This is a genomic window from Treponema medium, assembly GCF_017161265.1.
Taxonomy (GTDB): Bacteria; Spirochaetota; Spirochaetia; order Treponematales; family Treponemataceae; genus Treponema; species Treponema medium.
This window is the reverse complement of the sequence record NZ_CP031393.1, coordinates 2,595,213-2,652,883: the sequence shown is the minus strand read 5'-3', so window position 1 is coordinate 2,652,883 and position 57,671 is coordinate 2,595,213. Positions and strand designations below refer to the sequence as shown.

The 57,671-nt window shown below is 44.9% G+C and carries 48 protein-coding genes and 5 pseudogenes (1 of these 53 only partly in view); 23 read left to right on the top strand and 30 right to left on the bottom strand.

Features of this window, described 5'->3' with window-relative positions; translation table 11 throughout:
• From DWB79_RS11640 to DWB79_RS11630, 3 genes are all read right to left on the bottom strand, one after another.
• On the bottom strand, positions 1-1,992 hold the 5' portion of the coding sequence (locus DWB79_RS11640; RefSeq protein ID WP_252722482.1) for an InlB B-repeat-containing protein. 225 nt of this gene lie to the left of the window's left edge; the window shows 1,992 of its 2,217 coding nt (coding positions 1-1,992); its start codon is at positions 1,990-1,992; its stop codon lies beyond the left edge, outside the window.
• A complete protein-coding gene (locus tag DWB79_RS11635) occupies positions 1,989-2,528 on the bottom strand; it encodes a hypothetical protein (RefSeq protein WP_206181019.1) in 540 nt (179 codons plus the stop codon). The genes DWB79_RS11640 and DWB79_RS11635 overlap by 4 nt, the downstream gene beginning before the upstream one ends.
• 79 nt (positions 2,529-2,607) lie before the next feature.
• Entirely contained in the window at positions 2,608-2,940 is a 333-nt protein-coding gene (locus DWB79_RS11630; RefSeq protein WP_016524244.1) for a four helix bundle protein, read from the bottom strand.
• Positions 2,941-3,100: 160 nt separating this feature from the next.
• Between DWB79_RS11630 and DWB79_RS11625 the strand changes: the two genes are divergently transcribed.
• Positions 3,101-3,988, top strand: a complete 888-nt coding sequence (locus DWB79_RS11625) for an Rpn family recombination-promoting nuclease/putative transposase (protein ID WP_016524242.1) — start codon at positions 3,101-3,103, stop codon at positions 3,986-3,988.
• 556 nt (positions 3,989-4,544) lie between these two features.
• On the opposite strand, the gene DWB79_RS11620 is transcribed toward DWB79_RS11625, so the two are convergent.
• Both DWB79_RS11620 and DWB79_RS11615 read right to left on the bottom strand, forming a co-directional pair.
• Positions 4,545-4,841 (bottom strand): hypothetical protein, encoded by a 297-nt coding sequence (locus DWB79_RS11620; RefSeq protein ID WP_016524240.1) that lies wholly within the window; start codon positions 4,839-4,841, stop codon positions 4,545-4,547.
• A gap of 52 nt (positions 4,842-4,893) precedes the next feature.
• Entirely contained in the window at positions 4,894-9,795 is a 4,902-nt protein-coding gene (locus DWB79_RS11615) for a right-handed parallel beta-helix repeat-containing protein (protein ID WP_016524239.1), read from the bottom strand.
• Here DWB79_RS11615 and DWB79_RS11610 point away from each other — a divergent pair.
• The gene (locus DWB79_RS11610; RefSeq protein ID WP_040859267.1) at positions 9,776-9,958 is read left to right on the top strand and encodes a hypothetical protein; all 183 of its coding nucleotides are present in this window, start codon (positions 9,776-9,778) and stop codon (positions 9,956-9,958) included. The two genes, DWB79_RS11615 and DWB79_RS11610, sit on opposite strands and share 20 nt — an antisense overlap.
• A 94-nt stretch (positions 9,959-10,052) precedes the next feature.
• On the opposite strand, the gene DWB79_RS11605 is transcribed toward DWB79_RS11610, so the two are convergent.
• Positions 10,053-10,961 (bottom strand): Rpn family recombination-promoting nuclease/putative transposase, encoded by a 909-nt coding sequence (locus tag DWB79_RS11605; RefSeq protein WP_016524238.1) that lies wholly within the window; start codon positions 10,959-10,961, stop codon positions 10,053-10,055.
• 162 nt (positions 10,962-11,123) lie between these two features.
• On the opposite strand from DWB79_RS11605, the gene DWB79_RS11600 reads away from it, so the two are divergent.
• The 4 genes from DWB79_RS11600 (at position 11,124) to DWB79_RS11585 (ending at position 13,892) form a co-directional block, all read left to right on the top strand.
• Positions 11,124-11,882: a hypothetical protein gene (locus DWB79_RS11600; RefSeq protein ID WP_040859747.1), complete on the top strand. Its 759-nt coding sequence runs from the start codon at positions 11,124-11,126 to the stop codon at positions 11,880-11,882.
• A gap of 253 nt (positions 11,883-12,135) precedes the next feature.
• A complete protein-coding gene (locus DWB79_RS11595) occupies positions 12,136-12,612 on the top strand; it encodes a TetR/AcrR family transcriptional regulator (RefSeq protein WP_016524236.1) in 477 nt (158 codons plus the stop codon).
• A gap of 117 nt (positions 12,613-12,729) precedes the next feature.
• Positions 12,730-13,407 (top strand): hypothetical protein, encoded by a 678-nt coding sequence (locus tag DWB79_RS11590; RefSeq protein ID WP_016524235.1) that lies wholly within the window; start codon positions 12,730-12,732, stop codon positions 13,405-13,407.
• 53 nt (positions 13,408-13,460) lie between these two features.
• Complete coding sequence (locus DWB79_RS11585; RefSeq protein WP_016524234.1) at positions 13,461-13,892, top strand: DUF2871 domain-containing protein; 432 nt, start codon at positions 13,461-13,463, stop codon at positions 13,890-13,892.
• A gap of 75 nt (positions 13,893-13,967) precedes the next feature.
• On the opposite strand, the gene DWB79_RS11580 is transcribed toward DWB79_RS11585, so the two are convergent.
• The 4 genes and pseudogenes from DWB79_RS11580 to DWB79_RS11570 form a co-directional block, all read right to left on the bottom strand.
• Positions 13,968-14,486 carry an NlpC/P60 family protein gene (locus tag DWB79_RS11580; RefSeq protein WP_016524233.1) on the bottom strand — a complete coding sequence of 173 codons (519 nt, stop codon included), beginning with the start codon at positions 14,484-14,486 and terminating at the stop codon, positions 13,968-13,970.
• Positions 14,487-15,077: 591 nt separating this feature from the next.
• Positions 15,078-15,569 (bottom strand): hypothetical protein, encoded by a 492-nt coding sequence (locus DWB79_RS11575; protein WP_016524231.1) that lies wholly within the window; start codon positions 15,567-15,569, stop codon positions 15,078-15,080.
• Positions 15,570-15,726: 157 nt separating this feature from the next.
• A pseudogene (locus tag DWB79_RS12260) lies at positions 15,727-15,860 on the bottom strand (PIN domain nuclease); the annotation flags it as partial.
• Positions 15,861-16,359: 499 nt separating this feature from the next.
• Positions 16,360-16,734: a hypothetical protein gene (locus DWB79_RS11570; protein ID WP_016524229.1), complete on the bottom strand. Its 375-nt coding sequence runs from the start codon at positions 16,732-16,734 to the stop codon at positions 16,360-16,362.
• A gap of 123 nt (positions 16,735-16,857) precedes the next feature.
• Here DWB79_RS11570 and DWB79_RS11565 point away from each other — a divergent pair, with 123 nt between their 5' ends.
• Complete coding sequence (locus tag DWB79_RS11565; protein WP_040859743.1) at positions 16,858-17,109, top strand: helix-turn-helix domain-containing protein; 252 nt, start codon at positions 16,858-16,860, stop codon at positions 17,107-17,109.
• A gap of 101 nt (positions 17,110-17,210) precedes the next feature.
• Here the strand turns inward: DWB79_RS11565 and DWB79_RS11560 are convergent, their stop codons facing one another.
• The 3 genes and pseudogenes from DWB79_RS11560 to DWB79_RS11550 all read right to left on the bottom strand — a co-directional run.
• Positions 17,211-18,551 carry a PD-(D/E)XK nuclease family protein gene (locus DWB79_RS11560; RefSeq protein ID WP_016524227.1) on the bottom strand — a complete coding sequence of 447 codons (1,341 nt, stop codon included), beginning with the start codon at positions 18,549-18,551 and terminating at the stop codon, positions 17,211-17,213.
• Between the two features lie 99 nt (positions 18,552-18,650).
• Complete coding sequence (gene ileS / locus DWB79_RS11555) at positions 18,651-21,977, bottom strand: isoleucine--tRNA ligase (RefSeq protein ID WP_016524226.1); 3,327 nt, start codon at positions 21,975-21,977, stop codon at positions 18,651-18,653.
• 465 nt (positions 21,978-22,442) lie between these two features.
• Positions 22,443-23,978: pseudogene (locus tag DWB79_RS11550) on the bottom strand (ATP-binding protein); the annotation flags it as partial.
• 215 nt (positions 23,979-24,193) lie between these two features.
• On the opposite strand from DWB79_RS11550, the pseudogene DWB79_RS11545 reads away from it, so the two are divergent.
• Positions 24,194-24,559, top strand: a pseudogene (locus DWB79_RS11545) (TIGR02328 family protein).
• A gap of 19 nt (positions 24,560-24,578) precedes the next feature.
• Positions 24,579-24,929, top strand: coding sequence for a hypothetical protein (locus tag DWB79_RS11540; protein ID WP_245541329.1), 351 nt, complete (start codon positions 24,579-24,581; stop codon positions 24,927-24,929).
• 102 nt (positions 24,930-25,031) lie between these two features.
• Here DWB79_RS11540 and DWB79_RS11535 read toward each other — a convergent pair.
• From DWB79_RS11535 to DWB79_RS11510, 7 genes and pseudogenes are all read right to left on the bottom strand, one after another.
• Positions 25,032-25,371 (bottom strand): annotated as a pseudogene (locus DWB79_RS11535) (hypothetical protein); the annotation flags it as partial.
• A gap of 79 nt (positions 25,372-25,450) precedes the next feature.
• Positions 25,451-26,122 carry a methyltransferase family protein gene (locus DWB79_RS11530; RefSeq protein WP_016524222.1) on the bottom strand — a complete coding sequence of 224 codons (672 nt, stop codon included), beginning with the start codon at positions 26,120-26,122 and terminating at the stop codon, positions 25,451-25,453.
• A 332-nt stretch (positions 26,123-26,454) separates the two neighbouring features.
• Positions 26,455-27,720 carry a Glu/Leu/Phe/Val family dehydrogenase gene (locus tag DWB79_RS11525; RefSeq protein ID WP_016524220.1) on the bottom strand — a complete coding sequence of 422 codons (1,266 nt, stop codon included), beginning with the start codon at positions 27,718-27,720 and terminating at the stop codon, positions 26,455-26,457.
• A 254-nt stretch (positions 27,721-27,974) separates the two neighbouring features.
• Complete coding sequence (locus DWB79_RS12255; protein WP_338113344.1) at positions 27,975-28,286, bottom strand: double zinc ribbon domain-containing protein; 312 nt, start codon at positions 28,284-28,286, stop codon at positions 27,975-27,977.
• Positions 28,287-28,290: 4 nt separating this feature from the next.
• Complete coding sequence (locus DWB79_RS11520) at positions 28,291-28,596, bottom strand: FmdB family zinc ribbon protein (protein WP_040859259.1); 306 nt, start codon at positions 28,594-28,596, stop codon at positions 28,291-28,293.
• Positions 28,597-28,757: 161 nt separating this feature from the next.
• Positions 28,758-29,618 (bottom strand): hypothetical protein, encoded by an 861-nt coding sequence (locus tag DWB79_RS11515; RefSeq protein WP_040859257.1) that lies wholly within the window; start codon positions 29,616-29,618, stop codon positions 28,758-28,760.
• 186 nt (positions 29,619-29,804) lie between these two features.
• A complete protein-coding gene (locus DWB79_RS11510) occupies positions 29,805-29,969 on the bottom strand; it encodes a hypothetical protein (RefSeq protein WP_206181009.1) in 165 nt (54 codons plus the stop codon).
• Between the two features lie 175 nt (positions 29,970-30,144).
• On the opposite strand from DWB79_RS11510, the gene DWB79_RS11505 reads away from it, so the two are divergent.
• The 13 genes and pseudogenes from DWB79_RS11505 to DWB79_RS11445 all read left to right on the top strand — a co-directional run bounded on the left by DWB79_RS11505 (position 30,145) and on the right by DWB79_RS11445 (position 42,155).
• On the top strand, positions 30,145-31,098 hold the full coding sequence (locus DWB79_RS11505) for a D-2-hydroxyacid dehydrogenase (protein WP_016524217.1): 954 nt from the start codon (positions 30,145-30,147) through the stop codon (positions 31,096-31,098).
• Positions 31,099-31,160: 62 nt separating this feature from the next.
• Complete coding sequence (locus tag DWB79_RS11500) at positions 31,161-31,397, top strand: hypothetical protein (RefSeq protein WP_016524216.1); 237 nt, start codon at positions 31,161-31,163, stop codon at positions 31,395-31,397.
• Complete coding sequence (locus DWB79_RS11495; RefSeq protein ID WP_016524215.1) at positions 31,397-31,708, top strand: type II toxin-antitoxin system RelE/ParE family toxin; 312 nt, start codon at positions 31,397-31,399, stop codon at positions 31,706-31,708. The genes DWB79_RS11500 and DWB79_RS11495 overlap by 1 nt, the downstream gene beginning before the upstream one ends.
• Positions 31,709-31,940: 232 nt before the next feature.
• Entirely contained in the window at positions 31,941-32,879 is a 939-nt protein-coding gene (gene hflK / locus DWB79_RS11490) for an FtsH protease activity modulator HflK (protein ID WP_016524214.1), read from the top strand.
• Positions 32,876-33,874 (top strand): protease modulator HflC, encoded by a 999-nt coding sequence (gene hflC / locus DWB79_RS11485; RefSeq protein ID WP_016524213.1) that lies wholly within the window; start codon positions 32,876-32,878, stop codon positions 33,872-33,874. The genes hflK and hflC overlap by 4 nt, the downstream gene beginning before the upstream one ends.
• 97 nt (positions 33,875-33,971) lie before the next feature.
• The gene (locus DWB79_RS11480; protein WP_016524212.1) at positions 33,972-34,595 is read left to right on the top strand and encodes a periplasmic-type flagellar collar protein FlbB; all 624 of its coding nucleotides are present in this window, start codon (positions 33,972-33,974) and stop codon (positions 34,593-34,595) included.
• An 11-nt stretch (positions 34,596-34,606) separates the two neighbouring features.
• Positions 34,607-36,220 carry an MBOAT family O-acyltransferase gene (locus DWB79_RS11475; protein ID WP_016524211.1) on the top strand — a complete coding sequence of 538 codons (1,614 nt, stop codon included), beginning with the start codon at positions 34,607-34,609 and terminating at the stop codon, positions 36,218-36,220.
• A 15-nt stretch (positions 36,221-36,235) separates the two neighbouring features.
• Positions 36,236-37,444 carry an SGNH/GDSL hydrolase family protein gene (locus DWB79_RS11470; protein WP_016524210.1) on the top strand — a complete coding sequence of 403 codons (1,209 nt, stop codon included), beginning with the start codon at positions 36,236-36,238 and terminating at the stop codon, positions 37,442-37,444.
• Positions 37,445-37,726: 282 nt separating this feature from the next.
• Positions 37,727-38,617 (top strand): acyl-[acyl-carrier-protein] thioesterase, encoded by an 891-nt coding sequence (locus DWB79_RS11465; RefSeq protein WP_016524209.1) that lies wholly within the window; start codon positions 37,727-37,729, stop codon positions 38,615-38,617.
• Positions 38,598-39,461 (top strand): 16S rRNA (adenine(1518)-N(6)/adenine(1519)-N(6))-dimethyltransferase RsmA, encoded by an 864-nt coding sequence (rsmA, locus tag DWB79_RS11460; RefSeq protein WP_016524208.1) that lies wholly within the window; start codon positions 38,598-38,600, stop codon positions 39,459-39,461. The genes DWB79_RS11465 and rsmA overlap by 20 nt, the downstream gene beginning before the upstream one ends.
• A 34-nt stretch (positions 39,462-39,495) precedes the next feature.
• Positions 39,496-39,912 (top strand): annotated as a pseudogene (locus DWB79_RS11455) (hypothetical protein); the annotation flags it as partial.
• 157 nt (positions 39,913-40,069) lie between these two features.
• Positions 40,070-41,056 carry an RluA family pseudouridine synthase gene (locus tag DWB79_RS11450; RefSeq protein WP_016524206.1) on the top strand — a complete coding sequence of 329 codons (987 nt, stop codon included), beginning with the start codon at positions 40,070-40,072 and terminating at the stop codon, positions 41,054-41,056.
• Between the two features lie 7 nt (positions 41,057-41,063).
• Positions 41,064-42,155 carry a pseudouridine synthase gene (locus DWB79_RS11445; protein ID WP_016524205.1) on the top strand — a complete coding sequence of 364 codons (1,092 nt, stop codon included), beginning with the start codon at positions 41,064-41,066 and terminating at the stop codon, positions 42,153-42,155.
• On the opposite strand, the gene DWB79_RS11440 is transcribed toward DWB79_RS11445, so the two are convergent.
• The 6 genes from DWB79_RS11440 to DWB79_RS11415 form a co-directional block, all read right to left on the bottom strand.
• Complete coding sequence (locus DWB79_RS11440; protein ID WP_016524204.1) at positions 42,073-43,608, bottom strand: bifunctional folylpolyglutamate synthase/dihydrofolate synthase; 1,536 nt, start codon at positions 43,606-43,608, stop codon at positions 42,073-42,075. The genes DWB79_RS11445 and DWB79_RS11440 overlap by 83 nt on opposite strands.
• A complete protein-coding gene (locus DWB79_RS11435; RefSeq protein WP_016524203.1) occupies positions 43,608-45,278 on the bottom strand; it encodes a diphosphate--fructose-6-phosphate 1-phosphotransferase in 1,671 nt (556 codons plus the stop codon). The genes DWB79_RS11440 and DWB79_RS11435 overlap by 1 nt, the downstream gene beginning before the upstream one ends.
• Positions 45,279-45,294: 16 nt before the next feature.
• Positions 45,295-45,813, bottom strand: a complete 519-nt coding sequence (locus DWB79_RS11430; RefSeq protein ID WP_016524202.1) for an O-acetyl-ADP-ribose deacetylase — start codon at positions 45,811-45,813, stop codon at positions 45,295-45,297.
• A gap of 143 nt (positions 45,814-45,956) precedes the next feature.
• Positions 45,957-46,688, bottom strand: a complete 732-nt coding sequence (locus DWB79_RS11425) for a FecR family protein (protein WP_016524201.1) — start codon at positions 46,686-46,688, stop codon at positions 45,957-45,959.
• A 127-nt stretch (positions 46,689-46,815) separates the two neighbouring features.
• Positions 46,816-48,015: a hypothetical protein gene (locus tag DWB79_RS11420; RefSeq protein WP_016524200.1), complete on the bottom strand. Its 1,200-nt coding sequence runs from the start codon at positions 48,013-48,015 to the stop codon at positions 46,816-46,818.
• Complete coding sequence (locus tag DWB79_RS11415) at positions 48,012-48,470, bottom strand: hypothetical protein (protein ID WP_016524199.1); 459 nt, start codon at positions 48,468-48,470, stop codon at positions 48,012-48,014. The genes DWB79_RS11420 and DWB79_RS11415 overlap by 4 nt, the downstream gene beginning before the upstream one ends.
• A 97-nt stretch (positions 48,471-48,567) precedes the next feature.
• Here DWB79_RS11415 and DWB79_RS11410 point away from each other — a divergent pair, with 97 nt between their 5' ends.
• Entirely contained in the window at positions 48,568-51,276 is a 2,709-nt protein-coding gene (locus DWB79_RS11410) for a CHASE2 domain-containing protein (protein WP_016524198.1), read from the top strand.
• Positions 51,277-51,355: 79 nt separating this feature from the next.
• Here DWB79_RS11410 and amrB read toward each other — a convergent pair whose 3' ends face one another.
• From amrB to DWB79_RS11390, 4 genes are all read right to left on the bottom strand, one after another.
• Entirely contained in the window at positions 51,356-52,975 is a 1,620-nt protein-coding gene (gene amrB, locus DWB79_RS11405; RefSeq protein WP_016524197.1) for an AmmeMemoRadiSam system protein B, read from the bottom strand.
• Positions 52,972-53,997, bottom strand: a complete 1,026-nt coding sequence (locus DWB79_RS11400; protein ID WP_016524196.1) for a hypothetical protein — start codon at positions 53,995-53,997, stop codon at positions 52,972-52,974. Before DWB79_RS11400 ends, amrB begins: the two co-directional genes overlap by 4 nt.
• Before the next feature lie 200 nt (positions 53,998-54,197).
• Positions 54,198-55,880 carry an amino acid ABC transporter ATP-binding/permease protein gene (locus tag DWB79_RS11395; RefSeq protein ID WP_016524195.1) on the bottom strand — a complete coding sequence of 561 codons (1,683 nt, stop codon included), beginning with the start codon at positions 55,878-55,880 and terminating at the stop codon, positions 54,198-54,200.
• A complete protein-coding gene (locus DWB79_RS11390) occupies positions 55,881-57,635 on the bottom strand; it encodes an ABC transporter ATP-binding protein/permease (protein ID WP_016524194.1) in 1,755 nt (584 codons plus the stop codon).
• Between the last annotated feature and the right edge of the window lie 36 nt (positions 57,636-57,671).

Sequence of the window (57,671 nt, the reverse complement as noted above, 5' to 3'; positions counted from 1 at the left end):
CTTATTGTTGTAGCAGCGTAGCGTTCGCAAAGCAGTTAAGCCCTGTATGTTAAGTGTGGTAAGCTGATTGTCGTGGCACCACAGCTCTTTCAAAGCGGTTAAGCTCTGCACGTTAAGTTCGGTAAGCTGATTGCTGCCGCAGTACAGCCATCGCAAAGCGGTTAAGCCCTGCGCGTTAAGCGCGGTGAGCTGATTGCTGCTGCAGATCAACTCTTGCAAAGCGGTACAGTCCTGCACGTTAAGTTCGGTAAGCTGATTGCCGCCGCACTGCAGCTCTTGCAAAGCGGTTAAGCCCTGCACGTTAAGGGCGGTTAGCTGATTGGAGTAGCAGTTCAGCTCTTGCAAGGCGGTTAAGTCCTGCACGTTAAGGGCGGTAAGCTGACTGTAGGCGCAGTTCAGCTCTTGCAAGGCGGTTAAGTCCTGCACGTTAAGGGCGGTAAGCTGATTGTTGCCGCAGTGCAGCCTTTGCAAAGCGGTTAAGCCTTGCACGTTAAGTGCGGTGAGCTGATTGCCGTTGCACCACAGCTCTTTCAAAGCAGTTAAGCCCTGCACGTCAAGAGAGGTAAGCTGATTACCGCCGCACTGCAGCCCTTGCAAAGCGGTTAAGCCCTGCACATTAAGTTCGGTGAGTTGATTGTCGCCGCAGTACAGCCCTTGCAAGGCGGTTAAGCCCTGCACGTTAAGAGCGGTAAGCCGATTGTAGCGGCACTCCAGCGCAGTGATGTTGCCTTTGAGGATGACCTTTCTGCCTTTTGCATGCAGCACGGTTTCGGCGCCGCTTGTAAGTGTTGTTTCGGTACAGCCTTCTACCGTAACGGAGGAGTTATCGGCTGTTGTTACCTTAACCGTGATGTCAAGCTTATCGGGGCTTAAGATGAGCGAGGCACCGCCTTCGACAAAGAGTGATTGAAACTTCACTTTGATGTCCGCATCTGCCGTTGCGGTGTAAGTATAGCTTGTATCCATGCCGGCTTCGGCGATAACTGTGCCGCCGTTTGTCCACTGTTCAACCACATAATCAGGAGCAGGTTCGGCCGTAAAGACAACAGACTTACCCTGTTCGACTGAATCGCCCGTAGTGATTTCATTGCCGTCAACTTCGGCTTTCAGTGCGCCGCCTGTGCTGCCTTCTACGCTGAAGTTAATCGTATAGACGTTCTGCCATTTCGCAGTGTATTCCGTATCGGCTGCGGGGAAAAGGGGAGATGAAGGCAGCGCAGGTTCCCATCCTTTAAAAACGGCGCCCGTTTTTACGGGAGCGGGAACCGTCAAGTCTGTTCCGTATTTGCCCGTTTTTACAATATCATCCGTATTGCCGTCTACGGTGCCGCCTGCAAGTTTAAAGGTTACGTTTACCGTCTTTCGCTCATAATAGAGTTCTACGGCGGTAGCGTTGTCGGCGCTTATCGTGCCGCTCGTTTGTACGGTTCCGTTTATTTTGGTAAGGCTTGAATTATAGGTAAAGCCTTCGTAGATTTTCGCCGTGTATGCGGCATCTGCTCCCACGGTACCGTTTAAGATTTCCCTTTCCGCAGGCTCTGCAGGATAACCGCCTTCCGGTTTTTCCCGATAGTGTTTTACCGTATACGAGGCTTTGCCGGGCGGGAGCGCTTCAAAGCTCACTTTAACGTCAACCGCTTTTGTAACGGTATGGATATATGAATTTTCCGTGTTGCCTGTAATAACGGCGCCGTCTACTTTCCACTCTTTTATCATGTAGCCTGCGGCAGGCTCTGCCGTAAAAGTTACCTTTTTACCCTGTTCAATGCTTATGGGACTCTTCGCCGTTTCCTCTACACCGTTCGCCTTTGCTTTAAGCGTTCCGCCGGTGCCTTCCACGCTGAAAGTTACCGTGTGTTTGGAAACCGCAGAACTTTCACCCTTTTCCTCTTCAACCAGCATCTTTTTTAAAAACGGGTTTTTACAAGCGGAAACCGATACCAAAAGTACCGCCAAAAATGAAACTAAAATCCGAGCTTTCCTCTTTTTCATATTCTAAATCCTCCGCTTACTCCGGCAGCCCAGATTACCGGATAGCCGCCTCTTATATAGGGTTCGATAAAAAAGTTTTTTACTGCAAAGCGGTAGCCGAATGTTCCTTCTCCCAAACCGAATACAAAGGGTTTTGCGGCCTTTCCGTTCCAGCCTAAGGAAACACCTCCTTCCGCCTGAACAAAAAAGCCTGAATCGCAGGTTTTAAACTTTGCAAAATCATAGAAGTTCCAGCGGAACAAAACAGCCGTATCAAGAAGTCCGTATCTTTTAAATCCCGTCGAATACAAGAGCTTTACACCGGCTGAAAACCTGCCGGCCTTTACCCAATCAGGCAATACAAACAGCCCGTACAGCCCTGCACCCAAGGCAGAGCCTTTCGGTACATTCATATTCCCTTCCGCCGAAAGACCCAAAGACCAATGAAGGCCGTCTTTTTCTCTCTTAGGTTCATCCTCAACCTCTTGAGCAAAAAGAAGGGAAGCGCTCAAAAATACCAGCGCACAGAGCGCTGTTTTTACATAATTTTTCTTCATACATCAATGCTCCCGATAACTAATTGGTAATGTGTAATGTGCAATTCATAATTCATAATTCATAATTACCAATTATCAATTACCTCCTGTGTTTCGTTATAGCGACGAGGAGCTTGATAATTTCTTGGCAGTCTTGGTAGATTGTAGAAAACTCTTCTTCACCGATATATCCGCTTTCATGTAAAAGCTCCAGCCAATATTCCGTTTCGCTTGCCTCTTTGAGCGAGATATAGAGCTTTGCATAAAAATCTGCCTTGCTTTGTCCTTGCTGGGCTTCTTTAATGTTTGCTCCGATGCTCGTTCCGCTTTTTAAAAGCTGTTTTGACATAACAAACTCACGGTTCGTATCGCAGAGCTTTTTGTACAAGGCGATGACCTTCAACGCAAACGCCTTTGATTTATCAACAATCACATTGTCAATTTGTAATTGATAATGTGTAATTCATAATTCTGAATTGTTTTCCCCTCCGTTTCAATTTTTATCAAAAAATGATGAATTATCTCCATTTTGTTAGCCATTTCTTCATCCGTGCTCTATAAGTAGTTATATATGCCTTATGGAGGAACCTACTATGAAGAAACACAATCGCCGATACAAAGATTCTGTCTTTGTCGACCTATTCAGTACAGACAAAACCGCGAAAGCTAATTTTTTATCGCTATATAACGCGCTGCACGGTACTGATTACCAATCTACCACTATTTTGAAAAACATACGGCTTAAACAAGTACTCTATATGAGTTTCGCTAACGATGTATCGTATCTCGTTGACAATAAGATTATCGTGCTGGCAGAACATCAGTCGACCATAAATCCCAATATGCCAATCAGATGCCTTGAATATATTGCTCGCTTATACGAACAGTTTTATAAGTCAAAAGAAAAATATAGCCGTAAACAGTTAGCTATTCCAACACCGGAGTTTTATATATTTTATAACGGAAAAGAACCATATCGCGGTGATTCGCTCTTAAAATTATCAGATTCATTCACTCAAAAACATAATGAATATGCCCTTGAATTATCCGTAAAAGTGGTTAATATCAATTATGATAAAGCAAGTGAAATACTTGAGCGCTGCAAGCCGCTGAAACAATACAGCTTGTTTGTTGATGCCGTACGCCGCAATATTGCTGTCGATAAGGAACACGGGTTTGAAAAAGCAATCAAAGAATGTATACAAAACGATATTTTACGGGAATACTTACAACGAAAATCGAAGGAGGTGTTGAACATGTTAATAGGTGAGTATGATTATGATACCGACATAGCAGTACAACGGGAAGAAAGTTTTGATATGGGGCTTGCAGAAGGTAAATCCCTCGGTCTCGCTCAAGGTTCGCGCCAAGCAAAGCTTGAAACGGCACGACTTATGCGTCAGCGTGCTTATCCTGTAGCAGAAATTTGCTTAATGACCGGCCTTACCCAAGAAGAGGTCGAATCAATTGGTAATTCATAATTATCAATTATCAATTATCATTTTACGGTATCTTTGGTTGCTCCGCTCATTTGCGCAGCCTGCTCCAATTCCCGATATGCTTTATGTGTCATAGTCATTGTAGGCATAATAAGCCTCCTCGTCTTTTATTATAACATAGCCCCCTTGAAATCTTAATTAAAAATTATCCCTCCCCCCTTCCTGCCGTAGGAATCCGCCACGGATGACGGAAAAGTGTTAAGTAATCGATGGGGATGTCTCAAAAGTTGGTTACTTTCTCGACATCCCCGACGAGTTTAAAATTAAGTCTTTGTGCAGCAATGACTTAATTTTAAACATCGCAGTTAAATCTAAGGAAGCTGTCCAAAAACTAAAGTTTTTCGACACCCCCTCAAGTTGACAACGGAACAGGATGTGCCGTTTTCAACCATTTTTCCCCTTAAAACCCGGAAAACGTCTCCGCCGGTCGCCTTAATTTCCCCGTCTATGATGATAATTCCACCTAAAAAAGTAAGGCGGCTTCCGGTGTTTATACCGACTGTCGCCTTAACTGAAACTTTGTGTGTTTCTCTGCGCTTTACGGAGCCCGCTTCAAACAGCCGTTGCTGTCTATTTCCCACAGCTCGCTGTCGTTCGGCGGCGTTACTATAAACTTTTTGTAGTTTTCCGGTGTGCCGGTTGTTATAGCGTCGGCAAGCACTTGTTGTGTCGTCTCATACCGGTCCGGCGTGATGCGCGCCGCCGTGCCGCCTACGGGAGTCAACTCGCCGACAATGGTTATCTTGCCATGGGGGCTTGGCAAATACACGTCGTTTTTGCCGGGCTCGTTTGCGTCTCCTCCGGTTGACGGGGTAACGGTTGCGGAGCCTTTCATAGTGAACACTCCGCTGCTCATTACCTCCGCTCAGCCGCCAAGGAGTGCTCCCTTAGTATGCCGTATAATTTTCAGGATTGTTAAATTCTCCATCCGGCTCCTTATGCACAGCTTTATCACTGCCTCCATTATTGCTAATGGAACCCTTTATCCAGTTAAAAGTTCCCTCATCGTCAATGTATACAGCAAAACCTGTACCAGTACCATTAACGAAGTTACGGGTTATGCTGCTGCTTTCGCCGTCCATCGTAAAGGTTCCATTTGAGCCTATATATACGCCGCCGCCACCGTCGCCAGTTGCCGCGTTGTCTTTAATAATACAGTTTATCATCTTGACTGTGCTGCCGTGAGTCGATGCACCTATGTGAATTGCACCGCCCTTGCCGTTAATACCACCTGTGAGCGTCAGGTTTTGGAGAGTGACCGTTTTACCCCCGTTCACGAAAAAGATATAGTGTGGGAATTTGCCATTTTCGTTTTTGTTTGCATTAAGAATGGCAGTATCCTTGTTTTTGCCCTTTATCGTGATGCTTTTGTTGATGGTTATTCCGCCATAGTTGTCAGGAGCGTCTGTGGCTTTGATTTCGCCGTTTATAACGATAATATCGCCGTCATGAGCGCTGGTAATGGCCGTTTTAAGATCCTTCCATGGGGTCGCCGATGAGCTGCTTACGACGTCTTTGGCTTTTTTCAAACATCCGTCGCTTTTTATTACCCATTCGGCCGTGCTGCTTTCCGGCGTTACCTCAAACTTATAGTATTCAGATCCGACTTCGCTGCCGTTAAGCACTTGCTGTTCTTCAGTGTAGCTTTCCGGCGTAATGCGCGCTGCGGGATTGTTTGACAAAGTTCCGTCAACGGTTATCGCCTGTCCGCTCTTCAAATACACGTCGTTTTTACCCTTACTATTCGCCTCTGATCCGGTAGCGGGCGTAACGACTGCGGAGCCGCTCATCTTAAAGGTGCCGTCCTGTACATAAACGCCGCCTCCTGTGGTCGCCGTGTTGTCGTCCTTAATCTGTACGCCGTTGTTAAGCGTTACGATGCTGCTGCCTCCGGTGATATAGATGCCGCCGCCTGTGGTCGCCGTGTTGCCCGTAAGGGTGCAGTCTTTCATAGTAACCGTTGCGCCCCCCTCGATCAGCAGGCCGCCAGCCCTCACGTTTCCATCGTTGTTCTTAAGAATACAGTTTTTCATGCTGACGGTTCCCCCGTTGACATACACCCCGCCGCAGCCGTCTGACGCGTCGCCGTGTGTCGATTTATTGCCCTCAAAGGTGCAGCCGTTCATGATAACGTCTGAGTTGTTTGCACGCACACCGCCGCCCCTCGCGGCCTTGTTGTTGTTAACCTCTACGCCGCCTGTAAGCGTCAATTTACAGCCATCGTTGATATAGATGCCGCCGCCGAAGCCAGAGTTGATGGTTACCATGTTGCCGTTGATGAAACCGCCGCTGATTGTTACGCGCGCGGCATTATTGTCGCGCTTTGTTGCATACACTGCGCCGCCATTCTTGTTCGCCGTGTGGTTCGTAAGGGTGCAGTTTGTTATGTTGACACTTGCGCCATGTACGTAAATTGCACCTCCGTCGCCGGGTCCATCGGGTCCCTCAGCCATACCATTTTTGAGCGTAAGGTTTTTAAGGGTAAGCGTTTTGCCGCTCTCCACCTTGAAAATGCGGTGCTTCGGTTTACTGCCTGTGTCTTTGTTCGCGTCGATCACGGCAGATGATGCGCCGGTCGCCCTTTTAATTGTCAGGTTTTTGTTGATAACGATTTCGCCGTTGTTTTCGGCATCGTTCGTCGCCTTTATTTCACCGTCTATGGTGATGGTGCTGCCGTCAGAAGCATTGGCAACGGCTTGTTTCAACTTTTTCCACGCATCGTTGGAAGAAGGAGAGCCTTTGATGGTTGCCTCATACAGTGTGAGTTTTCCCTCGGAATCTATTTTCCACGTATCGCTGCCATCAGGCGTTACCGTGAATTTACCTACCTCATATTTGAGCGTTACGCCGGAACCAGCTTTAAGCACTGTCTGTTTCTTGTACAATTCCGGCGTAATACGTGCTGCGTGCGCGTTTGACAAAATGCTGTCAACCGTTATCGTCTTTCCGTCCTCCAAATACACGTCGTTTTTGCCCGGCTTGTCCGTATCGCCGGAGGTTGACGGAGTAACGATTGCGGAATCTTGCATTTTAAAGGTTCCGCCGCTTACATAAACGCCGCCGCCTTTACTTGCCGTGCAGCCGGTGATAGCGCTTGTGCCGTGCATTTCAAAGGTTCCGCCGCCTACATACACGCCGCCGCCGGAATTCGCCGCCGAGCAGTCGGTAATAACGCTTGAGCCTTCCATAATGAGTGTACCGGACGGATTTACGTATACGCCGGCGCCGCCTGAGTAGCTGCCGGACAGTGTACTATTTGTAAGCGTTATGTCTTGAAGGGTGAGTGTTTTATACGCATCAAAGATGCCCTTCTTGCCGAGTGCGTTCAAAACGGCGTTGTTTTCGCCTTTTATGGTAAGGTTTTTTTGGACCTTAATTCTGCTCACATCGTTCGCGACATCTGTCGCCTGTATTTGACCGTTTATGGTAAGAGTAGCGTTATCGGGTGCGCTTTTAACCGCACGCGCAAGGTCTTTCCACGTTGCCGGATTCTTTAAGGTCGATTGGTAAAACTTCACCGTTACGGTTTTAGCTTCGGTTACGTTGGAAAGGGTTGCTGTAGTGCTGGTACCGGGGTTCGATTCAAAAGAACCCGAAGAAACCGTCCAGCCTGCAACTTTCCAGTCTCCTGTAGCGGGTCGCCCGGTAAAGGTTACCGAACCCCCGTGCGTAACCGAAACGGTGCTGTCCGTCGTTTGCCCATTTGTTCCGGCTGCAATTGTTCCTCCCGCTTTTCCGTCTACGATTTCTACGCTGTAATCAACCTTGTATTTTTTGCGCTTTACGGTAAATTCTACGGTGCTTTGCGTACCGTCTTGAGCTTTTACCGTGATTGTAAAGGTTTTCCCCGTATCTTCGGGAATGGATACTTTTCCTTCAGGACTTACGCTTGCTGTTGCGCCTGTGCTGCCGTCGGCAAAGCTAAAGCCCTTTACTTCTGCCTTATCGGACGCAACCTCGTATTCACTCGCAAAAGAACCATCGGAAGCCGCAGTTTTGGTTTCTCCGTTAAGCGTAAAGCTCCGTAACTTTGCAACGTTGTTTTTCGCACGGGTTATGCTTACCGTTTTTGACCACGCAGGATAATTGCCCTGGCTTGCTGCAACGTTTATGGTAATACTTTGAGGGATTCCCTCCGTTAAATTAAGCAGCTGTGGGCTTATAGTAAAGTTAATCCCCGTCTGTCCGCTAAACGCAAGACTGATATCCTCTTTCTTCACTTGAGTTACGGTATAAGGCAGCGTAACGGAACCGGCGGAAGCGTCTTTTCCGTGTATTTCAAGTCTACTCAGGGTCAAGGCATTAAGCTGTACAAACTGCACACTTACAGTTGTGTCTGCCGTTACGGTAAGCGTGGCAGTCGGGTTTCCACTTGCCCCTGTAAAGCCTTCCGAAGGCGTACAAGTCCAGTCTCCTACCTTGTAGTGGGTTGAATCTGCCGGTGTTGCGGTAAAGGTTACCGAATATCCGTGCGGTACTGTCAAGGTTACGGGGCTTGTTGTTGCCGTTTGTTGATCTGAGCCGTACTTTCCTTCAAGACTTCCGTTTCCGCCTACTACGTTAAAGGTTACCGTGTGTCTTTTTACAACCTTATAATAAACCGTCTGTACCGGCGTTGCCACAAAGCCTTCGCCGTCCGTGTAATACTCCAGCTTGTATTTCTTTTCACCTAAGCCGTTTAACGGAAGCGGTACGTCAACGGGATTACCGTCATACTTTACCGGCGTTGAACCGCCTATCTCGCTTACCGTGCAGTGCACCGTCGTATTTGCCGTTGCGGAGGATACGCTTAATACCGCTCCGGTACTATCGGTACCGATAATAGCCGGATCGGATTCGCTGCCGCTTCCTGAAATCTTTGTTCCCTTTGTGATGGTGACAATTTCCGTTTCTGCTTTATTCGGTTTTGTACTTGCGTTCACAATGCCGGAAACTAAGCCTTTTTCGTCTATCAATTTAATCGTATAGTCTTTTTTTGCAGCGCCGTCTTTCACTTCAACATCGGTTTTATAGTACAGTACCCAGCTGCTATCGGCGGGAACATCATCGGCGTCCGGCTCATTCAGTTTTTCTACATCGGAATGCGTAATAAAGACATCAGCTTCCGGTTTGGTAAATGCGGTTTGCGCTTCATTAACCGAAAACATATAGGGTGCTCCGTTGACCTCAATACGGGCAAGGTCTTTATGCAAAAGCCCGCCCGGCACCGTCTTATCCATATCCGGCACCTTGATGCACAGTACATAATAAGCAGGTGAATCGGTTGTCTTTGCAACCGTAAAAGTAGGAAGCGGAGGCGGCGTATTCGCTTTAAGAGGAACGGTAAATGTTTGTTTAAACGGCGGCCGTCCGTCATCGGCATACAGGGTGATGGTAGACGAGACATCTTTTTCGCCCCATTCGGAGTTTTTCAAAAAATCAGCTTTATATACAAGCTGCAATGTATCCGCTGTAAGCTGTTTCAGTTCATAATCGGCACTGACTGCGGGTTTTGTCCCGGCAAAATGAGCAAACTCAACGATATTTCTTGTTTCGGACGCTGACGGCATAATAAACTGGAACGACTTGTGATTCTGTACTTTCAGCGTAACGGTAACATCGTTTGCAGAGGCGACACTTGGGATACTGCTTCCATCATTATAGGTTTTCTTGTCTATAGTCGAGCTCAGAATAAAGGCCTCGGTAGACCAACGACTCAAATAGTCGTCTATATCTGCGGTAAACTGCTTACATGTTGCAAACAAAAGAGTAAACAGTATTCCGGTTAAAATGATAAAAGCTTTACGCATAAAAAGTCTCCCTAAAATTCAGCAACCGAACAAAATGTCAATTTTTGAGGATGCTGAATTGGTACGCGGTAGCGTACATATAAGCGTACATATAATCTGCGTTATTGTGATGTTGATTGATGATGTAAAAGAATTAACACAGAATATTCCCACTATAGAATAGCAGAATTTCTCTATATAGCCAGCATTTTTAATGAAAAAGAACCATAGTTGCTTAAAAAGAACCATGGTTACAGGGAAAATTCATAATTCATAATTCATAATTCATAATTATGAATTGCTTCCACCTCTGCTTTTGAAAGCCCGGTCGCTTGTGCGATATTTTCAATGGATAAACCGCCAAATTGGAGAAGATTCTTTGCTGTTTCGAGCTTTGCTTGACGGGAACCGCGAGCTTCGCCTTCAGCGAGACCGAGCGATTTACCTTCTGCAAGACCTGACTTGAATTGAACCTCTGAGATAGTTGCTATGTCGCTTTTCAGCTTCATCCGCGATTCATAAAGCTTCCGTTCTTCGGGGGTCAAACTGAGAACGTCTACTTTTTCGTTCAGCATTTGCAATATGGGTGATGTTGTTGCTAACATTGCTCGCTCCTCCTTATCATCAGTCGCTATAAATCGTAACCAGTTTATCAGTTTTTGCCGTTTTTCGATAGGGTCTTTCTGTATTTCGAACTTTCGTGCTGCCGATAGGCTGAGAAAATGTATCTCCATTAAATCGGTAAGCGGCTTATATGTTTTTTGTTCCAATAAACTGTAGGCAGAATGCAGCTCACTACTTCGGTTAAATCCTTGTGAAATGAGGTTAATAGTAATGCACTTATCCAAACTGATATACGGTTCTCCCTCTTTAAAACCCTCGATATACATTTTAGACCAGTAGAACAGTGTACGAGGAATAAATTCGGCAGACCAAGAGTTTTGAATCTCAATGTCGATAGTTGTTCCATCGGTTAAACGAAGCTTGACATCAAGAATTCCCGTTTTATCGGTGAGTTCATCTTTGGTAAGTTCTTTGTCCAGCAGTTCAAGGTCTGTAATTATGCCTGTTGGCATATCCAGTACGCATTCAAGAAAGTCTTGCAAGCAGACTTTATTTTCTTCCGAGCCGAGCAAGAGTTTAAACAGATAGTCATTTGTGAGCGTAAGTGTCTGTGTGTCATTCATTTTTCACACCTCCTACAGTCCTTATACGACTTTCGAAGCAAAATGGCAGGAAATAGGAGATGTCTCAAAAGCTGGGTGCTTTTTCCATTTCCTCTTGCGATTGCCCTCTATCCATCGCAAGTCTAGAATTGTTGCATTATTTTTGATATGGTACTGCCGATTATGAGTAAAAAACTAAGCCCTGATCGTCTGTTATATATCTTAAATGCCGGTATGATGACCTTTGCAATGATAATGAATATTAAAGTTGCTATTCCGTACGTATCTGTTATACCGTATATGAATTTGATCAAAGCTGCGCTGAATGCTTTCTGCGTGTGTCTTTCCATTATCCTTATCATTCATCCCGAAAAAAAGCTCTTAACCTATATCGTCTTTTTTGTCGAAGCAGGCAATGCCGTCCTTGTCGGCTTTATGGGAATCGGAACGTCGCTGTTCTGTATCGGTATTATCATCTGTTTTGTTAATGGAGAATTTGCCATTAATCGGAAAAAAAAGGTGATATTGCTTGGCGCCTACTGGTTGCTGGTTACTATAACAATCTATCCTGTCCTCGGATTTGCATTCGTTATATTTGAAATCTTAGGAACTCTCTTTGGGCTTACCGTCTGCGTTGTACTGTATCAAAAACTCGAAGGAAAGCTTTCGTATCTTTTGCTGCCGGACGAAACGATAACGACTGCCATTACCCTGCCGCCGAAAGGTTCAACCTTAAAATTATCGGATTATGAGCTTTCGGAACGGCAAATTGCATTCATCCTCGGTTCGATTAAACAAGGGGAAACCTACGAAGCGCTGGGAAATCGCTATCATGTCAGCACCTCAGTGGTCAAAAAAGATATGGCTGCAGCCTGTAAATATTTCGGCGTCGCCAACCGAGAAGCGCTACGAATTTTATTGTTGCAATATAAGCTGGAGTAACCGGCGCTGCGAAATTTCTATTTCGTTTGTGGTTGCGAGGTCGGCTTTTGAATATCGGGTTGTAAAAAAATAATAGCATTGATTAGAAGAAATCACTCCCCCTATTATCAAGTCTTGACAAAAATTGCAATCTTCTTATAATGAACAATGTTCAGTTTAGGAGGTTTGTATCAATACAGCGGCGACATCGAAAGAAGAAATCCTTGAAGCATGTAAAGCGATAGTAGCAGAAAAGGGACTAAGCGCTTTAAATATGCGTGCAGTTGCACAACGATGCGATATCGCACTCGGTTCGGTATATAATTATTTCGGCTCAAAAGATGACTTGATTATGGCCGCAGTTGAAAGCGTCTGGCAGAATATCTTTGAAACCGAATCATACTACAAACAGGGTATTGCTTTTACCGAATACATCAAAGCAGTTTTCAAAAAAATCAAAAAGGGGATGCTTAAATATCCGGACTTTTTTACGGCACACGCTATGAGCTTTAGCGGAAAAAGCAAAGATGATGCCCGGACAAAAATGTATCGATATTTTTCATTGGTAAAAGAGGAAATGCTCGTGATATTACAAGCCGATACTGCTATTAAAAACAATCTTTTTTCGAAAGATTTCACTGAAGAAGATTTTGCAGATTTTGTATTAACGAATATTATCGGACTGCTTATTTTGCAAAGACAGTCATCAGCCGTATTGATCGCAGGCATACAAAAAATCATATATCCGTAACGATGTAAAAAATTTGGAATAGTTGAAATAGGGTGAAAACTCATTTTAGTTTTGAATGCGTGGTATTTTATATGCCGTAATATGAACAATGTTCATTTTTGTTTTGGAGGACAGAATATGCAGGCAATTATGGAAACCATTTTTGATTTTATCTACTTACCGACAGTCATTATCCTCGGTCTTATTATGATCAAAAATGCAAAAGGGCAAAAACAGTTTTTGCTCTACGGGATTATGGCCGTTACCTTGGGTTTTGGAGATTCTTTTCATCTTATACCCAGATCGGTAGCCCTTTTAACAACAGGACTGGAAAACCACATTGTCTCGCTCGGTATTGGAAAATGGATAACGTCGGTAACAATGACAGTGTTCTATGTGCTGCTTTATCATGTATGGCGGGAACGCTATGCTATTGCGGAAAAAAAGCAACTCACTGTTGCAGTGTATATCCTTGCGGCACTACGCATAACGCTATGTTTTATGCCCCAAAATGCATGGACGAGTTCGGATGCCCCGCTTTCATGGGCTATTTATCGGAACATCCCCTTTACGGTTTTGGGTATTCTCATTATTGGTTTATTTTATAAAAGTGCAAAAGAAACCAACGATACAGCATTCGGCTTGCTTTGGCTTACCATCGTACTCAGTTTCGGATTTTACATTCCCGTCGTTCTTTTTTCGGATTCATTTCCACTTATCGGTATTTTAATGATTCCTAAAACCTGTGCGTATGTGTGGACAGTTATGATCGGTTTTCAGGCGATGAGAAAAAATGATAAGGGGATGGCAGCCTAAACGGTTTGTATTCCGATGCTTCATTTCTGGGCATCTTTATAAAGGAGAAAATAATGAAGAAATATATAGACATAGCATTTATCTATGCAATAGCTGCTGCCGCTGCTGGAGTTTTTTATCGGGAATTTACAAAGTGGAATGGTTTTTCAGGTACAACCGTTTTGGGGAAGGTTCATCCTCATCTTTTCCTGTTAGGTATGATGATTTTTCTGCTTGTGGCTCTTTTCAACGCTCAACTGGATTTAAGTCAGTTTAAAACCTTTCGTGTTTTTTTAAAGCTATATAATGTCGGAGTACCGCTGACAGCTTTTATGATGCTTGTTCGGGGCATACCGCAGGTATTACACATTACCCTTTCTAAAGGGTTTGATGCATCAATATCGGGAATTGCCGGTATCGGTCATATTTTAACCGGCATCGGCTTGATATTGTTTTTACTTTCTCTTAAAAAAGCATACACTGAAAAAAGTATCGGGAACCTCTAAAAACTTCCGTTTTTAGAGATGCCCTATCCTAGAAAGAAAAGCAGAAATCATACTTCAGATGGATAATCAACAATCTCAACTCAGAACATTGGGATTGTTGATTAAACTATAGCTATCATTGAATGTATTATTAAAATGAGTTTCTTGCTCAATTTTGCCTTGCGTAGCGTCAATAGAATAAATATTATTATAAATATTATTATCGATGGTTTTAATATAAATTCCTATATGAGTGGGCATATCATTATTATCTTCTTCACTCATAAAAATTATATCGCCTGCTGAAAGTGTATCTGTGAATACTGAATAATACTTAAACATATCTTGAATATTTGCATCGCAAAATAATAAATCATACTTTATATTATCTGCAATAGCATATCGATAGCATTGTACTACCAAACCAGAACAATCGATGTTTATTACTCCTGTATGCAAAGAATCTCTTCCACCACATACATATTTAGTATTTGCATTGATATATTTATAAGCATACGAAACGACCTTAGACCCGATTTCAGGTGAAATGAAAAATGATATCTGACAAGATATATTTATAATAATAAATATGAATACCAATATTTTCTTTTTCATAACTACTCTGTTACCATCCTATATAGAATGATGTGGAAAAGACTTTATCAGTATTTTTCTGAAAGATTGCTTGTAACAAATACCCTCTTGATTATACATGGGATAACCGTTTAAATCAAACTTATCTTGACTTAATTGTTCAATAAAGTGCAATAACTGAACAAAGTACCAACTCGAAATGAGGGTGATAACATTGTTTAAAATGCACACGAACTTCTGTGCAAATAAATTTAGAGGTAAAATAATACTAAAAATAACTAATATAGATAGGACTACATTAAACATAAAAATAAATTCAAAAATAGCCCTTACTTTTGTTAATATGTTAATATTTCTAATTTTATTTTTTCTATATTCATTTATTTAAAATATCGCATCGCTAATATCTTTGTCTAAAACATTAAAAATTACATTATTAATTTGTATGCTATCGGTAGACCGGTTTTAATTTTGAAAGATACTCAAATTCGAATTTTTGCTCATTCGTTATAGAAGTAATCTTATTATTTTTAAAATACCAATAATAAATGACTATCAAAATACCTCAAAATATATTCAGTATTAATTCTTTTTCCATAACAAATGAGCTTCCTAAAACAAAGTACATATCCACGCTAGTGCGACACAAATCAGAATATATATAATGTAATGCATAACATGTGTTTTCCAATTAAATCCAAATAAATGCGGACCTACGATATCCTTAACTTCCGGATAAAAATGAGGAAAGAAATTTGAATGACAGAGAAGAATCCAATCGAAAAACACAATATCGAAAGTTTCCATCCCGTAAAGCATAATTAAAAATCTTATGAAGAACTCAATAAAATGAAAATTATTATGAATTCCGTCCCATGCTCCAACTATAAATGCACCCAAAAGGATAAGAAAAGCAATTGCAATTATAATCCAACCGATTATATGGGCACCGTGAAATCTTTCTTTTCTATCAGGAACAGCATCATAAACCTCTTTGGGGGCTGAAGAAAAAAACTTCTTGTTTTGAACAAAAGCCACTCCTCCATACAACAAAAGAAAATAAAACACCATCAGCATAAGAGTTGCTATCATCGTTATTGCCATTTATTATACACCTTATTTATTTGTATATATTATATTTAAATTAAAAAACGAGCGGCTCTTTAAGCCGTCAATCTAACATGGTTTCGACCTTTCCACATAATATCATAAAAACCGCTCATTTCCAATCTAAGCTGATAAAAATAAAACGATAACATCTTTATATCTTATATTTTGTCAGTGTAAAAATTAATGGCTTATCAATTTTTATCGCTTCATAATCCTTGTTTCCTGTAATAAAATATCCGAATCAGATAAAATGGTGGATACAAGAACCGGTAAATCTTTTATATCCCCATTTTCAGTTTTTTGAAACCTATGCATTCCTCAATATTGCCGAAGAATCCTATCCCTACTATCTGACGGGTAAGCGCTTTTTTTTGTATATTTTAGTTTTCCGCCGCAGTCCGGACAGGTACGAAACGAAAGTCCTAATTTTTCTTTGAATGAAGCTCCATCCCAATACTCGCAAACACAACCGCAAGCAGTACATTTAAATGCTGCATATAATTCCGTAAAAAGAGGGGCGTTAGGTGAAATCATATTGTCTTACTTCCTTTTTTCAAAGCTTTCTTTAATTCAATACTTAATGAAACTGACTGAATCTTTGTTACCGAAGATAAATCTTCCTCTAAAGTATCTTATTCTCAGCCATTTGCATAATTTTCTATACGGCTTTTTGCCATTTAATTATAGAAAAGAAACTTGGTATAGAAATCCTATATACATCATATATATGAGCCTTATCAATACATTGATATTACTTTCTAATAGATCATTGTATCTACAAATTTTACTGCTTTACTAAATAAGTTGTACCATTGCGTTTTTCAATTTTGTATTCACGTAATTTATTCAAAGCACTGACACCACCAGCGGCGACTGCAATTCCTATAGCACTTGTTGTGGTACCAACACCTAATACGGCCGCTGCTGCCGGCGCTGCGACTGCACTTGCTACGGCAGAAGTTCCTCCTGTAACAGGAGCTGCTAAAATTGCGATAACAGCAACTGCAATAGCACCAATCGCGACGACCCATGCAATAGCACCGGTTATTTTTATTCTTATGACATGACCAGTCAAATTTTCATCTGCAATTTCAATTTCGATAGCATCATTTTTCAATGCCTCTCCTAATTCTTTCTCATTATGAACTACTGCCGCCATAATTTTCCCCCTTTAGTATTTTCCTCATACATAATCTAATCTTTCTTATAAACTATAGCATATATTTCAATTTATAAGCAATAGCTTGTAATGTTTTTGCTTATAAAAATTTATACTCATTATGTGAATAAAGAAGTGGGGGATACCATACGGGAACTGCGGAAAGAAAAGCATTTATCTCAAGAAAAATTGGCAGATGCTATTGATTCGCATCAAGTATATATTTCTGAAATTGAAAAAGGCATAAAACTACCGTCTCTCACCATTATTAACAATATTGCAAAAGCATTCGATGTATCGCTGACTTATTTTATGAGCCGTGTTGAAAAAAAATTAGAAAAAAGCGATACGCAGGAACCGCCTAAAAATGTATAACATCACAAAAAAAGAGACTGCGGATATTATTTCAGCAGTCTCTTTTTGCTTTTTTCCTAATCAACACTCCGATTATACATTATCTCATTCTTTTGAAAATATCATTTGCAGAGTTCACATAGCTTCATAATATCGTCTGCAATTTGTTGTTCAGAGATTTTTTCTCCTGGTTCAAATGTATATAAGAATTGCCATTTATCATCAGTATATTGGTAATATGAAATGTCTTTAAAAATCGCTTTAATTTTTTTCTCTAAAATGCCTGCTAAAATTGGATTCTTTGTATCATCCCAAACACCAAAATATGTTCCATAGAATTCTTTGTATCCATATCCGATTTCAACAATAATTGGAGGAATATTTTCATTTACTGTAATCTCCAATAGATGAGCGTAGTACTCTGTATCAAAATTCTGCAATAATTCATCTTTGAATTGTTGAAAGGTTTTTACAGGACGAGCATAAATTATGTTCTTTTTATCACATTCTTCTATAACAATCTTGACTATCTTATCTGCAAAGCTGAAGTATTTTTCTACGTTGTTATCTTTAAGAAAATTATTGCATTGTTCTTCTTTGATCATCTCGGCAATAACAGCCTCTGCATTGCAAAATATACTTTTATATTCTTCGAGATCTGATAAAGTTGTTTTTCCATTTTCAGAAAAATATTTTTGTAAAATACTTTTGATAACCTCTTTTGTCACATTATCCTCCTGTGTCATATTGCTAAGCAGTAATTCGGTATGCATAAACTGAAGAAGTCCCGAATAAAGATATTTATATGCTTGATTTGTTTTTATACAAGCATATTCATCTTTTTCCAACAACAGCTCAATCCACTGACCTATATTGCCGTGTTTTAATAGCCTGAATTTTTTACCAAGTTCATTACGCAGCGGTACCGGTAAGCTATTTTCAGATGGGGTATATCCCCATCGAGTAAGGTATATCACATAGGTATCTTTTGCATATTCGTCACGGACGGAGTCAATATACCGTTTTAATTGCTGCGGTTGATCCCCTGCGTCAATTTTATTTTCAATAATTAAAGTGAAATTCTTTCCTTCAATAAATAGGTCAATACGACCGGAGTTATCACAATATTTTTCTATCTCCACCGGTTGAATTGCTTGTATATCCAGAGTCCAATTGAATAGCGTATTTAAATATTGAATAAAATCTACTCTTAAACAGGTACCATTGATTTCTGTATTAAGTATTTCTTTCAATAAAGTAGAATTTTTTACTTCATTTGTATGATTTTTAAAAATATGTAAAATATTAAAGGGAAACGGTATTTTTCTCTTTTTAAGTCGGATTTCCTCTATAACATGTTCTTTGATAATGACAAATAGGAATCGTTCAAAGAAATCTATCAGTGTTTCATCGCATTCCCCACATTTTTCAAGAAAATCACGGAAAATATCCTCTTTAGTCAAACTTATTCATCCTTTAATCTAAACCCTTCCCCAAACAACAGGCGCACCCTCCTTACTATACCGGATGCGCCCATTTCTTAAAACTTAAAACTTATTCTCCTACACCTCCGCCTTCTCCAGCGCGATGTGCCAGCATAGCCCATCGCCCATGTCAAGCTCGGCGGCAGTCTTTCCTGCAGGCAGCTCGGCCCCAAAGGCCGCCTCGACAGCCAAGGTCTCATTCATCAGGTAGTCCTTGTTTGCCTCGAACGCTTTTTGCAAGAGGTGCTTCCCGTCCGTATCAATGCCGGAAACGCTCAGCGTAATCCGGTCGGTTACCTCAAGCCCGGACTCCTTCCGGAGGTTCTGCACCGCGCGGACGAGGTCGCGGATATAGCCTTCCAGCAGCAGCTCCTCGGTTACCTGCGTGTTAAGCGCAACCGTCAGTGTTCCTTCGTTCAACACCTTGAGGTTCGCCTTTTCAATGCGGTTCAAGATCACCTTGTCGGAGGTCAGCTCAACCGCTTGCCCCTCAACATCAATGCTCAAAGTTGCGCCGTCAAAGAGGCTTTCAATCTCCGCGGAAGAGAGTTTTTCAATTTGAGCCGCTGCGGTTTTCATCTTTGCGCCGAGCTCTTTTCCCAGCACCTTAAAATTCGCCTTGGCGGAATACTCAACCAGCTCATCCTCTTTGTCGTGGAAAATCACCTCTTTCACGTTCAGCTCTTCCATAATGCTGCTTTCCATTTCGCGTAAGACCGACTTCTCCTGCTGGTTCTTCGTAACAATTTCCACAGCTTTGAGCGGCTGGCGGATTTTCAAATTGAACTGATACCGGAGCGCCCGTCCCATCGACACGGCTTTTTGCACCGTCTCCATCTTAAACTCAAGCTCGGTATCCCGCGCCGCTTCCGCATAGACGGGATAATCCGCCAAGTGTACGGAAAGAGGATCATCAGCTGTTCTCAGGTTTTGCCAAATCGATTCGGTGATAAACGGTACAACCGGAGCCGCGACCAGTGCAAACTTCTTGAGCGCGCGGTACAAGGTCTCGTAGGCTTGCGCCTTGTCGCCGTCGTTTTCGCTCTTCCAGAAGCGGCGGCGGGAGCGGCGGATATACCAGTTGTTCAGCTGATCGATATATGCAACAATCGGGTCAATTGCCTTCGTAAGGTCGTAATCGTCCAACGCCGCCGTTACATCAAACACAAGCTTTTCAGTTACGGAGAGAATCCAGCGGTCAAGCGGATTGTTCAGCTCTTTCACAAAGGCAGCGATGTGCGCATCCGTGCCGTCGAGTTTTGCATGGGCAGGCGGCGTAACACCGTCGATGTTCGCATACGTCACGTAGAAGCTGTAGCTGTTCCACAGCGGAATCAAAATACCTTTCAGAATATCGCGCACACCGTCATCGGAGTATTTCAAATCCTCCGCCTTAACCACGTTTGAGTGCATCAGGAACAAGCGCAGCGCATCCGCCCCGAACTGCTGGACAACCTCATTGGGATCGGTATAGTTCCGCAGCGACTTAGACATCTTTTTCCCGTCAGTTGCCAGCACCAGCCCATTGACAATACAGTTTTCAAAGGCGGGGCGGTCAAACAGCGCAGCCGCCAAGACAGTCAGCGTATAGAACCAGCCGCGGGTTTGATCCAGCCCTTCGGAAATAAAATGAGCGGGGAAGTGCTCTTCAAAGTATTTTTTATTCTCGAAGGGATAGTGCACTTGCGCATACGGCATCGAACCGGACTCAAACCAGCAGTCCAGCACTTCCGGAACACGGTACATCGTTTTGCCGCACTGCTTACACGGTATGGTAATCTTATCAACAAAGTGCTTGTGCAAGTCTTCGGGATAAACACCGCTCAATTCTTTCAGCTCATCGCGGCTTCCCACACAGAGGGAGTGTCCGCAGTCGGGATTGGAACACTTCCAGATCGGCAGCGGATTTCCCCAGTACCGGTTCCGGCTGATTGCCCAGTCGCGGGCGCCTTCAAGCCACTTTCCAAAGCGTCCCTCTTTGATATGAGCAGGCTGCCAGTTGATTTTGCTATTCGCCCGCAGTAGTGCGTCCTTTACCTTTTCCACCGAAACAAACCAGCTGCTGACGGCACGATAAATGAGCGGACTTGAACAGCGCCAGCAGTGCGGATAGGCGTGCAGGATTTGATCCCGTTTCACCAGTTTCCGCTCAACCTTCAACCGCTCCATAATATCTTTATCAGTATCTTTTACAAAGCGTCCCTGAAAGTCCGGAACCTCCGCCGTAAACTTACATTCGGCATCGACAGGGCAGATCATCGGTATTCCGCTTCCCTTAAATAGCGTGCTATCCTCTTCACCGAAGCCCGGCGCTGTATGAACAATACCCGTACCGTCTTCCGTAGAAACAAAGTCGCCGATTAAAGTCTGGAAGGCACCCCGTCCTGCATCATCGGAACTGCCGTCCTCTTTTACGGTCAAATTCGCAAAATACGGGAAGAGAGGCTCATAGCAGATACCTTGCAGCTCTGCACCCTTTTTCTTCCATATAACGGTGCATTTTTCCGGTTCGCGGTAATACGCAGCTAAGCGGGATTCGGCAAGAATATAGTGCTCACCCTCATCAGCTACCAGCACATAGTCGATATCTGCACCGAGCGCAAGCCCCAGGTTGCTCGGCAGTGTCCACGGGGTGGTTGTCCACGCCAAAAGATAGGTATTCGGCGGGAGCGCTCCTGCATCATGAGTGCCCCCTGCTGAATCGGTAGACTTAGCAACTCCAGCCGGAAAAGTTTTCGCCGCAGGAGTCCCCGCAACGGTATACCGCGCCTTAAAGCGGATGGTAATCGCAGGATCGTGTACATCCTTATAACCGCCGAGATTCAGCTCATGATTGGAAAGTACCGTGGAACAGCGCGGGCAATACGGCAAAATATAATGCCCCTCATACAACAGCCCCTTCTCCCACAGCTGCTTCATCACCCACCAAATCGACTCCATATACGCCGGTTCCATCGTCTTATAATCGTTATCAAAATCAACCCAGCGTCCCAGCCGATTAATCGTATGCCGCCACTCCTTCACATAGCGCAGCACACTCGCCCGGCACGCCTCATTAAACTTGGCAATACCGTACTTTTCAATGTCGGTCTTCGAGTTCAGCCCCAGCTCTTTTTCGATCAAGTTTTCTACCGGCAGCCCATGACAGTCCCATCCAAACCGCCGCTCAACCTTCTTCCCCTTCATCGTCTGATAACGCGGAATAATATCCTTAATCGTACTCGGCACAAAATGCCCAAAATGCGGCAGCCCCGTTGCAAAGGGCGGGCCGTCAAAAAACACGTACTCATCAGCCCCCTCACGCTGTGCAACAGACTTCTTAAAAACATCGTGGTCTTCCCAAAAGCGCAAAACCGCTTCTTCCTGTTTCGGAAAATCCACCTTAGGATCAACCGGTGTATACATACCTCATACTCCTTGTCTATAAAAGGCGTTATCTGGAACCCCTAAAACTTTAATCTTTAGAAATGCCCCTCTTTCACTAAAACGCAAATATGAGAACCTCTAAAAACTTCAGTTTTTAGAGGTTTTCCTTACATTTATTTGCGATGTTTTACTTTAAGTTATTACAATATAAAGACTTAAAGTAAAACTCGTCGGGCATCTCTAAAAGCTGACCGAGTTTTTAGAGATGCCCATCTATTTAGATGTACTAGTTTCAATTTTTTACGTCATTATGTCAATATTTGGGCGGCTTTTTGCTTACGCAAAAACCGGGCTATCCGCTTGTATCTTTTTCTTGCTTCTGCAAAAATCCCGCAGCGCTTCTCCTCACGTCGAAGGCTGCTGCTGCACCATACTCGCAATAAAAAGGATACCGCTTCTATCCTGTGCCGCTGTGTCCAAGCATTGACATCCTTGTCAATGCTTGGACGTGAGTTTGCATGCTGCAAACTCACTGCTCTGACAGGAGGTCAGTGGTTCACAGCAGAATCGAGTTTGCAGTGCAAACTCGAAGTTAAAGAATGTACAGGACGTACATTCTTTAACGATGACATCCTTGGCGGTTCTGCTATAGCAATGCACTTCCGTCTGCACAAACTGCCCCATCAGTTTAAAAATCAGATACACCGCAGTCTGGTAGTTTTGCTCCCGCAATTTCAGTTCTTTGCTGCTAAAGTTGTTGTATGAGATACCGGCGATAAGCGACTGCATCCGTTCCATAAAGGCATCGACCTTCCCCTTGCGGATATCCTGTACAAAACGTCCTACCCATACACCTGTTTGACCGAACGGCACATCGGAATACGCAGACAGCAGATTTTCAAAAAAGCCGTACCGCACTTCATCATTCGGAAAGCCCAATCGATAGAGCCCTGCTTCTTTAATGGTTAAATAGCCCGACTGGAATAAAATGGGGAACGGCTCTTGTGCAATGGCTCGGTATGTTTGCAACTCCGATTCAGTGAGTACGACCTGTCCATCCAAGTCAGGGATAAAATAGTGGGCATCTTTGAGGTAATTGACTAAAAAAGTCGGGGTTCCCGTTTCAAACCAGTAACTTCCGAATCTTTCCTTTGCAAACGCATTGAGAAGGCTAAAAGGATTATACATGCCTTCCCCTGCAGGTACAAAACAGTAGCCGTCGTACCATTGCTGTAAGGTGGTCAATGTTTCCTGATAGGTTAAGTCTTGACTATCGGCAAGCACTTGTATTTCAGGTTGAAAATTTGCTTCCAATTCTTTTTGGGTGATTCCGCAGATACCGGCATACGTTTCATGTAAGCTGATGTCTTTCAGATTATTCAGATCGCTAAAAATACTGATTTTGCTGAACTTGGTAACGCCGGTTAAAAAGGCAAAACGGATATATTCATCGCAGGTTTTAATGACGGAGTAAAATGCTTTGGGGGTATTGCGGTAGTTTTCGTTCAAGGCTTCATTTACGTCCATCGTTTGCAGGAGCGGTTTATCATACTCATCTACCAGAATCACTACTTGCTTGCCGGTCTGTTGATAGGCAGCCTTTATCAGCCGTTCAAAGCGTGAAGCAAAAAACGGTTGAGCTTCTTTCGATGTCGAAATACCATATAAAGACTCTGCTTCAGATAACATAACATGTAGCCGATCATTTAAGGCACCGCTATCTGTATATTTTCCGATATTAAAGTCAAGATATAGCACAGGATATTCCTGCCATGCAGCTCTATTTTCCAATACTGCTTGTTCTTCTTCAGCTTTTTCAAGATAGAGACCTGTGAACAGCTCTTTTTGTCCGAGGAAGTATGCCGCCAAAGTCGAAAGGAACAAACTCTTGCCAAACCGCCGCGGACGACTGAGAAAATAAGGATTGGAAGTTTGCACAAACTTTCAAATAAATGGAGTTTTATCAATATAGAGATATTCATCTCGGCGGAGCTTTTCAAAACTCTGTACGCCGATCGGCAATTTTCGTGGAAAGCTCATGCAAAAGTATAGCAGGATTTGTCCTATCTGGCAATTTAGCGACTTTTGAAAATATACGGCGTATACACTGCGCGGCATCATTACAAGTATACGTTATTATCTAACGATTGACAGTTTGCCACACGTTATGAGAGAATCCAATCGATTACAAGAGTATCAAAAACTTTGGGCAGCACATAAGCAACTCGCTCTAAGTTATATATTGAGAGAATTAGATGAGACTGTGGCATCAAGATATGATTAGCAAACTTCCGCGTCAACAGCTGTTAGGACAACATAGGGAGTGTTGTGCCTTGAGCTGAAACGGCTGGGGCAGGCAGCATGCAACTGTCAATTATGTTTTTCGTTATTCACCTTATCTGCTTTATTGTTATCACCAACTCATTATGGCAGAGATGAATCGACGAGGCTACAGGGTTAGTCCTGAGTGGTTGGACAAAGACTATCGCGGCAGAAGATGTCTGGCATATAACAATTTAGCGGTCATTGAAGTACACAAACCTATATATGCCGAACATGATGACTGCTATTATCGTGAGTGTCTCAAGAATTTAGAAACCAAGGGAATTCATTTGGATTAAGTAGGGTAACATCAAACGTATGGAACTTTGTATGGATAAAAGCGAAAAGCTCATTAAATATATACTGTGGGGCTCCATAGCCTTAGACATTATTCTTTGTACGTGCTTTGTTATCGGTTTTTCACTGGGACTTGGAAGTGTGGAGATCGGCTTTTTTATGGTAGGTCTTGTTTTCCGGTACGGGCTAACCATAGCCATCATCAGCATTTTATTGAAATTTGCTGTTATTGCTTTGAGTTTTCAAAGAGATACAAATATAAAAAGAAAGTCATTGTCCATCGCTTTTCTGTCTCTGGTAAGGCTGTTGATTATAGGCGGAGTAATCTGGGGAATTTACTTTATCGGTAAAGTGATGACTGCCGTAGGATAACCCATTGGTGAAAGTTCCGTCTTATTATTCTCTTTGAATTTTATCCGGAGGTTTCCCTCACTCAGTTCGGGTCGCTACGTCCGCTGTTCCGCTTTCGCTCCATTCCTCATTGACAATGGGGGAAACAAACAGTGCTTTTTCGATTGGTTTTTCCGATAAGGACAGCATAGAAAAGCAAGCCCCTATACTGTTTGTTTGCAATTAATAAGATTTGATTATAATTTTGAATAACGGAATCAAAATAGTTTTGAAATTCTTCATCGTTCTGCCACGGCAATTCTGAGGTATAATCAACAACCCCGACGCAGAGCGCCGGGGTATGAAACTCTCCGCATGAATCAAATCCTAAAACCTCATAATCGTCATTAAGAAACTTTTTATAGTAAAGCGCTTCGTCAGCTGAACCGCCTTTTCCGTGTATATATACAACCGTATTTTTTATACACAATACCTCTGCATATTTACATACAGGACAATATATTCGATTTTTCCTAATAAGCTCCGTACGGTAAAATCAATACTCACCAAATATACGGAATGATTTTGTATTTTACTTTATTTTTATATTCGGCATATCCGTTTAATTCTTTTTCAAGGACGGCTTCTTCATTTTTAATTCTTTTCGCTATAATCACCGGATATGCAAGAAAAACAACAAAAGATATAATAGAGCCGAGCACCAAAGGCACCGAAAGGAACAAAAGAATCGTTACGCCGTACATAGGATGGCGAACAATTCCATACAATCCGGTATCAACAACTTTTTGTCCTTTTCGGACTTCTACCGTTCGCGATAAGTAGGTGTTTTCTCTCAATACTTCTGCATAAAGCATATATGAAAAAAGAAATACGGCAGCACCGATCCATGAAACCCGATCGGGCATTATTATCCAGCCGAAGCGGAAATTCAATCCGGCCAAAATAAATCCCAAAAGAAACATCAATCCTGTCAGTTTTATCACAAGCCTTTGTTCCGCTTGCTCTTCTTTTGTATTCAAGCGTTTTTTGAGCAATTCGGGATTTTTCAACAGCAATATAAGTCCCGCAAAAAACATCGGAATAAATAATATTCCCATCAATAACCATGCTTTCCAATAATAAAATGTTCCTGCAGGCAAAAACAGTAAAATCCCTACGACAATCACACCGAAAAAAAACTTTACCAAAGCCTTAAAGCATAAATCTTTTTCCATACAAACCCCCTCCACTGTCCGGAAATATTCTCATTATATAGAATTTTTCCAACAAAAGAAGCCATGTCTTTTACGATAATATTCTGTATGAAATCCGCTTTTACCGGATAATAATATAAGCAGGATTTTCCAAGCTCCCCTTGTTTTCCAATATTTGTAATCAGATGATATACGGTAAAAACTTTAAAAATAAAAAAGGCGCATTGAATGACCATTTACGACACCCGATGCGCCTTGCAGATTAAGCTCTTCTACCTAACTATATAGGAACATCTAAAAATGAAAGCTTTTAGATGTTTCCATTTATTTTCCGGCAGATATGAAGTTTGGGATTAATACCAGCCTCTTACCTTCATCGCTTCATCAATTCTCTTGATGGACTTCATATAAGTTGCTTGGCGGAACGAAACGTTCTTTTCTTGCTTCAATGCCCAAATCGGGTTGAATGCATCGACCATTGCGCGCTCTTCTTTCTCTTCAACTTCTTTTTCCGTCCAATAGTAACCGTAGAGGTTCTGTACCCATTCAAAGTAAGAAACGGTAACGCCGCCGGCATTGGTCAGAATATCGGGAGTAACGAGGATGCCCTTCTTGTAAAGGATATCGTCCGCTTCCAACGTGATGGGGCCGTTTGCACCTTCACAGACCAATTTCGCTTTGATCAAATTGGCTTCGTGCTCTTTAATTGCGTTTTCCATTGCGCAAGGGCTGATAACATCAACATTCAATGCCCAGAAGTCATCGAGAGAAATTTTCTTTGCACCGGGAACATGGAGTAAGCTGCCGTCTTTTGTCTTTGCTTCGTTCAATTCTTCGAAGGTAAAGCCGCTTTCTTTATAGGTTGCGTATGTGCCTTCTTTCTTATCGAATTCCGCAACTGCAACAACTTTTCCGCCCAACTTGATGATGTTCTTAACGGTGAACTTTCCGACGTTTCCGAAACCCTGAACGGCAACGGTTGCTTTCTTTAAATCCATACCGATTGCTTTGCAGGCTTCACGCATAACAACTGCAACGCCGAAACCGGTTGCTTCGTTTCTTCCCTTGGAACCGCCGTAGGTAAGCGGCTTACCGGTAAAGACGCCGATTGTCTGCTCGCCGGTGAGTTTATTGTATTCATCCTGCATCCACGCCATAATCTGTCCGTTAGTATTGACGTCCGGAGCAGGTACGTCTACTTTTTCGCCCAAATACTTATACAAACCGCGTACCCAGCCGCGTGAAAGCTGCTCCAGCTCGCGCTGCGAAAGTTCTGAAGGATCAACAGTGATGCCGCCCTTTCCGCCGCCGTAGGGAATACCGGTTACTTGGCATTTAATACTCATCCAAATAGAAAGAGCTTTTACTTCGTCGGCATTGACATTCTGATGGAAGCGGATACCACCCTTGTAGGGACCGACTGCATCGTTATGCGCAGCTCTATATCCTTTAAATACCTTGATAGAACCGTTATCCATCTTTACCGGAATAGAAATTTCGATCATCCGCTGCGGTTCTTTCAATAATTCATACACCGCGGGGTCTGCTCCCAAAGCATCACACGCTTTTTTTACCTGTGCTTGTGCATTTGCTAACGGATTTAAGGTTTCTTTGCTCATAAAACTCCTCCTCAATAAGTTTCAGCAAACAATACTATTATGGTAAAATGGAACTAAAAACTTTAGCTGTATTCATTTTACCTCACTTATATTATCTATAAGTATAGAGCCGAAATTGCTAACAGTCAAGCAAAAATTTATCGTGTGTTGTGTTTTCAGGGTATCGGAATAGCGTCGATATTTTCGTTCGGAATAAGTATTTTTTACTTAAAAGAGGAAGAAAATTACTGCAAGAATCACACAGAGCAAAAGAACTACCCCGTATATCCATAAGGGTAAAGGGTCAGTATCGGTGCGGATATTGGCTTCACCTTTGGTATATCGCATAATATGAAATTTCTTTTTTTTCTTTTTTTTGTTTTACTCTTTTTATTCTCTTGTACATCAGGAGTGAATGCATAGCCGCACGAAGGACATCCGTCTTTAAACTCTTTATGTGTTCCGGTAAATCCACACGAAGGACACCGCACGGAGGCAAAAAAGCGACCGCAATACGGACAGATCACCGCATCACGGCGGACTTCTGCATTACAATTTTCACAAAAAAACTTAGGTTGTTTATTCATATACTTAGCTTGAACACGAACAGCTGTCTGAACAGTCGCAGCCTCCGCTGCACGACTGAGCTGGTTTATCCTTTTTTTGCGAAGATCCTTCTTGTACATCAACCTTCTTCGCATTTTCAGACGCTGCTGTTTTTTGTGTGTCTGTTTGATAAAAACCTTTACCGGTAAAGTTTAATCCAAATCCTGCGGAGAATACTTGATGAGCGGATGCTCCGCATTGAGGGCAAACTATAACGGGAGTATCAGTCATTTTATGCTGTACCTCAAAAGCAGCTCCGCAAGAATCGCACATATAGTCATACGTAGGCATAAATACCCCATAATTACGAAAAATATATCAAAAAGACTTCCGTCAACGCAAATTAAAATCAAGGGAAACGTCTAAAAACCGCAAGCCTATCGGCTTGTTCTGTAAGGGAATGATTCCCTTATCCGCTAACGCGGATTGTGAATCAGGTTTTTAATTGTTCCTTATAAGCTTTTAAAAATGATAGGTTTTAGCATTCTAATAAGCTCTGTTTCTGTAATATCGGCATTTTCTACAAAAACAGAAGAGTCTTGAACGGAAAAGTCTCCATTCATACCATGACTAAGAAGCAGCCGGACTACAAGAGCGGCACGAGCATCTGTCGCTTCAAACATCGCAGAACAACGATACAGTGCGTCGATATCCTTTTTCAGATAAAGCTCTATCGATCGTATCGGCAGTTCGATATCCTCTAAGCCTAACAAAGCGGTTGCGATACGGCTGCCTGACCGAGCGTATAAGCCGATTTCACCTACACCGCTGAGTTCAGTCAGAGCTTGGAATCGAGGCGGGAACACCGGTCGGTGAGGTTCGGCTATCCGCTGCAAAAACGCCGCTGAATTTCGTTGATTGTCGCCTAAGAGCATAAAGGCTGTTTTTTCCTGCACCACTATATCCGCAATCGCAGAAGAATAATAGGTATGATTGTTCAGCGCTGCAGCGCGGCGTTTTTCCCAACCGTCTTTTTTAGAAAACAGCAAATCTCCTAAGCTGACGGGATAGGAACCGCTCGAAACAACAGTTACCGACGGTGTTACCTTATAGTCTGCACCGATATATAGTATCGATGTCCGGCTCAAGTACTGCGCAGCGGTTTTCTCCGGAACAAAGGCGGTAAACAGCGCCTTTAAAAGCGACTCGTTCCCTGAAATCGGAGCAACTATATACACATCGGCGTCCATTCCAACGGCACCGAAGGCTTGCATATCATACTCAGAAGGATGTGATACACAGCTACTTGCCAGAATAACTGCCGCTATAATGCCGCCGACTCCGAATATTTTAGAAAAACAAAACTTTTGCACGTAATTCCCTTTATCGTTATGCTTCAAATATGAGGATATCTCAAAAGTTGGTTATATTTTTGCTATCCTTGTCTACTATAATATGTATGGGGACACACTGTCAATTTGAGATTATTAGAATATTATCTGATGCGATCGGACTTATATCGGCGGGCTTTACTACAAGATTCTTTATGCACAAAACTTTCAAATCAACAACCCCGACGCAGAGCGTTCGTCAAAACTATACGTCCGTGTATAGTTTTGACTGCAAGTTGTGGCTCTGCCACAACATTGCTGCTGTTCGGAACCACCGCCGTCCGTGGCGGTAGAGGTACGGCGGGTATTAAACCATCCGCGCGAATAAATCATTTACCGATTATTCTTTTTTTACAGTATTTCATAATGTTTATCAGTTAAGTTTTTTAGGTAAAATATTTCCGGAAAACATCTGATGCGTTTGCCTTTCTGCTGAAAATATAAAAATAATTGAAGAAAATATCGTTTTCTTCTATAATGAAAAAGAACTTTTTGGGGAGGGTAAACTATGAAAGCAGTCGTATTGGATGGGTTTACGCTTAATCCGGGGGATCTGTCGTGGAAGATTTTACAGGACATTGCAGATATTACGATATATGACAAAACCGCACCCGATGAAGTATATGAACGGGTAAAAGACTGTGAGGCTGTCTTATCGAATAAAATTGTGTTTTCAAAGGAATTGATTGCGCGTTTACCTAAGTTGCGGTACATCGGCGTGCTGGCAACCGGTTATAACGTTATCGATGTAGAGGCGGCTCATGCGGCAGGTATCACCGTAACGAATATTCCCAGCTACAGCACCGACAGCGTTGCGCAGCTGGTATTTGCATTCATCTTACAGTTTTATTGGCACGTAAAGGAGCACAGCGATGAGGTTCACGGCGGTACATGGAGCCGCAGTGAGCATTTCTGCTATACCTCGTTTCCGACGTTTGAACTGACGGGAAAAACGCTCGGTATTATCGGGTTTGGCCACATCGGGCAAAGGATTGCGGAAATTGCGCTTGTGATGGGGATGCGGGTGCTCTATGTTAACCGTTCGTCAAAAACGGTACCGCGGCTCGCTGCGGCGAAGCAGGTGGAGCTTGACACTCTCCTTGCCGAAGCCGACTTTATCAGCTTGAATGCGCCGCTTAATAGTGCAAGCGAAAAAATGATCGATGCTGCCGCGCTTTCGAAAGTAAAGCCGAGCGTATTTATTATCAACACCGGACGGGGGCAGCTTATCGATGATGAGGCGGTTGCCGCAGCACTGAAAAAAGGCGCCATCGGCGGGTATGCGGCCGATGTACTGAGCACCGAACCGCCGCCTGCAAACCATCCGCTGTTCGGCTGTCCCAACTGCTTCATAACGCCGCATATCGCATGGCAAACCCGCGAAGCGCGGACACGGCTGTTGAACCTCGCCGCGGATAATGTAAAAAGCTTTCTTTCCGGTAAACCGCAGAATGTAGTGTAAGGAGGGAATTTATAGAATTTTTTCGAAAGGTATGGTAAACTAGCCGCAATAAGGGGAAGAAGATGTCCTACGAAACAGTTATCAAGCAGATAAAAACGTTACCGGAAGCTTGTCTCGACGATGCCTCAAAATATCTTGATTTTCTTCTTTATCAATATGCACAGAAAAGACTGAATCCATTAATTGAATCCGATGAGGAATTTAAAGCAAAAATGCAAAAAGGATTTGATGATATGAAAGGAGGAAGGGTTACCCCTGTTAAAGAAGCCTTTTCAGAAATAAAAAGCCGGTTCGCATAATGGAAGTAGTTTTATCAGATCAAGCAAAAAATGATATAGCAGACATTTATGCTTATATTTTGAATAAATTACAATCGAAAATTAACGCAGATGCCATTTTAACTAAACTCTACTCTGCTATGGATAGTTTGAGTTTTATGGCGGAAAGTTACCATCTTTACCCGCATGAACCATGGTATTCAATAGGTGTTCGTTATTTTTCCATAGGCAATTATTCTATCTTTTATGTTGTAGAAAAAGATATTGCGACGGTAATACATGTTTCATATGGAAAAAGAGATTTAGACAAAATTTTGTCGGATTATGAATAAAACCTCATGCCCGCTTCAAATCAGACAGCGCTATGCAATGCAAGTGAGGCGAATATGGGGTGTTTATGATAAAAGACGAGCAAACACAGCAGATGGATCAATCTGATACCGCAAAATATATAAGCTGGACGACCATTTGAGCCGCAACGCGGCGAAACTCTGGTCGGACTGCTTATATATTTTGCGGGGGAATACTATAAACATCTGATGTGCTTACCCGGAGGGAGTTTCAATGAAGCAATTAAAAAACGGACAGCTCGTTGCGATAGGCGCAGCGGTTGTACTCGTTATCTTGGCATTTTTCAGTTTTACCGTTGTTTCGACAACGGATAACGGTGTGGTAACTCGGCTCGGTAAGTACAACCGGACGCTGCAGCCCGGGTTGCAGTTTATTATCCCGATTGTCGAGCGGGTGTATCACATTCCGGTTACAACCGTTCAAAAGGAAGAATTCGGCTTTCGTACGACGATGGCATCAGACCGGAGTCAGTACCGGAATAATATCCTCACCGAATCTTCTATGCTGACCGGCGACCTCAACATCATCAATGTTGAATGGACGGTACAGTACCGCATTATCGACCCTAAGGCATGGCTCTTTAATGTTGAAGAAGGGGAACGGATTAACACCGTCCGCGATGTGTCCACTGCGGCAATCAACAGTCTAATCGGCGACCGCGCCATTTTGGATATTATGGGGTCGGAACGCGACTCCATTCAGTTCTCTGCAAAGGAGATTATGAACGAAAAGTATAAGCAGCTGGGCCTCGGCATTGCGGTTTCGTCGGTGCAGCTGCAAAACGTTATCCCGCCTGAGGACGTGCAGCAAGCCTTTGAGGACGTTAACATCGCCATTCAGGATATGAACAGGATGATTAACGAAGGTAAAGAAGCCTATAACAAGGAAATTCCCAAAGCGAAAGGAGAGGCCGACCGGATGATTCAGGAAGCGCGCGGCTATGCGGCGGAACGGGTCAACAAGGCGGAAGGAGATGTCGCCCGATTTAATGCCGTGTATGCCGAGTACAGCAAGGCGCCCGATATTACCAAGCGGCGGCTCTATCTTGAAACACTCGATAAGATATTTTCAAATACCGATAAGGTAATCTTCATCGATAAAAACGTCAAAAATTTCTTACCGTTAAAAAATCTTTCGGGAGGGGAACAGTGAGAGCGCGTAAAATAGATCCGGTAAAGACTAAAAAGGTAGTACAGGTAGGTGTGGCATTACTGGCTGTACTTATTCTGGTGGTGATGATACAGCCTTTTTACATCTTACATGAGGGGCAGACGGCTATCATCACTCAGTTTGGCGAGATTGTCAAAACCGAAACGGAGGCGGGAATTCATTTTAAAATGCCGATTTTGCATCAAGTGCATCGATATACGGCAAAACTGTTACGCATCGATGGCGACCCTCAAAAAATCCTTACGAAAGAAAAGCAGTTTATCGAGGTAAATACGACCAGCCGTTGGCGTATTTCGGATATCCGTAAGTTTTATCAGTCGCTCGTAACCTACGAAGGCGCGTATTCACGTCTCTCCGATATTATCGACTCGTCGGTACGGGATATTATCACCGTTAATAGTTTGGATGACGTTGTCCGCAGCACCAACAACATTAACGAAACCGTCCATCAAGAGCAATTCGGATTGAATACGGACGAAGTGAAGCTGGAGGAGGTAACCGGTTCGGAAAAGGTGGTATATGCCGCTATCGAAAAAGGGCGCGATGTGCTGGCCGCCGAAATTTTAAAGAAGGCAAATATGCAGCTGGAAGATTTCGGCATTGAGGTTATCGACGTTATTTTTAAAGAGATAAAATATTCTGATGAATTGCAGGTTTCGGTCTATAATAGAATGATTAAGGAACGGAATCAGATTGCACAAACGTTCCGTTCTACCGGTGAGGGAAAAAAGGCGGAATGGCTCGGTAAATTGGAAAACGAGAAAAAGAGCATTTTGTCAAAGGCGTATTCCGAGTCGGAGAAGATAAAGGGAACGGCAGATGCGCAGGCTACCGCAATCTATGCTGCATCGTACGGCAAGTCCCCTGAGTTTTATAGCTTTTGGAAGAGCCTTGAGGTATATCAAAATGCGCTTCCCGATACAGAAAAGATATTATCAACCGATATGGAATACTTTCAATATCTCTATAAACATTAACGAGCACTGATAGGGCGCTTTAAAAAAATGCTTTTTAGAGATGTCCTAATATTTGTTGAGATTTTTACCGATACTGAAATATGCAGGGAGGACTCCGGTGAGACGTAGAGGTTCTTTTGGACGAGTAATAGTATTGCTTTTATTGATTATTATATTGGTTTTCGGCGGACTTTTTTGGTTCAGCTATCTCGGCTTAATCAATGCACGGGGAGTTTTTTCACCGGTATACTCGTTGTTCGGATTAAAGACGCCGGCTGGTGTCGCTTCTCCGGCTGATGCGGATGCGGATTTGGATGCCGACCGGTATGCAAAGCGGTTGATTGCCTTGGATGTCCGTTCGCAGGAGCTTGATAAAAAAGAAGCTGATGTTACCGCCCGCGAAAAAGAAGCGGCACAGGTATCACAGGAACTGGACGACCGGCTTTCTATCATAGAAGAAAAAGAAAAATCTTTTAAACAGATGATGACGGAACGGGATATGCGGGAAGCGAATATCGATCAGATTGCACGGTATATCAATGGTATGCCGCCCGAGAAGGCGGTCGCAAACCTGCTGCAAATGGATGATCAGGATATTATCGATGTGTTGCGGGCGGTAGAGGCAATCGCAAAAAAAGCGAACAAAACATCTTCCGTTGCATACTGGTTCTCGTTGATGCCGGCGAATCGCGCCGCCGATATTCAGCGCAAGATGGCAAACAAACCGGCAGCGCTTCCTTAATCTCTTGAGAGATGTTATTTCCGACACTCCGGTTTGCGCTCTTTTTTTCCGTTGTTTTTTTTCTGTACTGGTATGTATTCAGGCGGAAAAGACAACGGATTGTGCTGCTTACCTGCGCAAGCTATTTTTTTTATGCCTGCTGGGATTGGCGCTTTTGCCTCTTGCTGTTTGGAGTGTCGGCGCTGTCCGGTCTTACCGGTTATCTGCTCGGTATACAAAAAAACTATATTCCCCGTACCGTTACGATGATAACCGGTACCGTTTTGCATATTCTCTTTCTCGGCTTTTTTAAATATTTTTATACTGCTGTTTCCTTTTTAAACTACACATTTTTTAACGGACAGCTCCAAGCGCCGCTGTTGTTACAACTGCAAAGTTACTCGCTCTTATTGCCGGTAGGAATTTCTTACTATACGTTTCGCTCGATGAGCTATATCTTTGATATTTATCTTTGCAAGATGCGGCCGGTTCAATCGTTTATCGAAGTGCTGCTCTATATCTCGTTTTTTCCGCAACTGGCGTCGGGACCCATTGTGCAGGCGGAAGCCTTTTTTACAGCATTGCCTGACAATCTTACACAGGATGCAACGGCGGAACGTCCGATAGCCTTTGACCGCAGCGTACTGCTGATCTTGTCGGGGCTGTATAAAAAGATGGTGCTGGCAACCTTTCTTTCCGTGCTTGCCGTCGATCCCGTATTTGCGAATCCTGCACAGTGTAATACCCTCGAACTGCTTGTCGCTTTGGTGTCGTACACATTTGTCATTTACTGCGACTTTTCCGGTTACAGCGATATGGCGATCGGCATTGGGCTTTTACTCGGTTTTGAAGCGCCGCAGAACTTTAACCGGCCGTATCTTTCTCAATCGGTGAGCGAGTTTTGGCGGCGCTGGCATATCAGCTTTTCGTCGTGGCTGCGCGATTATGTGTATTTCTCCTTCGGCGGCTCACGCTACGGTTTACTTCGCACGGTGTTTGCGCTGGTCGGGACAATGCTTATTGCAGGGGTGTGGCATGGCGGTTCTATTCCCTTTGTGCTGTGGGGGCTGTTGCAGGGACTTGCTTGCGCTGCAGAGCGGGTAGCCGCTGTGCTTGGCAAAGAACGCCGCGCCGCCGCGAGTATTGTGTCTGATACAGGATACAGCATTGCCGCTGCCGGTACAATCGGTGCCGAAGCGGGAAAGGAAACGGTAGAGAATGAAACGCCGTCATCGGTACTAACTGACGAACATCGTATCGCAGCCGGAAAACCGCGTCGCAGTACAGTACGGATTGCCGGACGGAACATTGACCTAAAGCGGCTGCTTCGGCTCGGCGGCATGTTTGTGTTTATCAATATCAGCTGGCTGATTTTCCGGTCGAATACTGTGCGGGAAATTACGTTGTATCTTTCTTCGCTCAAGAATATCACACAGCCGTTTCGCACGGTGCATTGGTTTGTGCTGGTACCGCTTGCCGCCGCCTTTCTACTGCAAATCCCGAAAGAAGAGACGCGCCGCGCGTATTTTGCACGGTATGTACGGTTGCCGCTTACGGTAAAGGCCGCTGCCGTTGTGCTGTTTTTTGTCGGACTTAATATTGTGTCAACCTCCGGCATCGCACCGTTTATCTACTTCGGATTTTAGGGGGATACGCAGAGTATGAGTGAAAACAGTCAACACGGCAAACCGCTTCAACAAGAGTGGCAAGAATACAACGATCGACAAGGACAAAAAACGCAACACAGGCAAAACAGTGAGCAAGAGCGGAACGGTCGGTACTCTCCCAATCAGTGTTTTTTCTTTGCTGTGCTAACACTGATTATTCTTATTCCGTTTTTAGGGCAGCGGCTTGCGCATCCGGTGCAAAACATCAAAAGGGCCTCTCTAAAAAATATTTACAGTGCGCTCACCGCACCGATTGTTTCCGTTACCGAATCTTCTCCTGTTGCTGCCGTTATCCCCGTATTGAGGAATGCGTTTATACGAACGGCGAGGTTAACGGAGCGCAGCGAATGGGATACGTTTTTTTACCACCAAGGGGTGTACGACAGCGAGGTCGCCGCTTTTTATGCGGTAACCGGTGAGCAAGGCTATATCGAAACAATACCCGGTTTTTCGGATAATTTAAGCGGCGGCGGTCTGCCTGCGGAATTGTTCGGGCAGGTTTCTAAAGAGATGCTCCGCAATGTTGCTCTACCGGTCGTTCATTCTGCACGGATGCCGTTGCGTCTATTCTTTTTTGGAGATTCCCAGATGCGCAGTATCGCTGCCGGTATGACCCGCGCACTCGGCTCCGACTCTTCTATTGCAATACGGGAGTTAAGCGTTCCTTCTTCCGGTTTTCTCCGTTCCGATTACTATAACTGGCCGCAAAAACTTGAAGCCGTTTTTGCCGTTCAAAAAGACGGGGAACGCTTTGATGCCGTGGTTGCCTTTTTAGGCATGAACGACTATCAGGATATGTGGACAACCGGCGGCATCATTCTTACGGCAGGCTCGCCCGAATGGGAAGAGGTGTACCGTAAAATGGTAAAAGTACATCTCGACACTGCGCTCGCTTCCGTTCCGCGACTGTACTGGCTCGGCTTACCGGTCGTGCGGAGCGCTGCATATAACGAAAAGATGCAATATCTAAATGCAGTGCACGATTCCATAGCGGAAGAATACGATTCTAAAAAGCTGGTCAGAATTTCGCTTAAAAGCCTTGTCGAACAATATGGAACGGGATACATCGGCGCAATTAAGCCTGAAGGCAGCGCATGGATACCCCTCATGCAAAGCGACGGTATTCACTACACAATCGAGGGCGGCGAGTATTTAATGAAGCGCTTCATTGACCGCCTGCACCGCGACTATGTATTCAGGTAAACGCATCAGACCGTTTTTTTAACACCCCCGTGGAAAAATTGAGACTATTCGACCAGAGTTGAACCTCTTCGCGGTTCAAATGGTCTCACAGTCTCAATTTTTCCGCGGTTTTTATCTACTCTATCTGATGCGTTTACCTGTCTGCTGGAAAAATGTGCGAAATTTTAAGCAAAATTTCGCACAGAAGGAAGGCAACCGCTAAAAATATTTTTCATGCGGTTGCCCTGATTACGCATTTGAAACACATTGAACAATGAGCTAAAAACGATTACTCTACTTCCCATGATACTCGACAATAAATATATGATGCCGTATACGGTGCCGACCACAGCCATCGACGGGCAGTACCGTTGTACGCCGATAACTCTTGCTGCGCTTTCGCAGGATTTGGCGGCTAATCACTATAGCTCTACCGGTATATTTATGCCGCAGCTGCAAGAACGAGGTTTGATGTGGATTATCTCCAAGCAACATTTTGAAATACATGAATATCCGCTCTGGCTCGATTGCCTGACGTTACAAACATGGGCGCAGCCGCCGAAGGGACTTTTTTGTTTTCGGGATTTTGCTTATTACTACGCCGAGGGCGGGAAGAAAGCTTCGTTGTCTGCGGCCTTTAAAGATTTTGATGCGGCGGAACGGAGGGGTATCGAATGGACGGCAGACTCGTTGCGGCGACATGGAGAGCTGTGTGTGCGCGGCAGTACGTGCTGGGTTGTGCTGAATACGAAAACCAATCAGCCTGCCGTTCTTGACGATACGGTGTTCGGTTCGTTGGCGTTTTGTACTGAGCATTTAGAAGGGCGGGTTTTTGCAAAAATTCCCTTGCCGGCACACTGGGATCGCGAGGAGTTGTTCCATCTCTCGCTTTTGGATATCGATATGAACGGGCATGTCAATAATCTGAATTATATCCGCTGGGCATTGTCGTTTATGGATGCGGACTTTTGCCGCGGCAAATTGCTCCGCGTCCTCGATACCAATTTTTTGATTTCCGCTCAATATGGAGAACAACTCTGCTGCCGCTGCTCTCATATTGAAGACAACGTATGTGTGCATTCTATTGTGAGAACTTCCGACGGCAGCGAGGTGTTCCGCGCCCGTACCGAATGGGCTGATGAGCGGAAAATGGCACGGCCGCTTCAGGTTGAACATGAAACTTCCCGACTATAATGCGCCGTCCGCACTCGCTGCCGTGTTAGATGAACACGGGTTCGGGATGCAGAAAAAATTCGGACAAAACTTTTTGATTAATGCACATATACGGCAGGAGTTGATTTCCGCACTCGGGTTTTCCGCCGGGGATACTGTATGGGAAGTCGGCCCGGGTCTCGGTTCGATGACGTCATTGCTATTAGAGGCAGGCGCCGATCTAACTGTGTTCGAAATAGACCGCGGCTTCGTACAGCTTTTAACGTCCTATTTCGGTTCATATCATTCGTTTCATTTAATAGAAGGCGATGTGCTTAAAACGTGGAAGACTGAATATCAACGGCACGCGCCGAAGGCCTTTTTCGGGAATCTACCGTACAATATTGCGGCAAAGCTCATCGCAGCGACAATCGAAGCCGAGTGTTTTTTTGACTGTATGGTTATAACCGTGCAAAAAGAGGTCGGTCTCCGTATGACCGCGGCTCCGGGAAGTGCGGATTATTCGTCGTTTTCGCTGTTGTGCCAATGGGCTTATGATGTAGAGCCGATTCGTGATATTGCTCCCGCTGCCTTTTGGCCTAAACCGAATGTCGAATCCCGGGCACTCCGTTTTACCAAAAAACAGTCCCCGCAGCCGGTACGCGATGCGCGTCTTTTTTTAAGCCTTGTCCGTGGTCTTTTCAGTGCGCGGCGTAAAACGGTGAAGAATAATTTGAGTGCGTTCCTTGCTGCCAAAGGAAAAAAGACGCTGTCTGCGGAATCCCTGCTGAAAGTAGCCGAAATCGATCCCGCTGCCCGTGCGGAATCATTGACCATCTATGATTTTATCCGATTATCGGATACACTGGCGGGCTGTGATGAATAAACGATTGCGTTGTATTGCGTTTTTGGTTCTGTGCATGATGACTGCTGCGCAGATGCCGCTGATTGCGGAAGAAAAAAAAGAAGATCATACGCCGGTTCCCTATACAAAAGAGGAATTTCCGCTTTGGCAGCGGGAGCTCCGGCGATTTGAAATACTGTCTTTTGGGGCGCTCCCCTTTGTTACGTTGCTGTCTTTTTGGGGTTACGATATGATTCGTGCCATACAGCACCCTAAAGATCCGGCTTATTATCCGTGGCCGCTCAAACAGGCTGACAAAGCAGTCGCACTGACCGAAAAAGAACAGCTCGGCGTATTCCTTACCGCTGCCGGCATATCGGTAACGATCGCGTTAATCGATATAACATACCGCGCCATTAAACGTTCTGCAGCAAAAAAGCGTTTGGAACGGGAGAATGCCTTTACCGAAGACCCTATTCAATTTACACCGATAAAGCAATCGGATGAAGAGGACGCTCAAGCTCTGAAGCTCATGACCGATGCCGCACTGGCTGCGGGGTCTATTGGAGGAATTGCAACGTTATTAGAGAAAGAGATCACAGCGAACCCTTCACTACAGGACGGTAAGACCGGCTCGGCGGCACAATAGTATGAATAAAGTATTTGAGCTTACAGTGCCGGATGGAACCGGTAAGCTGCGGCTTGATGCGTTTTGCAGCAGTGTTCTTACCGGTATGACCCGCTCACAGCTTAAAACAGGGGCGCAATCCGTGCAGCTCAATGGGCGAAAGGCAAAACTTTCAAGCACGGTGCAAGCGGGTGACCATATCACACTGATATGGGAAAATCCGCTCCCCGATGTTCTTATCCCTGAACACATTCCAATTCGTATTGTGTATGAAGATAACGATGTCATTGTAGTGAATAAACAGGCCGGTATGGTCACGCACCCTGCGGCGGGCAACTGGACGGGGACGCTGGTGCAGGCGCTCGCGTATTACCGCTTGCACACGTCGCCTATTCATGATGCATTCGCCTGCCTGCTTGGAGCGGAGCAGGGGAGGGGGAACTTTACCGAGCTGCTGCGTGCAGGTATTGTTCATCGGCTTGATAAGGATACTTCCGGCATCCTTATCACCGCCCGTAGTGTCGAGGCGGAAGCCTTTTTAAAAAACGAATTTAAGCTGAGGCGTACGGAAAAATATTATCTCGCAATTCTGAACGGCGTACCGGAAAAGCAAACCGGTAGTATTGAAACTTCGGTGTTTCGTGACGGACACAGCAGTATTCGGTTTGCCGCCTCGGCAGATCTGTCTAAAGGAAAATACGCCCGCTCCCGCTATAAGGTGTTGCAGGTGTACGGGCGGCATTCGCTGGCGCTCTTTAAAATCGATACCGGTAGAACTCATCAAATTAGACTGCACGCACGGTTTATCGGCTGCCCGGTGGTCGGAGATCCGCTCTATGGAAAAAAAGAAACCGAATGGAAGGAATACGGCTTGATGCTCCACGCATATCGGCTCTGTATTACGCTCCCTTCGACACAAAAAAAAGCCGTGTTCACCGCCCCACCGCCCCGAAAATTCCGGACTGTCCTGCGCCTTTTGCAGACGCAGCACCCGCAGGGGAATGGCTGAGGCATTTATGCAAAAAAATATTGATATGGTAATGGCGGCTTTCGATTACAATAGAATGGAACCCTGTATTGTACGGGAAACCGCTCATTGGGCGGTTGTGTATAAGCCCCCGCATCTTCCCACCGCGCCGCTTCGAGCAGATGAACGCAATACGCTGGTGTACTGGTTTTTGCATAGCACTGAGGCGGAGGGCGATGTTCCGTCCGATGATATGAAGACAGATGCGCTACTCGATGCTACGCAGATAGATGCACAGAAGTCGCCCTTCGAATACGGGCGGGATATTCAGGAAGTTCAGGTCGGCAATAAACCGGAGATACGGCTGGCAGGACGACGTATTCGGGAGGCGCAGGTACGTGGAAAAAAAGCGATCGAGGCGGGGCTGCTGCACCGGCTCGACACGGATACGCGAGGGCTTGTGCTTTTTGCAAAGGATCAGAAGGTATATGATTTTCTTGCTGCCCGGCAAGAAGCGGGGCAGATGATAAAAACCTATTGCGCGTTTGTAGAACCAAATCTATCCCTGACTATGGAATATAACGGGTATGGTTTCGATGTAACGGAGTTATCTGCGCTGAAAGAGTTGTCTGCTGCACAGAGGGGAATAGCTGCACAGGAACAGGTAGTAGTACAGGAACGGATAGCTGTAAAGGAACGGATAGCAGCAAAGCTACCGCTTACGCTGGAAAGTCAGTTTAGGAATTTCGGTCCCGGCGCAAAAAGGGTCGCTCCGGTTTTTCCCGGCTCGCGGCATTACAAGAAAGACGGGCAGCTGTATACGACGGTAATTGAGGCGGCCGATATTTTGCCGTCCCCGCCGCAGGGCGGTGAACAATACGCGTTATTCCAAAACAATGATGGGCAGTCTTTGGTTCGGGTACGATGCCGCCTTTCCCGCGGATACCGGCACCAAGTACGTGCTCATCTGGCCGCAGCCGGACTTCCGATTGTTGGTGACCCTCTGTATGCGCCGCAGGGAGCGGAAGCTCCACCGGTGAGTTTGCAGCTTTACGCGGTCAGCCTTGAGTTTCCCGATCCTGAAAACCCTCAGCGGAATATACTCGTTGCGCTTCCGCCGCCAGATAGAATGAACCCGTAATCAACAGCGGCCGATTTTCGGTAATGCTTTGGGTAAAGGCCTTCTTTAATACTGCGTTAAAATCTTCACTTGCTTCCATTACAACACTGTTCTCATTTTCGAAAACCTGCGTAAATGCGATGACGGTTTTTTCTAAATTGCCCTTTTTAAACGAGCCCGGCACGGTGAGGTAGAGGTGCGCAATGTTGCCGTAGAATATCGGCGCAAAACCGGCGGGGTCTTTATCGGCCGCGCAGGCAAACACCAGTATCGGCTTGGCGTTCGGTGGCGCATCGGGTATGGACTGAGTATCAGAGTATGCGGATATAGTACCGGAGACGGGCGGAGTACCGGAATGTACGGATGTACTGTCGTTATAGGGAATCGAAGCGCCGGATCCATCGCTGAGGAGAGAAAAAAACGTGTCTGCACAGGTTTGGATGCTGTTATGCGTATGTGCGCCGTCGAGGACAATCAGCGGCTTCGTACTTAAAAGCTGGAAGCGCGCGGGGAGCCATGCCTTTGAAAGCCCGCTTTCGATTAAGTCTTCCGGCATATCGGGAAAGCGGTATTTAAAAGCGGCGGCGGCGAGCGCAGCGTTCTCCGCCTGTACGGGCGTAAAAAGCGGGAGTATTGCGTGCAGCGGACGTTTAAAGAGCGCTCCTACCGGATGGTCAGCTGAAAAGCAGATGGTAACTTCGCGGCCTTGCGGTGTCAGCCGGTGTTCAATCGTTTCGATAAAATCGGGTAGATAAAAAAACGGAGCATTGAGTGCCGCCGCCCGTTCTTTGAATACTTCAAGCGCGGAAGGTTGTTGACGTGAGCAAAAAACGGGAACACCCGCTTTAATGATTCCCGCTTTTTCTGCCGCAATGAGCGGAATGGTATGACCGAGATATTCACAGTGTTCAAGCTCGATCGGTGTCAGTATGGTTATTTCCGGCTGTATGATATTGGTAGCGTCAAGCCTGCCCCCCATGCCGGTTTCAAACACCGCCCAGTCGAGCCGCTCTTGCCGGAACAGTACAAAGGCCGTAAGTGTTACCAGCTCGAACCAGCTCGGTTGGGGTTCCGTCTCTTTATCGATATGCGGCATAACGCTCTCCTGTACGGCACGGAATGCTTCAAGGTAGGCTAAATCACTGAAAAAACGACCGTTTTCCGTTATCCGCTCGCGGAAGTCGTTTACATGTGGAGAGGTGTAGAGGCCGGTCTTATAACCGGTTTCGGTGAGTAAGGCTGAAAGCATCACCGCAACGGAACCCTTTCCCTTTGAACCGGCAATGTGTATGCATTTATACGTTGTTTGCGGGTTGGAAAAGAGCGTTGCATAGTATCTGATAACCTCAAGCGAAAAGTTTTTTTTATGCGGTCGTTTTTCAAAGTTAATAAAACCGTCAAGCCATCGGTAAAAATCGTTCAGATTTTCTTGATGAGCTATGGGTATTGAATCGGTATTATATGCTTCGTTCATTAAGATTGTTGTCGTTTTTCATGCTCCAAAAGTAAAGTTTTGGAGGGAATGTCGCAAAGCTCAGGCGGTCCGAAATACTGCACGGGGCCGGGAAAAATATAGGCCGTTTCTACCGCCCACCGATCTCGCTGCGCTGCGAATGTTTTGAAAGGTTTGCCGTTCAAGTCGATAACCGTTTTTTTGATAACCGGCTTCTTCTCTCCCGACCGCAATTCCATATCCATCAATTTGGTTAACGGAATACCACAGGGCTTCCATTCGATGGGTGGGGCTGTAAGGTTGTATACCGATGCTATATAGCCGGTCAGTCCGTTCGCAATCAGCAAAAAGATCGTTCTGCCGAGTGCATAGCAATAATCCGCATCGAAGTTTGAAGGAAATTCCGCCCGCCCTTCATATCCAAAGAAATGAGCCTGCGCACTGAACTTCCCTGTATAGATTCCTTCTTTTTTCAACTCGGTAAGCCGTTTTTTTACTAAGCCAATCAGCAAGTGCTCTGTTTCTATCCGCGACACTTGCAGATTTCCGTGCGGGTCTCGATCGGTTAAAAATTCTGCGGCAATGTCCTCCGGCATAGAGGCAAACAAGGCGGCTGATTCGGGATTGATGTGCTGCTCTACCCACGTTCTTTGTTGTTTAAAGGTTTCAAGTGTGTTAAATGCATCGGGATATTGCGCCATTGCTGCGTTGAGTTCTTTGATGAGCTGCTTCATCTCGGGGATAAATTCGATAACGCCTTCGGGAATAAGCACGACACCGAAGTTCTCCTTACGGTTTGCACGCTTTACCACTGCATCGGCGATTATATCGGTGATCTGTTTGAGGGTCATTTTTTTTTCGGCAACTTCTTCGGAAATCAGGCAGATATTTGGCTGGGTACGGAGCGCACATTCCAAGGCGATATGGCTGGCAAATCGACCCATCAGTTTGATAAAGTGCCAATATTTTTTTGCGGAATTTGCATCGCGGGCGATGTTGCCGATAAGATCGGAATATATCTTGGTTGCGGTGTCAAACCCGAAAGAAGTTTCCAGCATATCGTATTTTAAGTCACCATCGATGGTTTTAGGAACACCGATAATCTGCGTTGCAATGCCGTGTTGCAAAAAATATTCTGATAATATGGCTGCATTCGTGTTTGAATCATCGCCGCCGATAATGACCACTGCATCAAGCTCCATCCGCTTTACCGTTGCTATCACTCCGGCAACTTGCTCGGGTGTTTCGATTTTTGCACGCCCCGAACCGATCATATCAAAGCCGCCGGTGTTCCGGTATCGATCGACAATCTCCCCGGATATTTCGATAGCGTTTCCGATAATCAATCCTTCCGGCCCACCTAAAAAACCGAATAACTTGGAGCCGGGGTTTGCCTTTTTTAGACCGTCGTATAAGCCTGCTATGACGTTATGTCCACCCGGCGCTTGTCCACCCGATAAAATTGTTCCGACCCGGAGCGGTTTTTTGTCGATGTGTGCTGTTCCTTTGACAAAATGAATAACCGGCTTGCCATACGTGTGCGGAAATAGCGGTTTTATCTCCTCTGCATGTGCCATGGACGTTGTCTCTTGTCCTTTTTGCATTGCAATCGATTCAATCGGTTCATCGAGAATAGCGGGGAAACGCGGCGTATATGTATACCGCGCTTTGTGTAACTGAGATACGGTCATAATAAGCCTCTCTGTCTTAGCAATTTTTATCTAGTTTTGACAATAGCATCCGATAAATGTTTTCCGTCTGCTTATTAAAACAGACATGATAGACGGTCATATCTGTCTTTGTTTCCGTTAAGTAGGTATAAACGGTGGAAAGAGCTATTACTGCCGCCTCTTCCATAGGATAGCCGTATACGCCTGCACTGATACAGGGAAATGCAATTGTTTTGCAATGAAAATCGGTAGCGAGGATGAGCGAGTTGCGGTAGCAGCTTGCGAGCAGTTCCGGTTCCCCGTGTTTGCCGTCTTGATATATCGGTCCGGGCGTATGGATGACGTATTCTGCAGGGAGCTTATATCCGCGTGTAATTTTTGCCTGTCCTGTTTTACAGCCCTTGAGTGCACGGCATTCTTCCAGCAATTCAGAACCGGCAGCACGATGGATAGCTCCGTCAACGCCTCCGCCGCCGAGCAGGGATGTATTTGCTGCATTGACGATTACATCTACTTTAAGTGTAGTTATATCCGCACAGATGATTTTGATATCCATAACTTCCTATGATTTATAGTACTTATACTACCGATTACCGAATCCGGTATATTTTTTGAATTAAAAAACCGGCAGCCCATGCCTCATCGACCGTGTGACAGGGAGAGGCGAGGGGGCGGCTGCCGGTCATAGACTAAAAATACTTAGTCATCCCAGCCAATTCCGATCGTGACGGATCCGTTGCGTTCTTCTTCGACTACGGGTTTAGTTTGCTGGTTTTCATTATTGGTATATCTATTGCCGTTGCTTGACTTCACACCGGATTCGGTACGGACAGAAGCGGCTTGAGCTGCTTGTAACTGGTTATCCGAAGAGTTGGTTGCGACAGCCACAGGGGTAGTTACCGTACCCATTCGACTTATGGTACTGAATTCGCCGGAGGCAACCATTTTCGGTATCCCAATACCGGAACCCGATTCAAATTGAACGGCTCCGTGGTCTACAAGTAAGTTCTGTCCGTCGAATTCAAATCCGGTACCGCGTACGGAAGCGGTTGCTGTCGGGCTTTTAACCTTAAATTCCGCTTTTTCACCTTCTTTTGGTGTAACTTCCGCCTTAACCCGTCCGGCCATTAAAAACATTTGCGTTTTCGTTGTCCCTTCGGATTTTATCAGCTCTTCAAGCGATAATCGGGTAACGGGTTTTACCGTCAACGTTGCCGATTCCGTTTTGATAATGGCGGTACTCTTAAAGCCGGTAGAGATAAAAGAACCCGCTGGTAAAGTATCACCTACTTTTGCAGTTTTCCAATCATTTCCGGGGAGCTTGCATTCAACTTTTCCGGCAACTTCGGTAACTGTAGCCGTCTGGGTAGCTGCAGCAGCCGAAAAAATTCCTGCTGTGCAGAGTAGGAAAATTCCTAGATATCTTTTCATAGTACACCTCCTAAAATGGATTGCTATAGGGGAGTTCTAAAAACTGATTTGCAATCCGCTTTAGCGGATATGATAAACCATTTCTTTACAGAAACAAGCTGATAGGCTTGATATTTTTAGAAGGTTCCTATAGCTTTACGGTAAATGTTAGTTCAGTCAGCCAGCGCAGATTATACGTTGTGATAACTTTCTGATTTGGTACAAATATACCTCCGGTGAATGATAGATCAAAATCATTATAAAACTGATAGGCGAGTTTCGCCGATAATTCGGAACCGACATAAACAGGCGTCTTCTTGGTATTCGGAGAAGTCAGCGCTATGTATGATAATTCCGTTAAGAGTTCTTGTATTGGTCGAACGCTTACTGTGAGTCCTCCTGTAAGCATATTGCTGAATGAGCTGATCGAACCATTGGCAACAACCGTTTGTTTTGTGTCTGTAATCGGTATAAATGAACGCATCGGTCCGGTACCGTCATAGTCTCCTGCTGCCCAGTTGAGCTTACCTGTTATCGTAAAATAACGCCAATTAGGGTTGAAATATTGCATTGCAAGCCCCGATGCGAGGGAATAAAAAAATTGCGTGTCCTCACCGAATTGGACTGCAGCCCAGTATTTCCAACTGACATTCCGACCTATCCTTCCATGAATATACGGTATAAAATACTGCGTATGGGTTCTTCCGGTTAGTTTAAGTAAATCAAATTGAGCAAGGACATCGAATCCTATTGTATGTGCAGGAATAACTTCTTGGAAAGAGGCCGAAAGAAGCAAGAACAATCGTTGCGGGGCAAGCAGCTTGTTTTTATCGTTCATTCGTTTTCTATCATCTTCATCTATTCGTATTTTTGCATCGCTTTTGTAGGTTAAGCCCGTGTAGCCGAGTGCAAAAGCAAGATCGGTGTTCTTGATTGTAAGGCCGACTTTACCTCCGTCGAATAAACCGCTGAGAATTTTACGTGAATAGTCATCGAAGAATGTCCGACCGACAGCCCATTGCAAGCCGATCGCATTAAAGGCTGTATTGCCCGACCAATCCGTTCTCTTAAGTCTAAATGCTTGGGCAAGCGGAAGAAATTGAGCCGCTCCCTTAGGCTTAATAGGGAAAGCACCTGAAAACCGGGCTTCTCCGGAAATATATATCGATGAAAAATCTCCTACAGGGAATTCAATGAATGCTTCCGCTGCATTTGCCTGTGATATATTAAAAGCCTTATTGGTACCGTTTAACTCGGTACTATTGGAAAGGTTAAATCCGAAGTCCAATGCAGCCACCTGCATTGTAATGCCGCTGACTATAATAAGAAGGGTTAGTATACGTTTCATTGTTCACCGCCTTGTACCGTATCGATGCGACCGAGTATTTGTAGCATTACCGATCCCGTCATCAGTGCATCGGGGTTGTTTTTACCTTGGATAACTGCGAGGTATCGCAGATCACGATATGCATATCGTGGGCAGGGGTAGATGCGGTACATCATACCTCCTTTAACATCGAAAGCTTTCATCAATAAAAAGGCATAAGTCTTGATCGGTATCACATCTTCTGCTGAAACTGAATTCCGTATCAAATTTTCATTTTCGTTTTTGAATCGGTCAAAAGCTGTTTCAAAATCAAGTTCATCGGAACCGTCATTCAAGGCTGTTTGTATCAGATAGGTAGCCTGTCCAAAGGTCGCTTTTTCAGTCTCTAAAATTTTGTCAATCTTTTCAGCTGCTTGACCGAATGCCGCCGCCGCGATAAGTAACCCCGCAACGGTAATACATAAAGTATGTTTCATTCTGTCCCCCCTTTTTAATAAAAAATGAAGTTTTTATCATCTTCCCATTGTATAACTCACGTACATATCATACTATAGATTTAATAGGGAGTAAAGAGTGAAGAAAAAAATATTTTGGCCTTCAATTGTTATACCGTGTATTATCGGATTACTGTGTGCAGGAGCTTATCTGTTTCCATTTTGGATAGGCGTTGAAAATCGACTGTATGATTTCTTTTTAGGCTTAAAGTCTGATGTTAAAGAAGATTCTTCTATTGTGCTGCTGGATATCGATGATGTGTCTATCGAAAAAGTCGGCTTATATCCGTGGCCTCGTAATACGATTGCAAAAGGCTTGGAAGCGTTGGCGCAACTTGGCGCCGAATTTGCGGTCTTCGATATTGAGTATATCGATAAAAGTCCGATGAGTGTAGATTTTACCTATTTAAACGGTACGTTAAAGTCCGAGTTTGCCGCTTCTTTTGAAGAGATTGGCGCAAATGTACAGGATATTTTTGCAGCGCTTGCCAATAACCAAATTACACTGCCGGAGGCAGGAATATACGGGAGCGAATTGGTAGATTTAATCGATCAATCGCGCGACACTCTCTACCGGCATACGAAGCAGGTTGCGATAGAGAACGATAGCTATTTAGGACAGGCAATGCGGCTGTTCGGTTCGTCGTTTATTACGGTTAATATGCAGGATGATCCTCCGAGCGATGGTTCAGAAGATTTATATGCCATTGCGAAAGAGCGGTTTGTCTATCCTAAGTTGAAAGTGAATGCCCCCTTATCGGACGGTCGGCACAGCGCTTTAGTACCGATACCGGAAATCAGCCGTATGGCTGCGGGAGCGGGGTTTACTAATGTGTATATCGACAGTGATGGCGTGAGGCGGCGTATCCGGTTGACTGATAATATCGGCGACACGGTGTTTATGCAGCTTGCCTTTTCTCCGTTGTTGAAGAAACTGGGGGCTCCCGAAGTTGTCATCGATAAAAACCTCGTTACGTTGATCGGTGCCGTGTATGACGGTAAAGAAGAAAATATTTCAATACCGCTTGATTCAAGCGGTATGATGTTGATTCGATGGCCGAAAAAAAACTATCAAAACAGCTTTACTCATGTTCCTTTCTATCTGCTGATTGATTATGCCGAAAGCGGAGAAAAAACGGCAAGCAGTTTACGCCTGTTACGGGCAAATCAAGGATGGAACCTCGGCCCCGGCTACGCGCCGATCGATACATGTATGCAGCTATGGGATAAAAGCGAAGAACTGCGCCGTACTGCCTTGGAATCGGGGGCTGTGCAGGATAAGGAAGCTTGGCTTACTGCTGTGCAGACCTATTGGGATACGGTAAAAAGCTTTTTTGAAACAGACTACGGTACGTCGGTAGCGCTTTTGTTCGACGAGGCAAAACAGGCAGGGAATCCTGAAGATGCGGAACTTTACGATCAGGTAAAAGCCGATTTTGGAACGCTCTATGCAAACGCCGCCTCATCGTATAACCGGCATACGGAGCTTGAAACGGCGCTTGCCGGTAAACTTAAAGATGCTTTTTGTATTATTGGGTGGTCAAGTACCGGTACAACCGATATCGGTGTTAACCCCTTTCACAGCGAATATGTGAATGTCGGTACGCACGCTGCGGTCGCCAATACTATTTTGCAGCGTGATTTCTTACAGCAAGCGCCGGTTTGGGTGTCGGCTCTGCTCGCGATTGCGTTTTCTTTCGGTATTATTGTGGTTATCCGCCGGTTCAGCACCCTTGTTCAGATTATTGCAGGAGTTGTGCTGTCCCTCGTCGTGCTGATGGTGAATCAACTCATATTCCACTTTACCGGTATTTATATCTTTATTATCTCACCGGTGCTGGCACTCTTCGTATCGTTCTTAACCTATTCGATGGTGTCGTTCATCATCAGTGAGCGCGAAAAGAGCTTTCTCCGCAAAGCATTCGGCACATACCTTTCCGGCGATGTTATCAATGAGATGATAGAAGATCCTTCTATGCTGAAGCTCGGCGGGCAGAAAAAATGGATTACCGCAATGTTTACCGATGTTAAGGGCTTTTCCACAATAAGTGAAGCGCTCGATGCCGAACAACTGGTTAAGCTGCTGAATATCTATCTTTCCGGTATGAGTGATATTATTTTAGAGCAGCGCGGCACTATCGATAAATACGAAGGGGACGCCATTATATCGTTCTTCGGCGCTCCGGTAGATTATAAAGAACATGCCCGCCTCGCCTGTCATGCCGCAGTGCTGATGCACCGTAAAGAGGTTGAACTGAACGAACTTTTTATGCGTGAAGGGATGAGTCCTAATCCGCTTTTAACCCGTATCGGGATTAACACCGGCGATATGGTTGTCGGGAACATGGGTACCGAACGGAAGATGGACTATACGATTATGGGTAACGCCGTCAACCTTGCCGCCCGTTTGGAAGGGGTAAACAAACAGTACGGTTCATGGCTTTTGATTTCCGATATGACGAAAAACGAAATCGGCGACGAATTTATTACCCGCCGGTTCGACCGTGTGCGCGTCGTCGGTATTAATACACCGGTGCAGCTATGGGAGCTGGTAGAACTGAAGGGAGCCGTCGATTCGGCGACGCTCGACTTTTTACGCCGTTTTGAAGAGGCTCATTGTGTGTTTGACCGGCGGGATTGGAAAGAAGCAGCTCGCCTTTTTAAAGCGCTCCGCGAAGAGCGACCGGATGATGGTCCCTCCGATGCCTATCTGCGTAAATGCGAGGCCTTTATCCAAAAGCCCCCTGCGGACAACTGGGACGGTGTATTCAGCCTTACGCAAAAATAGGATAGAATAAACCTGTTCGGAAACTTCCGTTTCTGAACAGGTTGTCTTGATGGAGAAGTAGGGGCTATACGGCAATTTGCTAAGGGGTCGACATTATAGCGTCGATGTCAAACTGATACATTGCGGGGATGATTCCATCATTTGCTGCATAGTCAAACCGGTGTACTGAACGCTGCCCTGCATACCAGTTAATCGCCAGTAACGTACCCTGTATCGGGATAGCAGCATCGGCGGCACAAATACCGAGATTTATTGCTTTAAGGGAGCCGTCGTCGTTATGCAGATATGCAACGGAATCCGCCTCACCTGAATTATACCGAGCAACAACCACATCATAGGCGTATTCGGTAAAAAGCTTTTGTTTAAAACGTTCAAGATGGAACGGATGCTGTGCCGAACAAATCACCACGAGAATCGATACCTTGTTTTGCATTTTCGGCGTTAGCGGAATTTCCCGTTCAAGCATCTCACTGCTTGTGCTGTTGATAACCAGACAGGTGCCGTGTTTACTTTGCCTGTATCGTTCACCGTTGGGTACATCAAAAATGAGAGCATCAAAGCCAGATAAAAAGCGCGCTTCATTTCCGGCTGCGTTACGCAACAGCTGTTCCGCCTTATCGGTTGCAGTTGCATACCTGTCCCACACCCAGTAGTCCCGAATACCTGCGCCGATATCCCCGCTGCCGCCGATAAGAATAGTGAGGTTTTTTGTTTTTGCATAATCGGTATATTCTGCACGCTGGGACGTTGCTTTTACCGCTTTGCGAAAATCTGCAATGCGCGCTTCGTTTCCACTCGGGTAAAATGCCCAATATTGGTGCGAAGTTGACATAACATTTTCGTCCGGTATGAAGTCATAGGTTGACGTGCGATGAATTAACACCGGTGTGTCGGAATTGTGCGTCGCATTGTACGCTCTCAAGCAAATCATCGTTTCGGGACTGTCTACTTCAATAAAGAGCGGATTTTCATTGTTTTGAATGATATCCCGGGTTACGCAATCATGCAGATTGGTCATTCGCGGGATTTGATAGTGCGAACAGTCAACCGATGCAACGACGAGTGCGTCAGGGGGAAGATTTTGAGCAAGCCACTTACCCAGCGCTTCGAATACCGCAAACTTTCTTTCTCCTGCGCATTGCTTTAAAAGCATTGGCATTATTTTCGCGTCAGGGAAATATTTTTTAATAAACGGCACTTGGCTGAATATCGCATGATCCTTTATCCACATTGTTGTGTTAAGGCTTACATCAGCTGAAAGTGCCGTATCGTTACAAAGTCTTGAGATCAGGGCTTCATCAACGGCAACGTTCCCTCCCGGAGCAGTAAAAATAGTATTGTGTGGTAATGAAATCGTATTGGTTCCGCCTTCAAAATGGTCAGGTCCGATAACCACTACAACCGACGGTTGTATTTTTCTGCCAAGCGCTTTATAGAACGCATTTTGTTGTGGTATTGCGATGTCATGATGGGGTATCATTATGGAAGCAGGAACTGCATCAGGAATTAAAAATGCAGTAGAAAAAGAATAGAGGTGCTTCCACATTCCTACATCATTGCGGTATTGATAGCCGACTTGTGCCACTCCATTGGAAACGGCTTCCCCGCTATCTCCGGTTATGCCGGAAACCGACGAACAAGCAACAAACAAAAATGCCGCGATGTACGCTGGTATTCTGCCTCCCCATCCTAATTTCATCGATACCGGCGCCCGCCCCACTCAATAACCGCAAAACCCTTTCGCTTTGCAGACTGTAGCTGTTGTTCTTTTACGGTAATCGGTTCATCAAGAAGCTTGTGATCAAAATACACACGAATAATCGAATCAGGCTTCGGGTTAACCTTAAGCGGAGCCATAGCATCAATCATTTCCTGAGTGTGAAAACGAACGAACACATACGGTCTTCCGGATTTGGTTATTTCCGGGATCCAAAATTCTACAAAATCATCAATTTCTTTTTTGTTTAAGCCCAAAATCGTTAGTTTTTCTTCAAAGAATGCTTGTAATTCACTGCTTTTAATCACAAAACCTTCGGATACATCAACGGCACTGCCGTTGTCAAGACTCTCCCAGAAAAGATACGGATACTCTTTAGCGGTTTTTTTATCGTAGAGCGTTCCATCCGGCGAAGCAATGACTTCCCATTCTTTACCCATCTCCGGAATTGAAACGGTAACACCGCCTTGCGGAGCCACAGAAACCTTTACCGTTTGCTTTTTTTTCGGGTACAAATAAATAACCGGCTTACCCCTTTCGGCTGCTCCGCCTTCATGAACGAAAAATGTCAGCGATGCTGCTTTTTTGCGCCCGTCACGGAATGTAGCAATAAACCGATAGTAATTTGAACCGAACTTTAAATTTTCCCACTTTCCTGAGGCATTGTAGACAAACTTTGTATCGCCCGGTTTATATTTTGTTAATATATAGTCCTCAATATCAACACCGGCAATCGGTTTTGAACCGTTATACAAATATTCATCGATATTTTCCGCGTTTTTTGATGACCAAATGACCCGAATAGAAACGCAATCCGGAGAAACTTCACCCTTAAAGGTATATTGCGTTTCGAGTAAATTACTCTGATTATAGATGTTATAGACGTACGCATAGCACTCTTCTTCTGCAGGATCAACAATTCTAATAAAGGATCTTTCACCGGCAAATAGATTTAAAGTGAAGCCCATTAAAATTAGCAAGAAAGTTACGCCACGCTTTTTCATGTTTGAACCTCTAAACTCGAAAAATTACATACAGCTAAAAACTCTATAAGAAAATGCACGCCTCGTCAAGGTAACCTGTTTGGAACCTTCCGCTTCTGAACAGGTTACCTTGAACTGCGATGTTCAGGCATCGTACTATTTGTGCGATTTAGAACTCGTCGACCTATTCGAAAACGCAGTTATCGAATAGGTCTATTCTATTAATGTGTATTGATAACTGTGTCGGCGATATTCAGCGTTGACTTACGGTGCGAAACGAGCACAACCGTCTTTCCGGCGCCGGATTCCTTCAGCGATTTAAGGATGATACGCTCGTTAAGGGCATCCAAATTACTGGTCGGCTCATCGAGGAGAAGGAACGGCGAATCGTGCAAAAATGCACGGGCAAGTCCGATACGCTGCTTTTCTCCGCCCGATAGGGTGTCGCCGAGTTCCCCGACCGGCGTATTATAGCCATCGGGAAGGGTGGTAATAAAATCGTGGATGGAAGCTTTTTGTGCCGCCGTGATGACTTCTTCCTCCGAGGCCTCCAGCTTACCGATTTTGATATTGTCAGCAATAGTGCCTTTGAAGAGCTGACTTTCCTGCGTAACGCAGGATTCCATCGCCCGCAATGCTCCGGTCGGGACGGTTTTTATGTCCTCTCCGGAGATGCGTATCGCGCCTTTTTGCACTTCCCAAAACCGCATCAGAAGTTTAAGCAAGGTAGACTTACCCGATCCGCTTGCGCCGTGTATGCCGGTAATCGTATCTTTTTGAATCACCGCGCTGTAATCATACAATATCTGTTCGTTGCCGTAGCTGAAATCAACATGATCTGCCGCAGCACCTTCAAACGAGCGAGGTTTGCCGTCGGCGGGAATTTCTTCTACAAGCGGCTGCTCTTCCAGCAGACTGAGGATACGGTCGCCGCTTGCGAGCGTTTGATGTAAATTATTGGAAAGTTGCGCAAGGGCCAGCACGGGGCCGAAAGAGGCACTCATGCCGAGTGTTATTCCTACGGCGGCTGCAAAGTCGATGCTTCCTTGCCGGAAGAATATAATAGAAAGAAAAAGCTGCGCAAAGGTAAAAAAGAGGATTGCCGTATTCGTTGAAATACGCTGCCGTGCTTCCTGTACGCTTAAATATTCCCCGTTTTGTCCAAGACTTTCCGACCGCCGCCGAAGCTCGGTACGGATACGTTCCCCCGCTCCGTATTGGATAATTTCTTCCAAGCCGCGCAGGGACTCAAGGACAAAGCTGTTCAAATTTCCGAACTCGGTTCTAAAAGCAAGTCCCTGTTCGCTTGTTCGCTTGCCGTTGCGCAGGGGAATAATCACGCCGATTGTAATATACCCTGCAAGTGCGACCGGTACCGCAATGAGGCTGCGGCTGCCGAGAAAGATCAGCATACACAGGGATGTCAGCGCTGCGATAACGATAGGGGAAATGGTATGGGCATAAAATACTTCCAATAGTTCGATGTCGGTGGTAATCAGCGAAATCAGATTTCCCTTATCTTTCCCTTCAAGTTTTGCCGGAGCCAGCTTCCGTAAAGCACTGAACACCTTATGCCGGATAATTGCCAAGAGCTTAAACGCGATATAATGATTGCAGTATTGTTCCCCGTAGCGGAGCGCTCCCCGCAGAACCGCAAGAATGATGACCGTTATAGCAATCTGTTTAAGGCTTAATCCGAAGAACGGCTTTCCGATCGCGATCGGTACTTTGTCATAAATCGCAGCGATAACAGCTTCGCCTCCGAGAATGGTGATAAAGATTGCGCATAAAAATCCGAGCACTCCTGCGGTAATCGCAATCAGCATAACGGGGAGCAGCGGACGAACAAGGGTGATCAACGAACCCATAATAGAAAGGGCGCTTCTGCGTTTCGGTGTATTCATTTATCGCTCCTCCTGTGCTGTTTGACTATCGGCAGCGTTGCCGTACTGTTCCAACTCCGACTGGCTTTTATACAACGCACAATAATGGGCATCTAATGCCATCAATTCGCTATGGGTGCCCTTTTCCGTAATCCGCCCGTGTTCCATAAAGTAGATGCAGTCGGTGTCTACACTGTTTGCCAATCGGTGTGAGATAAGTAGTACCGTCTTGGTCTGTTTCAGTTCATGGATAATCTGTAATATCCGCTCTTCGCTTTCGATATCGATATTGGAAGTTGCTTCGTCAAAAATATAGACGGGGCTGTCGAAAAGGAGGGCGCGTGCCAATGCAAGCCTCTGCCGTTGCCCGCCGGAAAAATTCATACCGCCTTCCTGCAGCTCGGTATCTAAGCCTTTTTGCGTATCTAAGAAATCAGCGAGGTTTACTTTTTTGAGCGCGGCAGCCATTTCTTCAGCCGAGGCGTTCGGCTTTGCAATCCGCAAATTATCCCCGACGGTTCCCTTAAAAAGATACGCATTGTGTTTTACGACTGTAATATGCTGCATGATATGGCGTTCATCGATGGTTTTCAGTTCGTCTGCACCGAACAGGATGCGTCCCGTATAGTTTTTATGCTTACCGGAAAGGAGCGCCGCAATCGTGCTCTTGCCGCATCCGGATTCCCCTGCAAGGGCGACAAAGGAACCGTGCGGAACGGTCAGGTTGATGTCGGTAAGGATTGCCCGTCGTTCGGTATAAGAGAACGAGAGGTCTTGGATGCTGATACCGGCGGTACGGTCGATGGAGCCATGCGCTTCTGGAGGTTCGGGTAAGTCGAGGATGTAGAAAAGTTTATCCGAGGCGGCCATACCGTTCATTGCAATGTGGAAAAAAGAGCCGAGCAGTCTGAGCGGGATAAAAAATTCCGCCGACAAGAGGATAATGCTGAATGCCGCCGCAATCGAAATATCCCCTGCGGCAAATTGATATGCTGCCGTAATGATACCTGCGGCTGCTCCTCCATACGCAACTACATCCATAACGGTGATGGAATTGAGTTGCATACTGAGTACCTTCATCGTGATGCGCCGGAAATGTTCCGCTTCTTTGTCCATCTCCTCAGCTTTTGCTTCATCTGCCTGATATATTTTTAGTGTCGTCAGCCCCTGAAGGTTTTCCAAAAAGCTGTCGCCGAGTTCTGCATACGTACCCCAGTATTTACTGAGCAACCGCTTGGCAATTTTTTGCACTGCGACAATAGAAATCGGTATCAGGGGAACGCAGGCGAGGAGAATGACCGCCGCCTTAAAACTGACCGGCACCAGTACCGCAAAAAGGGTGAGCGGCGCAAGGAGACTGTAAAAAAACTGAGGCAGGTATCTACCGAAGTATACTTCAAGCTGTTCGATCCCCTCAGAGGCAAGCTGCACTACTTCCGAAGTAGCGATGCTATCCCGATAGGCAGCTCCGAGTTTTAGCAGTTTTGTGTAGAGGGCATCCCGCAAGGTAGTTTTGACGTCCCGACCTGCCAGAAAGGCATAGCGAGTTGCATATTTTGTTGCAACAGCCCGAACCGCAAGCGCCGCTATAAAAACAGCGCCTGCCATAATCATCTCTTTTGAAGTAATCGTACCCTTGAATAAAGCTTCCAAAAGACGCCCGATAAAAAATACCGCTGCGATTTGCGAAACAAGGGCAATCCATTGCCATAAAACATTTAAATAGACGTAGCGCTTTGAATGCGCCAAAAATGTAATTAATCGTTTCTTTATCATAAATGTATGGACAGCATACTATCACGCTGGGGAAAA

Excerpts from the sequence above, each read along its gene's own strand:
- DWB79_RS11635 (WP_206181019.1), bottom strand. The coding sequence starts at position 2,528 with ATGAAGAAAAATTATGTAAAAACAGCGCTCTGTGCGCTGGTATTTTTG.
- DWB79_RS11625 (WP_016524242.1), top strand. The coding sequence starts at position 3,101 with ATGAAGAAACACAATCGCCGATACAAAGATTCTGTCTTTGTCGACCTA.
- DWB79_RS11620 (WP_016524240.1), bottom strand. The coding sequence starts at position 4,841 with ATGAAAGGCTCCGCAACCGTTACCCCGTCAACCGGAGGAGACGCAAAC.
- DWB79_RS11610 (WP_040859267.1), top strand. The coding sequence starts at position 9,776 with ATGATAAAAGCTTTACGCATAAAAAGTCTCCCTAAAATTCAGCAACCG.
- DWB79_RS11615 (WP_016524239.1), bottom strand. The coding sequence starts at position 9,795 with ATGCGTAAAGCTTTTATCATTTTAACCGGAATACTGTTTACTCTTTTG.
- DWB79_RS11605 (WP_016524238.1), bottom strand. The coding sequence starts at position 10,961 with ATGAATGACACACAGACACTTACGCTCACAAATGACTATCTGTTTAAA.
- DWB79_RS11600 (WP_040859747.1), top strand. The coding sequence starts at position 11,124 with ATGAGTAAAAAACTAAGCCCTGATCGTCTGTTATATATCTTAAATGCC.
- DWB79_RS11595 (WP_016524236.1), top strand. The coding sequence starts at position 12,136 with ATGCGTGCAGTTGCACAACGATGCGATATCGCACTCGGTTCGGTATAT.
- DWB79_RS11590 (WP_016524235.1), top strand. The coding sequence starts at position 12,730 with ATGCAGGCAATTATGGAAACCATTTTTGATTTTATCTACTTACCGACA.
- DWB79_RS11585 (WP_016524234.1), top strand. The coding sequence starts at position 13,461 with ATGAAGAAATATATAGACATAGCATTTATCTATGCAATAGCTGCTGCC.
- DWB79_RS11580 (WP_016524233.1), bottom strand. The coding sequence starts at position 14,486 with ATGAAAAAGAAAATATTGGTATTCATATTTATTATTATAAATATATCT.
- DWB79_RS11575 (WP_016524231.1), bottom strand. The coding sequence starts at position 15,569 with ATGGCAATAACGATGATAGCAACTCTTATGCTGATGGTGTTTTATTTT.
- DWB79_RS11570 (WP_016524229.1), bottom strand. The coding sequence starts at position 16,734 with ATGGCGGCAGTAGTTCATAATGAGAAAGAATTAGGAGAGGCATTGAAA.
- ileS (WP_016524226.1), bottom strand. The coding sequence starts at position 21,977 with ATGTATACACCGGTTGATCCTAAGGTGGATTTTCCGAAACAGGAAGAA.
- DWB79_RS11540 (WP_245541329.1), top strand. The coding sequence starts at position 24,579 with ATGGAACTTTGTATGGATAAAAGCGAAAAGCTCATTAAATATATACTG.
- DWB79_RS11530 (WP_016524222.1), bottom strand. The coding sequence starts at position 26,122 with ATGGAAAAAGATTTATGCTTTAAGGCTTTGGTAAAGTTTTTTTTCGGT.
- DWB79_RS11525 (WP_016524220.1), bottom strand. The coding sequence starts at position 27,720 with ATGAGCAAAGAAACCTTAAATCCGTTAGCAAATGCACAAGCACAGGTA.
- DWB79_RS12255 (WP_338113344.1), bottom strand. The coding sequence starts at position 28,286 with ATGAATAAACAACCTAAGTTTTTTTGTGAAAATTGTAATGCAGAAGTC.
- DWB79_RS11520 (WP_040859259.1), bottom strand. The coding sequence starts at position 28,596 with ATGCCTACGTATGACTATATGTGCGATTCTTGCGGAGCTGCTTTTGAG.
- DWB79_RS11510 (WP_206181009.1), bottom strand. The coding sequence starts at position 29,969 with ATGATTTATTCGCGCGGATGGTTTAATACCCGCCGTACCTCTACCGCC.
- DWB79_RS11505 (WP_016524217.1), top strand. The coding sequence starts at position 30,145 with ATGAAAGCAGTCGTATTGGATGGGTTTACGCTTAATCCGGGGGATCTG.
- DWB79_RS11500 (WP_016524216.1), top strand. The coding sequence starts at position 31,161 with ATGTCCTACGAAACAGTTATCAAGCAGATAAAAACGTTACCGGAAGCT.
- DWB79_RS11495 (WP_016524215.1), top strand. The coding sequence starts at position 31,397 with ATGGAAGTAGTTTTATCAGATCAAGCAAAAAATGATATAGCAGACATT.
- hflK (WP_016524214.1), top strand. The coding sequence starts at position 31,941 with ATGAAGCAATTAAAAAACGGACAGCTCGTTGCGATAGGCGCAGCGGTT.
- DWB79_RS11475 (WP_016524211.1), top strand. The coding sequence starts at position 34,607 with ATGTTATTTCCGACACTCCGGTTTGCGCTCTTTTTTTCCGTTGTTTTT.
- DWB79_RS11470 (WP_016524210.1), top strand. The coding sequence starts at position 36,236 with ATGAGTGAAAACAGTCAACACGGCAAACCGCTTCAACAAGAGTGGCAA.
- DWB79_RS11465 (WP_016524209.1), top strand. The coding sequence starts at position 37,727 with ATGATACTCGACAATAAATATATGATGCCGTATACGGTGCCGACCACA.
- rsmA (WP_016524208.1), top strand. The coding sequence starts at position 38,598 with ATGAAACTTCCCGACTATAATGCGCCGTCCGCACTCGCTGCCGTGTTA.
- DWB79_RS11450 (WP_016524206.1), top strand. The coding sequence starts at position 40,070 with ATGAATAAAGTATTTGAGCTTACAGTGCCGGATGGAACCGGTAAGCTG.
- DWB79_RS11445 (WP_016524205.1), top strand. The coding sequence starts at position 41,064 with ATGCAAAAAAATATTGATATGGTAATGGCGGCTTTCGATTACAATAGA.
- DWB79_RS11440 (WP_016524204.1), bottom strand. The coding sequence starts at position 43,608 with ATGAACGAAGCATATAATACCGATTCAATACCCATAGCTCATCAAGAA.
- DWB79_RS11435 (WP_016524203.1), bottom strand. The coding sequence starts at position 45,278 with ATGACCGTATCTCAGTTACACAAAGCGCGGTATACATATACGCCGCGT.
- DWB79_RS11430 (WP_016524202.1), bottom strand. The coding sequence starts at position 45,813 with ATGGATATCAAAATCATCTGTGCGGATATAACTACACTTAAAGTAGAT.
- DWB79_RS11425 (WP_016524201.1), bottom strand. The coding sequence starts at position 46,688 with ATGAAAAGATATCTAGGAATTTTCCTACTCTGCACAGCAGGAATTTTT.
- DWB79_RS11420 (WP_016524200.1), bottom strand. The coding sequence starts at position 48,015 with ATGAAACGTATACTAACCCTTCTTATTATAGTCAGCGGCATTACAATG.
- DWB79_RS11415 (WP_016524199.1), bottom strand. The coding sequence starts at position 48,470 with ATGAAACATACTTTATGTATTACCGTTGCGGGGTTACTTATCGCGGCG.
- amrB (WP_016524197.1), bottom strand. The coding sequence starts at position 52,975 with ATGAAATTAGGATGGGGAGGCAGAATACCAGCGTACATCGCGGCATTT.
- DWB79_RS11400 (WP_016524196.1), bottom strand. The coding sequence starts at position 53,997 with ATGAAAAAGCGTGGCGTAACTTTCTTGCTAATTTTAATGGGCTTCACT.
- DWB79_RS11395 (WP_016524195.1), bottom strand. The coding sequence starts at position 55,880 with ATGAATACACCGAAACGCAGAAGCGCCCTTTCTATTATGGGTTCGTTG.
- DWB79_RS11390 (WP_016524194.1), bottom strand. The coding sequence starts at position 57,635 with ATGATAAAGAAACGATTAATTACATTTTTGGCGCATTCAAAGCGCTAC.